The sequence below is a fragment of the Sulfitobacter sp. JL08 genome (assembly GCF_003352045.1).
Lineage (GTDB): Bacteria > Pseudomonadota > Alphaproteobacteria > Rhodobacterales > Rhodobacteraceae > JL08.
Genome location: NZ_CP025815.1, coordinates 1,470,601 through 1,528,271, shown reverse-complemented (window position 1 = coordinate 1,528,271; position 57,671 = coordinate 1,470,601). Strand labels below are relative to the sequence as shown.

At 58.8% G+C, this 57,671-nt stretch carries 53 protein-coding genes and 2 pseudogenes (1 of these 55 running past the window's edge); 22 read left to right on the top strand and 33 right to left on the bottom strand.

Features of this window, described 5'->3' with window-relative positions:
• The first annotated feature begins 31 nt into the window (after positions 1 to 31).
• From C1J05_RS07590 to C1J05_RS07550, 9 genes are all read left to right on the top strand, one after another.
• Positions 32 to 1,570 (top strand): sulfatase-like hydrolase/transferase, encoded by a 1,539-nt coding sequence (locus C1J05_RS07590; protein WP_114869719.1) that lies wholly within the window; start codon positions 32 to 34, stop codon positions 1,568 to 1,570.
• Between the two features lie 162 nt (positions 1,571 to 1,732).
• Positions 1,733 to 2,794: a polyamine ABC transporter substrate-binding protein gene (locus tag C1J05_RS07585; RefSeq protein ID WP_114869718.1), complete on the top strand. Its 1,062-nt coding sequence runs from the start codon at positions 1,733 to 1,735 to the stop codon at positions 2,792 to 2,794.
• A 68-nt stretch (positions 2,795 to 2,862) separates the two neighbouring features.
• Positions 2,863 to 3,723: an ABC transporter permease gene (locus tag C1J05_RS07580; RefSeq protein ID WP_114869717.1), complete on the top strand. Its 861-nt coding sequence runs from the start codon at positions 2,863 to 2,865 to the stop codon at positions 3,721 to 3,723.
• A complete protein-coding gene (locus tag C1J05_RS07575) occupies positions 3,716 to 4,486 on the top strand; it encodes an ABC transporter permease (RefSeq protein ID WP_205389170.1) in 771 nt (256 codons plus the stop codon). The genes C1J05_RS07580 and C1J05_RS07575 overlap by 8 nt, the downstream gene beginning before the upstream one ends.
• On the top strand, positions 4,483 to 5,544 hold the full coding sequence (locus C1J05_RS07570; protein WP_114869715.1) for an ABC transporter ATP-binding protein: 1,062 nt from the start codon (positions 4,483 to 4,485) through the stop codon (positions 5,542 to 5,544). The genes C1J05_RS07575 and C1J05_RS07570 overlap by 4 nt, the downstream gene beginning before the upstream one ends.
• Positions 5,545 to 5,578: 34 nt before the next feature.
• Positions 5,579 to 6,865 carry a nucleotide disphospho-sugar-binding domain-containing protein gene (locus C1J05_RS07565; RefSeq protein ID WP_114869714.1) on the top strand — a complete coding sequence of 429 codons (1,287 nt, stop codon included), beginning with the start codon at positions 5,579 to 5,581 and terminating at the stop codon, positions 6,863 to 6,865.
• On the top strand, positions 6,862 to 7,209 hold the full coding sequence (locus tag C1J05_RS07560) for a cupin domain-containing protein (protein WP_114869713.1): 348 nt from the start codon (positions 6,862 to 6,864) through the stop codon (positions 7,207 to 7,209). Before C1J05_RS07565 ends, C1J05_RS07560 begins: the two co-directional genes overlap by 4 nt.
• Positions 7,210 to 7,220: 11 nt before the next feature.
• A complete protein-coding gene (locus C1J05_RS07555; protein WP_114869712.1) occupies positions 7,221 to 7,565 on the top strand; it encodes a cupin domain-containing protein in 345 nt (114 codons plus the stop codon).
• A 29-nt stretch (positions 7,566 to 7,594) separates the two neighbouring features.
• Positions 7,595 to 9,109: an aldehyde dehydrogenase family protein gene (locus C1J05_RS07550; protein ID WP_114869711.1), complete on the top strand. Its 1,515-nt coding sequence runs from the start codon at positions 7,595 to 7,597 to the stop codon at positions 9,107 to 9,109.
• 10 nt (positions 9,110 to 9,119) lie between these two features.
• On the opposite strand, the gene C1J05_RS07545 is transcribed toward C1J05_RS07550, so the two are convergent.
• The 4 genes from C1J05_RS07545 to C1J05_RS07530 form a co-directional block, all read right to left on the bottom strand.
• Positions 9,120 to 9,899, bottom strand: a complete 780-nt coding sequence (locus C1J05_RS07545; protein ID WP_114869710.1) for an IclR family transcriptional regulator — start codon at positions 9,897 to 9,899, stop codon at positions 9,120 to 9,122.
• A 10-nt stretch (positions 9,900 to 9,909) separates the two neighbouring features.
• Complete coding sequence (locus C1J05_RS07540) at positions 9,910 to 11,268, bottom strand: TRAP transporter large permease (RefSeq protein ID WP_114869709.1); 1,359 nt, start codon at positions 11,266 to 11,268, stop codon at positions 9,910 to 9,912.
• On the bottom strand, positions 11,268 to 11,936 hold the full coding sequence (locus C1J05_RS07535; protein ID WP_114869708.1) for a TRAP transporter small permease: 669 nt from the start codon (positions 11,934 to 11,936) through the stop codon (positions 11,268 to 11,270). The genes C1J05_RS07540 and C1J05_RS07535 overlap by 1 nt, the downstream gene beginning before the upstream one ends.
• Positions 11,937 to 12,063: 127 nt before the next feature.
• The gene (locus tag C1J05_RS07530; RefSeq protein ID WP_114869707.1) at positions 12,064 to 13,293 is read right to left on the bottom strand and encodes a TRAP transporter substrate-binding protein; all 1,230 of its coding nucleotides are present in this window, start codon (positions 13,291 to 13,293) and stop codon (positions 12,064 to 12,066) included.
• 120 nt (positions 13,294 to 13,413) lie between these two features.
• Here C1J05_RS07530 and C1J05_RS07525 point away from each other — a divergent pair, with 120 nt between their 5' ends.
• The gene (locus C1J05_RS07525) at positions 13,414 to 15,009 is read left to right on the top strand and encodes a GMC family oxidoreductase (protein ID WP_114869706.1); all 1,596 of its coding nucleotides are present in this window, start codon (positions 13,414 to 13,416) and stop codon (positions 15,007 to 15,009) included.
• Positions 15,010 to 15,020: 11 nt separating this feature from the next.
• Here C1J05_RS07525 and C1J05_RS07520 read toward each other — a convergent pair whose 3' ends face one another.
• Entirely contained in the window at positions 15,021 to 15,929 is a 909-nt protein-coding gene (locus tag C1J05_RS07520) for a phosphotransferase family protein (protein ID WP_114872187.1), read from the bottom strand.
• A 97-nt stretch (positions 15,930 to 16,026) separates the two neighbouring features.
• On the opposite strand from C1J05_RS07520, the gene C1J05_RS07515 reads away from it, so the two are divergent.
• Positions 16,027 to 16,656 (top strand): class I SAM-dependent DNA methyltransferase, encoded by a 630-nt coding sequence (locus tag C1J05_RS07515; RefSeq protein ID WP_114869705.1) that lies wholly within the window; start codon positions 16,027 to 16,029, stop codon positions 16,654 to 16,656.
• Here C1J05_RS07515 and C1J05_RS07510 read toward each other — a convergent pair.
• The 13 genes from C1J05_RS07510 to C1J05_RS21700 form a co-directional block, all read right to left on the bottom strand.
• A complete protein-coding gene (locus tag C1J05_RS07510) occupies positions 16,653 to 19,094 on the bottom strand; it encodes a GcvT family protein (protein WP_114869704.1) in 2,442 nt (813 codons plus the stop codon). The two genes, C1J05_RS07515 and C1J05_RS07510, sit on opposite strands and share 4 nt — an antisense overlap.
• Positions 19,091 to 19,978 (bottom strand): choline kinase family protein, encoded by an 888-nt coding sequence (locus C1J05_RS07505; protein ID WP_114869703.1) that lies wholly within the window; start codon positions 19,976 to 19,978, stop codon positions 19,091 to 19,093. Before C1J05_RS07505 ends, C1J05_RS07510 begins: the two co-directional genes overlap by 4 nt.
• The gene (locus tag C1J05_RS07500; RefSeq protein WP_254684739.1) at positions 19,965 to 21,932 is read right to left on the bottom strand and encodes an ABC transporter permease; all 1,968 of its coding nucleotides are present in this window, start codon (positions 21,930 to 21,932) and stop codon (positions 19,965 to 19,967) included. The genes C1J05_RS07505 and C1J05_RS07500 overlap by 14 nt, the downstream gene beginning before the upstream one ends.
• On the bottom strand, positions 21,929 to 22,930 hold the full coding sequence (locus C1J05_RS07495; protein ID WP_114872185.1) for a quaternary amine ABC transporter ATP-binding protein: 1,002 nt from the start codon (positions 22,928 to 22,930) through the stop codon (positions 21,929 to 21,931). Before C1J05_RS07495 ends, C1J05_RS07500 begins: the two co-directional genes overlap by 4 nt.
• Before the next feature lie 122 nt (positions 22,931 to 23,052).
• Positions 23,053 to 24,018, bottom strand: a complete 966-nt coding sequence (locus tag C1J05_RS07490) for an ABC transporter substrate-binding protein (protein WP_114872184.1) — start codon at positions 24,016 to 24,018, stop codon at positions 23,053 to 23,055.
• 193 nt (positions 24,019 to 24,211) lie between these two features.
• The gene (locus C1J05_RS07485) at positions 24,212 to 25,618 is read right to left on the bottom strand and encodes a 3'-5' exonuclease (protein WP_114869702.1); all 1,407 of its coding nucleotides are present in this window, start codon (positions 25,616 to 25,618) and stop codon (positions 24,212 to 24,214) included.
• A 1-nt stretch (position 25,619) separates the two neighbouring features.
• A complete protein-coding gene (locus C1J05_RS07480; protein ID WP_114869701.1) occupies positions 25,620 to 26,141 on the bottom strand; it encodes a hypothetical protein in 522 nt (173 codons plus the stop codon).
• Between the two features lie 39 nt (positions 26,142 to 26,180).
• Positions 26,181 to 28,007: a DUF294 nucleotidyltransferase-like domain-containing protein gene (locus C1J05_RS07475; RefSeq protein WP_114869700.1), complete on the bottom strand. Its 1,827-nt coding sequence runs from the start codon at positions 28,005 to 28,007 to the stop codon at positions 26,181 to 26,183.
• Positions 28,008 to 28,104: 97 nt separating this feature from the next.
• Entirely contained in the window at positions 28,105 to 29,907 is a 1,803-nt protein-coding gene (locus C1J05_RS07470; protein WP_114869699.1) for a sodium:solute symporter family protein, read from the bottom strand.
• A gap of 4 nt (positions 29,908 to 29,911) precedes the next feature.
• Positions 29,912 to 30,193 (bottom strand): DUF4212 domain-containing protein, encoded by a 282-nt coding sequence (locus C1J05_RS07465; RefSeq protein WP_114869698.1) that lies wholly within the window; start codon positions 30,191 to 30,193, stop codon positions 29,912 to 29,914.
• A gap of 67 nt (positions 30,194 to 30,260) precedes the next feature.
• Complete coding sequence (locus tag C1J05_RS07460; RefSeq protein WP_114869697.1) at positions 30,261 to 30,953, bottom strand: adenylate kinase; 693 nt, start codon at positions 30,951 to 30,953, stop codon at positions 30,261 to 30,263.
• Positions 30,953 to 32,932 carry an acetate--CoA ligase gene (gene acs, locus C1J05_RS07455; RefSeq protein ID WP_114869696.1) on the bottom strand — a complete coding sequence of 660 codons (1,980 nt, stop codon included), beginning with the start codon at positions 32,930 to 32,932 and terminating at the stop codon, positions 30,953 to 30,955. Before acs ends, C1J05_RS07460 begins: the two co-directional genes overlap by 1 nt.
• A 107-nt stretch (positions 32,933 to 33,039) precedes the next feature.
• Positions 33,040 to 33,198: a hypothetical protein gene (locus C1J05_RS21700; protein ID WP_205389167.1), complete on the bottom strand. Its 159-nt coding sequence runs from the start codon at positions 33,196 to 33,198 to the stop codon at positions 33,040 to 33,042.
• A gap of 94 nt (positions 33,199 to 33,292) precedes the next feature.
• Between C1J05_RS21700 and C1J05_RS07450 the strand changes: the two genes are divergently transcribed.
• Positions 33,293 to 34,156: a sulfotransferase gene (locus tag C1J05_RS07450; RefSeq protein WP_114869695.1), complete on the top strand. Its 864-nt coding sequence runs from the start codon at positions 33,293 to 33,295 to the stop codon at positions 34,154 to 34,156.
• A 13-nt stretch (positions 34,157 to 34,169) separates the two neighbouring features.
• Here the strand turns inward: C1J05_RS07450 and C1J05_RS07445 are convergent, their stop codons facing one another.
• Complete coding sequence (locus tag C1J05_RS07445; RefSeq protein WP_254684738.1) at positions 34,170 to 34,964, bottom strand: ABC transporter permease; 795 nt, start codon at positions 34,962 to 34,964, stop codon at positions 34,170 to 34,172.
• Between the two features lie 107 nt (positions 34,965 to 35,071).
• On the opposite strand from C1J05_RS07445, the gene C1J05_RS07440 reads away from it, so the two are divergent.
• Genes C1J05_RS07440 through C1J05_RS07420 form a run of 5 tightly spaced genes read left to right on the top strand, consistent with a single transcriptional unit; the run spans position 35,072 to position 40,513 of the window.
• Positions 35,072 to 36,274 (top strand): capsule biosynthesis protein, encoded by a 1,203-nt coding sequence (locus C1J05_RS07440; protein ID WP_114869694.1) that lies wholly within the window; start codon positions 35,072 to 35,074, stop codon positions 36,272 to 36,274.
• 6 nt (positions 36,275 to 36,280) lie between these two features.
• Positions 36,281 to 36,949 carry an ABC transporter ATP-binding protein gene (locus tag C1J05_RS07435; RefSeq protein ID WP_114869693.1) on the top strand — a complete coding sequence of 223 codons (669 nt, stop codon included), beginning with the start codon at positions 36,281 to 36,283 and terminating at the stop codon, positions 36,947 to 36,949.
• Positions 36,946 to 37,932: a glycosyltransferase gene (locus tag C1J05_RS07430; RefSeq protein ID WP_254684737.1), complete on the top strand. Its 987-nt coding sequence runs from the start codon at positions 36,946 to 36,948 to the stop codon at positions 37,930 to 37,932. Before C1J05_RS07435 ends, C1J05_RS07430 begins: the two co-directional genes overlap by 4 nt.
• 13 nt (positions 37,933 to 37,945) lie before the next feature.
• On the top strand, positions 37,946 to 39,271 hold the full coding sequence (locus C1J05_RS07425; protein WP_114869692.1) for a glycosyltransferase family protein: 1,326 nt from the start codon (positions 37,946 to 37,948) through the stop codon (positions 39,269 to 39,271).
• Between the two features lie 33 nt (positions 39,272 to 39,304).
• Complete coding sequence (locus C1J05_RS07420) at positions 39,305 to 40,513, top strand: glycosyltransferase (protein ID WP_114869691.1); 1,209 nt, start codon at positions 39,305 to 39,307, stop codon at positions 40,511 to 40,513.
• Between the two features lie 12 nt (positions 40,514 to 40,525).
• Here C1J05_RS07420 and C1J05_RS07415 read toward each other — a convergent pair whose 3' ends face one another.
• The 4 genes and pseudogenes from C1J05_RS07415 to C1J05_RS07400 form a co-directional block, all read right to left on the bottom strand.
• A complete protein-coding gene (locus C1J05_RS07415; RefSeq protein WP_254684736.1) occupies positions 40,526 to 41,200 on the bottom strand; it encodes a calcium-binding protein in 675 nt (224 codons plus the stop codon).
• Positions 41,201 to 41,215: 15 nt separating this feature from the next.
• Positions 41,216 to 41,365 (bottom strand): annotated as a pseudogene (locus C1J05_RS22115) (calcium-binding protein); the annotation flags it as partial.
• A gap of 71 nt (positions 41,366 to 41,436) precedes the next feature.
• Positions 41,437 to 42,021 (bottom strand): annotated as a pseudogene (locus C1J05_RS21860) (calcium-binding protein); the annotation flags it as partial.
• Positions 41,921 to 43,138 (bottom strand): hypothetical protein, encoded by a 1,218-nt coding sequence (locus C1J05_RS07400; RefSeq protein WP_114869689.1) that lies wholly within the window; start codon positions 43,136 to 43,138, stop codon positions 41,921 to 41,923. The pseudogene C1J05_RS21860 and the gene C1J05_RS07400, both read right to left, overlap by 101 nt.
• Positions 43,139 to 43,355: 217 nt before the next feature.
• Here C1J05_RS07400 and C1J05_RS07395 point away from each other — a divergent pair, with 217 nt between their 5' ends.
• The 5 genes from C1J05_RS07395 to rfbA all read left to right on the top strand — a co-directional run bounded on the left by C1J05_RS07395 (position 43,356) and on the right by rfbA (position 47,935).
• Positions 43,356 to 44,342: a DUF2793 domain-containing protein gene (locus C1J05_RS07395; RefSeq protein ID WP_162797955.1), complete on the top strand. Its 987-nt coding sequence runs from the start codon at positions 43,356 to 43,358 to the stop codon at positions 44,340 to 44,342.
• Positions 44,343 to 44,504: 162 nt separating this feature from the next.
• Complete coding sequence (gene rfbC, locus C1J05_RS07390) at positions 44,505 to 45,065, top strand: dTDP-4-dehydrorhamnose 3,5-epimerase (protein ID WP_114869687.1); 561 nt, start codon at positions 44,505 to 44,507, stop codon at positions 45,063 to 45,065.
• A 3-nt stretch (positions 45,066 to 45,068) separates the two neighbouring features.
• Complete coding sequence (gene rfbB / locus C1J05_RS07385) at positions 45,069 to 46,109, top strand: dTDP-glucose 4,6-dehydratase (RefSeq protein WP_114869686.1); 1,041 nt, start codon at positions 45,069 to 45,071, stop codon at positions 46,107 to 46,109.
• Positions 46,106 to 46,951 (top strand): dTDP-4-dehydrorhamnose reductase, encoded by an 846-nt coding sequence (rfbD, locus tag C1J05_RS07380; RefSeq protein WP_114869685.1) that lies wholly within the window; start codon positions 46,106 to 46,108, stop codon positions 46,949 to 46,951. The genes rfbB and rfbD overlap by 4 nt, the downstream gene beginning before the upstream one ends.
• Positions 46,952 to 47,062: 111 nt before the next feature.
• On the top strand, positions 47,063 to 47,935 hold the full coding sequence (gene rfbA, locus C1J05_RS07375) for a glucose-1-phosphate thymidylyltransferase RfbA (RefSeq protein WP_114869684.1): 873 nt from the start codon (positions 47,063 to 47,065) through the stop codon (positions 47,933 to 47,935).
• Here the strand turns inward: rfbA and gap are convergent, their stop codons facing one another.
• From gap to C1J05_RS07325, 10 genes are all read right to left on the bottom strand, one after another.
• Positions 47,936 to 48,937 carry a type I glyceraldehyde-3-phosphate dehydrogenase gene (gap, locus tag C1J05_RS07370; protein ID WP_114869683.1) on the bottom strand — a complete coding sequence of 334 codons (1,002 nt, stop codon included), beginning with the start codon at positions 48,935 to 48,937 and terminating at the stop codon, positions 47,936 to 47,938. It lies immediately after the preceding gene.
• Between the two features lie 146 nt (positions 48,938 to 49,083).
• On the bottom strand, positions 49,084 to 50,208 hold the full coding sequence (locus C1J05_RS07365) for a M56 family metallopeptidase (protein WP_114869682.1): 1,125 nt from the start codon (positions 50,206 to 50,208) through the stop codon (positions 49,084 to 49,086).
• Positions 50,195 to 50,590, bottom strand: a complete 396-nt coding sequence (locus tag C1J05_RS07360) for a BlaI/MecI/CopY family transcriptional regulator (protein ID WP_114869681.1) — start codon at positions 50,588 to 50,590, stop codon at positions 50,195 to 50,197. The genes C1J05_RS07365 and C1J05_RS07360 overlap by 14 nt, the downstream gene beginning before the upstream one ends.
• 93 nt (positions 50,591 to 50,683) lie before the next feature.
• Positions 50,684 to 50,962: a DUF2160 domain-containing protein gene (locus C1J05_RS07355; RefSeq protein ID WP_114869680.1), complete on the bottom strand. Its 279-nt coding sequence runs from the start codon at positions 50,960 to 50,962 to the stop codon at positions 50,684 to 50,686.
• A 14-nt stretch (positions 50,963 to 50,976) separates the two neighbouring features.
• On the bottom strand, positions 50,977 to 51,774 hold the full coding sequence (locus C1J05_RS07350; protein ID WP_114869679.1) for a carbohydrate ABC transporter permease: 798 nt from the start codon (positions 51,772 to 51,774) through the stop codon (positions 50,977 to 50,979).
• Positions 51,771 to 52,634 carry a carbohydrate ABC transporter permease gene (locus tag C1J05_RS07345; RefSeq protein WP_114869678.1) on the bottom strand — a complete coding sequence of 288 codons (864 nt, stop codon included), beginning with the start codon at positions 52,632 to 52,634 and terminating at the stop codon, positions 51,771 to 51,773. Before C1J05_RS07345 ends, C1J05_RS07350 begins: the two co-directional genes overlap by 4 nt.
• Complete coding sequence (locus C1J05_RS07340; RefSeq protein ID WP_114869677.1) at positions 52,631 to 53,719, bottom strand: ABC transporter ATP-binding protein; 1,089 nt, start codon at positions 53,717 to 53,719, stop codon at positions 52,631 to 52,633. Before C1J05_RS07340 ends, C1J05_RS07345 begins: the two co-directional genes overlap by 4 nt.
• A 12-nt stretch (positions 53,720 to 53,731) precedes the next feature.
• Positions 53,732 to 54,796, bottom strand: coding sequence for an ABC transporter ATP-binding protein (locus C1J05_RS07335; protein WP_114869676.1), 1,065 nt, complete (start codon positions 54,794 to 54,796; stop codon positions 53,732 to 53,734).
• A gap of 115 nt (positions 54,797 to 54,911) precedes the next feature.
• Positions 54,912 to 56,648, bottom strand: coding sequence for an ABC transporter substrate-binding protein (locus C1J05_RS07330; RefSeq protein WP_114869675.1), 1,737 nt, complete (start codon positions 56,646 to 56,648; stop codon positions 54,912 to 54,914).
• Between the two features lie 165 nt (positions 56,649 to 56,813).
• Positions 56,814 to 57,671, bottom strand: the 3' portion of a protein-coding gene (locus tag C1J05_RS07325) for a malonate--CoA ligase (protein WP_114869674.1). 654 nt of this gene lie beyond the right edge of the window; 858 of the gene's 1,512 nt are visible here — the last part of the coding sequence; its start codon lies beyond the right edge, outside the window — the gene reads right to left on this strand; its stop codon occupies positions 56,814 to 56,816.

The following is a 57,671-nucleotide window of genomic DNA, read 5'->3' as shown; positions in this document are numbered from 1 at the left end:
AGGTGCCGCCACCGGCAGACAGGAGCGCGCCATGTCACGCAGACGCAATGTGTTGTTCATCACAATCGACCAGTTGCGCGCCGATACGGTGTTCGGCGATCTGGCTGCGCATGTGGACATGCCAAACCTGCGCGCACTGATGGAGGACGCCGTTACCTTCACGCGGCACTATTCCGTCACCAATCCCTGCGGCCCGTCGCGGGCCTCTTTGCTGACCGGGCAATATGCGATGAACCACCGCAGCATCCGCAACGGCACGCCACTGCGCCATGATGCGCCCAACATCGCCACCGAGGCCCGCAAAAAAGGCTATATGCCGATGCTGTTCGGCTATACTGATACCGCACAGGATCCGCGCGCCTACCCTGCGGGCGATCCCGCGCTGACAACCTATGAAATGCCGATGAACGGATTTCACGAAGCGGTTGAAATGCGGCTTGAGGAATCCTTTCCCTGGCGCGCTGATCTGGTGGCCAAGGGTTATGACTGTCCCGATTACGCGGATTTCTACAAGCCAGTCGCTGCCAAGGGGGCCGAACCGCGCATCGACGATCCGGCGTTCTACAGCGCCGAAGACAGCGACACGGCGTTTCTGACAAATGCGTTTCTGCGCGATCTGGCGGTGCGCGGCGATGCGCCGTGGTTCAGCCACATCACCTATATTCGCCCGCATCCGCCGCTGGTGGCCCCTGCCCCCTATAACCGGATGTACGATCCCGCCGGCGTGCCGATGCCCAAACGCCTCTCGCGCGGGGATGAGGCCGCGATACATCCGTTTTTCGGCCCCGCAGTGGACAATTATCAGGCGAAGAACACGGTGTCGGGATTTGCTGATCTGCCCGAAGATGATCTGACGATCCGGACGCTGCGCGCGCTTTATCTGGGTCTTGCCACCGAAGTGGATGCCCATATCGGGCGCATTCTGAAGGCGCTGAAGGACAGCGGCCAGTATGACGATACCCTGATCGTGATCAGCGCCGATCACGGCGAAATGCTGGGCGACCGGCAGGCCTGGGGTAAAATGTCATGCTATGATGCGGCCTATCACACGCCGTTGATTATCCGCGATCCGGATGCGCCTGCGGGGTTCGGCCGCCGCGTTTCCGAATTGACCGAAGCGGTGGATATTGCGCCCACCATTCTGCGCTGGATCGGGCAGGATGTGCCATCGTCCATGAACGGCAGGGCGCTGCAACCCTTCGTGCAAGGCGATTCGCCCGAAGACTGGCGCACCCATTCCTATTCCGAGCTTGATTTCGGTGATCCCGTCAGCCCGACACTGTGGCAACGCCAACTGAACCTGCCCGCGCACCTTTGCAATCTGGCGATCCTGCGGGGGCCGCGATACACACTGGTGCATTTCAACGCGGGTTTGCCCCCGTTGCTGTTTGACCGGGCGGGCGATGGTGAGTGGACCAACATTGCCGCCGATGCAGATGCCGCCCCGATCCTGCTGGAGATGACCCAACGCCTGCTGAACCACCGCATGGCCCATGCCGACAGTACATTGTCCAATATCATGATCACCGCCGATGGCCCCGTGACGGGGACGCGCGAAAGCTGCGCATAAAGGCATCCCGATCCGTCAAACCATGACGATTCTTGCATTTACCTCTTGATTTTGAGCGCAGACACAAATTTTTTGTTGTGTCGGCTTTGTCTCTGCCCGTAGCCTGATTTCAGGAGCCCGGATGCTGCTGTGATTTTCCCGGGCCGATCAGGGAGATAACAAATGAATCAATCTTATTTCACATCGAAAACACTGCGCGCCACCACGGTTCTGGCCTGCGCCACACTGGCCTTTTCAACACCGGCACTGGCCGAAAAAATCGTGATTTCGAATTGGGATGGTTACATGCCGCCCGATCTGCTGGAAAACTTTACCGCCGCAACCGGGATCGAGGCGGAATTGTCGGTGCACGGCACCAACGAAGAAATCATGGGCAAAGTGGTTGCCGGTGGCGGCAAGGGATATGACGTGCTGTTCGTATCCTCGCCCTTTGCCGAGGCGCTGCACAATCTGGGCCTTGCGGCAACACTGGATCATGGCAAAATCCCGAATGTCACAAACCTTTATCCCGAAGCGAACGAACTGGCACATGATCCGGGCAATACGTTTTCGATGCCTTATGCGTGGGGCACGACGGGCCTGTGTTACCGCAGCGACATGATGGATGCACCGACATCCTGGACGGACCTGCTGCAACCCGGTGACGATCTGAAGGGCAAGATCACCATGCTGTCGACCGACCGCTGGCTGATGGGCGCGGCGGCGCTGGCAATGGGCAAATCGCTGAACGACACATCAGATGAAACCCTGGCCGCGGCCAAGGACATGCTGGTCGCGACCAAGGGCGATCTGCTGGCTTATGACGACGCGACATTCTATGCCAAGCTGGTGTCGGGCGAAGCCACGATGGTGCAGGCATGGGACGGCTGGTGCAACTACGGCATCGCCGAAAACCCAGATATCAAATACGTGATCCCATCCGAAGGATCAGACCTTTGGGTGGATTCCATCGTTGTCACCGAAGCGTCCGAAAACAAAGACGCGGCGCATGCGTTCGTAAATTACATTCTGAGCGAGGATGTCGGCACATGGGTGGCCAGCAACATCCTTTACAAGGTGCCCAACAAGGCGGCGATGGATGCGCTTGATCCTTCGCTGGCGGAAACCTTTTCAAATATGGCCATGGCCCCTGCCGACATGCTGAAATACGAACAGTTGCGCGATCTGGGCGACGGGCAAAAGGCGTTCGCGCGCACCGTGACCGAAATCATGGCGGCGCAATAGGGATCGCATTGGCGGATACGCGGCCCCTGCGCCGCGTATCCCTGCGCTGACATGCCAGACAGACCGCAATGAACTCTCGCCTGAAATCCGCGATCCTGCTTGGCCCGGGGCTGGGCTGGCTGGCGCTGCTGATGGTGATCCCGTGCGGATTGATCTTTACCTATGCGTTCTTTGAACGGGGCGTGTACGGCGGCATTGATTATGTCTTTACCTTTGAAAATTTCAGCCGCGCGTTCGATCCGCTTTATATGGGGATTTTCCTGCAATCGGCGAAGATTGCCGGGCTGACCACACTGATTGCGATCCTGATCGCCTATCCGGCGGCCTATGCCATCACCCGCGCGCCGCGCCAGTGGCAGACCGTGTTGCTGATCCTTGTCATTCTGCCATTCTGGTCAAACTATCTGATCCGCACCTACGCGTGGATCGTGATGCTGAACCGCGAAGGCCTGATCAACAATTCGCTGATCGGGATCGGCGTAATCGATGACCCGCTGCCCCTGCTTTACAACAGTTTCGCCATCGTGGTCGGGCTGGTCTATAACTACACCCCGTTTGTCGTGCTGGCGATCTACGCATCGCTGAACCGGATCAATCGCGAAACCATCGAAGCCTCGCAGGATCTGGGGGCAACGGGCTGGACAACCTTTCGCCGGGTGATCCTGCCTCAGACCATTCCCGGCGTGGCAGCGGGCGGCGTGTTCGTTTTCGTATTGTCGATCGGCAATTTCATCACCCCCGATCTGCTGGGGGGCGGGCGGCTGCAAATGGTGGGCAACCTGATCTATGATCAGTTTCTAAGTGCACGCGACTGGCCCTTTGGCGCAGCGCTGTCGCTGTTCCTGATTGCGGTGATGATGGCGCTTTTGTTCACCCAGGCGGTACTGGCAAACCGCGCATCAGGCGATGCGGGGCGCAAGGATGGGTAACGGTCTGAAACTGCATCTGGGGCTGTTCTATGCGTTCCTCTACATTCCCATTCTGGTGCTGATGGTGCTTAGCTTTAACCGCGCGGGGCTGCCCACGGTCTGGACCGGATTTTCCTTTGAATGGTATGGTAAACTACTGGAATCCAAGGCGATCCTGTCGGCGGCGCGCAACACGCTGATCGTCGCCGTGGTGTCGACCGTGCTGGCCACGATCATCGGGACGTTGCTGGCGGTGGGTGTGGAAACCCGCAGGCAATCCGCCGCGCTGGATGCGATCCTGTTCGCGCCGATGATCATCCCCGATATCGTATTGGCGATTGCGCTGTTGTCGTTCTATTCGGCGCTGTCTGTCACGCTGGGCCTGCATTCCATCATTCTAAGCCACGTGGTGTTCAACATTGCCTTTGTGGTGGCTGTGGTGCGCACGCGGATGCGGAATTTCGATCATTCGATCCTTGAGGCCAGCGCCGATCTGGGGGCCAGCGAATTCACAACATTTCGCCGAGTGTTGCTGCCCGCGATCCTGCCGGGGGTCATTGCGGGGGCATTACTTTCTTTTACCCTTTCGATCGATGAATTCATCATCGCGTTTTTTACCGCCGGTCCGGGCACGTCATCAACCACGCTGCCGATGCAGATTTACGCCATGATCCGCTTTGGCGTCACACCCGAGATCAACGCCATGGCCACAATCGTGATGTTCGTATCGTTTGCATTGGTGTTTTTCGCCCAGCGGGCCGACCGCGAGGTATTCACCAGATGACCCATTCGATCCGCATCGAAAACATCACCAAACGCTATGGCAGCGTCACCGCCATCGACGATGTGTCGCTGGATATCAAAGACAACGAATTTTTCGCACTTCTGGGGCCATCTGGCTGTGGCAAGACCACATTGCTGCGCACATTGGCGGGGTTTGAAACGCCCCAGTCCGGTCGCGTTATCGTGGCGGGAAACGATGTGACCGACACCCCTGCCCGCAACCGTCCGCTGAATCTGATGTTTCAATCCTATGCGCTGTTCCCGCATATGAGCGTAGAAAAAAACATCGCTTACGGGCTGGAAATGGAACATCTGCCGCGGGCAGAAATTGCAACCCGCGTGGCCGACGTGCTGAACAGCGCGCAACTGGGCGCCTTTGCCAACCGCCGCCCCGACCAGCTGTCGGGCGGGCAACGCCAACGGGTGGCGCTGGCGCGCGCACTGGTCAAACGGCCCAAGGTGTTGCTGCTGGACGAGCCTTTGTCAGCGCTTGATAAAAAGCTGCGCGAGGAGATGCAGCTTGAACTGAAACGTCTGCAGGCAGAGGTGGGCATCACGTTTCTGATCGTCACCCACGATCAGGAAGAGGCATTGGTGATGGCTGATCGTGTGGCGGTTCTGAATGCCGGCAGGCTGGCTCAGGTCGGTACGCCACAGGACCTTTACGAACACCCCAATTCACATTTTGTCGCCGGGTTCATCGGGGTGATGAATTTTCTGGACGGAATAGCGTCGCCCGAAGGTGTTGAGGTGCCGAGCGCAGGCCTGATCCGCGGGGCAAGCGATGTGATCGGCGCGGCCTCGGTTGCGGTGCGCCCCGAACGGGTGATGCTGATGGACAGCGATCCGCAGGACGGGCGCAATACGGTGTCCGGCACCGTGTTCGATACCGCCTATCACGGCTCTGATCTGGCGGTGCATGTCCGGGTCTGCGACGGAAAACACGTGATCATCGCGCGGATGCAGGCGGGGCAGTTTGATCCCGCTTCCATTGCGACGGGCAAACAGGTTTACTGCGTCTGGGACGCAGCACATTCGCGCGTTCTGGCCCCCGCCTGACGCGAAGCAAGCCACACACTAAGGGAGACACCACATGGCACAGAAAACAATCGCATTTTTCCCCGAGGCCGCCTTTGGTCCGGCGCTGAATTCCGTTGGCATTGCGCAGGCCTGCGAAAAACTGGGCCACAAGGCCGTGTTCCTGAGCGATCCGGGCTTTGTCGAGGTCTACGCGGGCTACGGGTTCGAGGCGCATCCCGTCGCGCTGTCCGAACCGATGGAACCCGAAGCGATGGCAAAATTCTGGGAAGACTTCATCAACGGCCATATCCCCAATTTCCGCAAAAGCCCGATTGACCAGATCGACAACTATGTGCGCGACTGCTGGGAGGCAATTGTCGACAGTGCCAAGTGGGCGCAGAAGGATTTGCTCGGTGTGTTGGCAAAGATCAAGCCTGACATGATCTGTGTGGATAACGTGATCATGTTTCCTGCGATCAAGCAATTCGGAGTGCCGTGGGTACGCATCATTTCCTGTTCTGAAAACGAAATTCCAGACCCCAAAGTACCGCCGCACCTGTCGGGATGCGGGCAAAACGACACCGCCTGTCACAAGGCCTACGAGGCAAAATTCAACGCCGTGATCAAACCGATCCACGATGATTACAACGCCTTTCTGGCCGAGAACGGTGAAGATGCTTATCCCATCGGAGAGTTTTTCGAAGCCTCGCCCACGATGAACCTGCTGCTTTACCCCGAAGCGGCCAAGTTCGAACGCGAAAATCCGCTGGATCCGGCGCAGTTCCAGTATCTTGAGGGCTGCGTGCGCGATGAAGAAGCCTATGACGTGCCAAGCTTCAAGGCCAATAACGACAAGCCGCTTTTGTATGTTTCCTTTGGCTCGCTGGGGGCGGGCGATACGGATCTTCTGAAACGGATCATCAAGACAATCAGCACCCTTCCCTATCGCGCGCTGGTGAATGTCGGCGATTACATGGATGAATACAGCGACATTCCCGACAATGTGCACATCCAAAGCTGGTATCCCCAACCGTCTGTCATTCCGCAGGTTGATGCGGTGATCCATCATGGCGGCAACAATTCGTTTACCGAATGCCTGTATTTCGGCAAGCCTGCGATCATCATGCCCTATGTCTGGGACGGCCATGACAACGCCACGCGGGTGCAGGAAACCGGCCACGGCTTCGGCTTTCACCGCTATGACTGGACCGACGAACAACTGGCCGCAGCGCTGGAGACTTGCGTGAGTGATGAAGCTCTTAAATCCAAACTGGCCGCCACATCGGCGCAGATGCAATCCCAGCATGGCCCGACCAAGGCGGCGGGCATCCTTGATAGTATCCTGAAAGCCGGGGCATGAGCAGCGCGCCACATCTTTACGATGCCTCAAGCCGGACCGATCTGGTGGATTGGGGGGCGCAGCCCGACGCAATCGAGGGCGCGTCCCATTCCAGCGGAAGACTGGTGCATAAGGGGCCGGACAATCGCCCCGAAACCGGCATATGGGTCTGCACGCCGGGCACGTGGGCCTTGTCGATCCCGCGGGACGAGTTGTGCCATTTCGTGGCGGGTCGCGCGACCTATACCAAAGACGATGGTGAGGTGATCAAGATCACGCCGGGCACCGTTGTCCTGTTTCCCGCCGGCTGGACAGGCACCTGCACAGTGCATGACACCATGCGCAATATCTACATCCTGTTTTAGAAAGACACATCATGACCACCCCTGTTATGCACGATCCGCTGGCCCAGACCGACCTGGCCGATTGGGGCGAAATCCCCACCATGATCCAGGGCCATTCACACACCTCGGGCAAATTGCTGCACAAGGGCCCTGACGGCCAATCGGAATGCGGCCTGTGGGTCTGCACCCCCGGAAAGTGGGAATGTCACGTCACCCGTGACGAATTCTGCCATTTTCTGGAAGGGCGCTGTACCTATGTGCATGAAAGCGGCGAAGTGATTGAAATCAAACCGGATACGGCCGCGTTTTTCCCGCAGGACTGGAAAGGCGTCTGCACCGTGCACGAGACTGTCAAAAAGGTGTATATGATCCGCTAGGCGCGCGGGCGTTCAACAGAAGGGACATCATGTTCGATCCATCCATTGCCAGCTATTTCATCAATCCGGTGCATGTGGCGCTGTCAAGGAAAACCGTCAGCCTGATCAATCCGGCCACGCTGGACAAGGTTGGCGTTTACGGCGCGCCGGACGGCGCCCTGATCGACAGGATATTGACGCGGGTCAATGCCGCACAGGCGGGTTGGGCCGCGACTGATTGCAAATCGCGCGCCAAAGTGCTGCACCGGATTGCGGATGCCATCGAACATTCGGACATGACGCAGGTTGCCCGTCTGATGACGCTGGAAACCGGCAAACCCTATCCTGAATCCATTGGCGAGATTGCCAATATTCCGGCCGTATTCCGCTATTACGCGGAACTGGCGCGCCATGACGCGGGCAAGATCGCAGGACCGATGCAGCCGGGTTCGTTCCAGTATCAAACCTATGAACCCTATGGCGTGTCGGTTCATATCGTACCCTACAATTTCCCGCTGATCCTGGGCTGCTGGACGATTGCGGCATCGCTTGCTGCGGGCAATGGCGTGGTGCTGAAAGCATCGCCTGCCGGTACGCTGTGCACCATGGAATTCATGCAGTATTTCAGCGCCTTGCCCGACGATCTGATTGCCTGCCTGCCCGGTGACGGGGCCGTTGGAAAACACCTGATCGACAGCGAACTGACCCACGCCGTCGCCTTTACGGGGTCCGTGTCCACAGGGCGCGCCGTCGCCGTCGCCGCCGCGCAACAGATGAAACCGGCCGTGATCGAGGCGGGCGGCAGCGATCCGTGCATCATATCGTCCAATGCCGATATCGACGTCGCCGCCGCAGGCGTTGTCACGGCGGCGTTTCTGCAATCGGGGCAGGTCTGCACCTCGACCGAGCGGGTCTATGTGGTGGAAGATGTGCATGACCAGTTTGTTGCGGCTCTGGTGAAACGGGCACAGCAATTGCGTATCGGCAACGGGCTTGATGTGGCAGAAATCGGGCCCTTGGTATCCAAACCGGCCCGCGACAAGGTAACTGCGCTGGTGTCTGACGCTGTCCGCAAGGGTGCCAAAGTGGCACTGGGCGGACACATCCCGCCGAATATGGACAAGGGCTGGTTCTTCGAACCGACGATCCTGACAGAAATGAATGATGACATGACCCTTTTGCACGAAGAGGTGTTCGGCCCCGTTGTGTCAATCATCCGTGTCGCTGATTTTGACGAAGCGTTACGGCGCGCCAATGCGTCCGATTATGGCCTTGGGGCCTGTATCTTCACATCCGATCTGGACGAGGCGTTTCGCGGTGTGAATGAATTGAAGGCCGGAATGGTCTGGGTCAACAATCCGCTGGTCGACAATGATGCGCTTCCTTTTGGCGGCATGAAGAATTCGGGCCTTGGGCGGGCGTTGGGCGCGCAGGGTCTGGATGCGTTCCGTCAGCCCAAAATGGTGGTGATCGACCCCCGCGCGCGCGAGGCGGACTGGTGGTATCCCTACCCCGATGACTGGTTCTATTCGCCCACCGGCGACAAGGGGCGCAGCCACAGCTAGGGCACGCCGCCTATTCCTCGGCGATCAGGGTCATCAGTGTTTGCGCGGTTTTCGTGATCAGTGGCAAATGTGCTTGCAGGCCTTCCAGACTGATCCGGTGGGTCGGGGCGTGCACCGCCAGTGTCGCCAGCATCCGTCCACTGGGATCGCTGATCGGCACTGCGATGGCCACCATGGCGTCCATGAATTCTTCGTTATCGGTGGAATAGCCCCGTTCCTGCACCCGTTTGATCTCGGCCGCCAGATCATCGGGGTCTGTCAGGGTTTTTTCGGTTTGCGCGGTCAGCTTGGCCGACCGAATATAGGTGCGCAGATGTGACGGGCGCAGGGTGGACAGGTACATCTTGCCGCTGGCCGTGCAATGGAACGGCACGGTCGTGCCCACCGGCAGCTGGATGCGCAGCGGCCATTTGGTTTCCACCCGATCCAGATAGATCATGCAATCACGATCCGGCGTTGTGATATTACAGGTTTCGCCGATTTCCTCGGCCAGTGCCGTCAACACGGCCACCCGCGCCGTTCTGATCCGCAAGGACGACAGCACGTTGATCGAAAAGCGGCGCAGACGCGGCCCCGGACTGTAGGATTTTCCATCGATATCGCGTTGCAGAAAGCCTTCGCGCTCCATCGTGGCGAACAGGCGGTGCACCGTCGGTTTGGGCAGGCCGATCCTTGTGTTCACCTCGGTCGGGGTGATCGGCACGCCGGATTTCGCAACCTCTTCCAGCAGCAACAGCACCCGCAGATTTGTCGGGATGTTCCCTGTCGTGTCCGAGGTGTCGTCTGGCATGGGCCGTCCTTTAGATTTCGGGCACCAGCATCAACGCAAGCTGCGGCGTCAACGCCACGATGAACCAGGTGCCGATCAATGCGATCAGATAGGGCACCGTGTATTTCAAAAGCCGGAAATAGGGAACACCCGTCACACCCGAGGCGACATAAAGGTTCAGCCCGTAAGGCGGCGTAATAAACCCGATAGACGCGCCAACAAGGAAGATCACCGAGAAATGGATCGGATCAATGCCGACCGAGGCCGCAATCGGGGCCAGGATCGGGGCCAGAATGATGGTGACAGGCAGGGATTCAAGGATCATCCCCGACACGAACACGATCGCCATGGATGTGAACAAGACCGCGTAATAGCCGCCCATGCCGGTCACAAACGCGCCGATGACCTGCTGCGCACCCAGCAGCGACAGGTTTTGCTGCATCACCACCGACACCCCGATCAGCGGGGCCAGAATGCCGGTGATCTGGGCCGACCGGACAACGATGGAAGGCACCTGCGTCAGCGTAAAGCCTTCAACAACCAACATGTCGGAAAAGCCTTTTTCCTCGACCGGGGTGTTGGCATCGTTCTTCATCATCTTGTTGATCGGGTAGCAGATCATACCGACAATGATACAGAACCCCACCGTCACGCCTGCCGCTTCGGTCGGGGAAAACTTGCCCGTGTAAATGCCCCAAAGCACCAGCCCGATGGCGAAAAAGCCCAGCCATGCGCCGAACGCCGTTTTGACCACGCGGCTGACGCTTAGCCCGATCAGGTGGCCCCAGCCGTTCAGCGTACAGATGATAAACGCGGCGATCATCATCGCAGTAACCATCAAAGCGCCCGGGATGATGCCGGCGATGAACAGGTCGGAAATCGACAGGTTCATCAGGTAGCCATAGACGATAAAGATGATCGAGGGCGGAATGATGATGCCCACGGTGCCGCCCGCCGCTGCGGTGGCTGCGGAAAACCGTTCGTCATAGCCGCCCTTGACCATCTCGGGGTGCAACATGGACCCGATGGTGGCTGTTGTGGCTGAATTTGAACCGGAAATGGCCGCAAACAGTCCGCACGCGCCGATGGCCGCCATCGCCAGACCGCCGCGCAGCCAGCCCAGACAGGCATAGGCGAAATCGGATAATCGCTTGGCGATGCCCGACTGGTTGATCAGGTCGCCAGTCAGGATGAACAGCGGCATCGCCAGCAGGGCAAAGCCGTCGGTAAACACATCCGACAGGGCCGCGCCGATATTGTCCATCGTCTGGCCCAGCACAAATGTTGTACCCACGACCCAGTAGGCGATGATCAGAAAAACCGGCACCCCCAGCATGAACAGAAAGGTGACGCCCAAGGAAATCAGCGTGATCAGTGTACCGTCGGTCATTATGTGTCTCCTCCGATCACGGCCTGATTGATCAGCGGATTGCCGTTGCGGAAATTGGCAAGATCATCGGTCCAGTTTTCCAGAACGCGCCCCGCCATCAGAACAAAGGCCACCGGAACCAGCACCAGATACCACCACTGCATGAAATTGTCGGTGCCTGCCAAAATCTGGAAATTCGCAGCGGAATTGGCCGCGACGCGGGTCGAGGTGACGACTACGATAATACAAAAGCCCATCCACAAGACCGCATCCAGCGACAGGCACACCATCTGCATGGGGCGCGACATGGCACTGCGGAATTCGCTAAAGGCCAGATGGGTGCGCAGGCGGATATTATAGGAACACCCGAACCACGTCATGATCAGGAACAAAACCGGCGGCAGGGTCGTCGACCAAGGTGCCTGTTGGCTTAGAACGAACCTCCGGAACACTTCGACAAAGATGATCGCGGCGATCAGCAGATAGGAATAGACCATGATGCTGCGTTCCAGATGGCGATCGAAAAACGGCACGGCCCGGTAAAGCCGCATCATCAGATAGCCGCCGATCACGGTGCAGATTGTCCCGACGATCCATGCGCCTTCGGTTTTCAGTGCCGAACTGAGTGTCCATGAATCACCGCTGAACGCGGCTGTTACGATGCCCATCGCATCAGACCATATCGACATGATCTGTCCCCTCCTCCGTCAGGCCCAATCCCTGTCTTGATGCAGGATGTATCGGCCCGGTGTTGCGCATAACGTGCAGACACCGGCCCCGATTGCACAGGGCCGGTGTAGTAACCTTAGCGGGTGATCAGCCCTTCCACCACCGGCGCGGTTCGACGTTTTCCGCCTTCATGTCGAGCGGAATTTCACGCGCAATGTTGTAAATCTCTTGATAGGTATCGATGCCACCGGCCCAGCCGTTCAGACGCTCGCGCCACTGTTCCCACAGCTGCGGCTGGAATTCGGGCGAACACATCTCCTCGGCCATCTTGATTTCGCTGTCCGGAAGGAAGATCGGCTCTACATCGTTTTCCAAGAAGATCGTGCCCGGCAATTGCGGATTTGAGAAGCCTACCGTGTTGACCAGTGCAGCCTCGTTCGCGGCCTGAACATGGGTTTGCGCCCAGTAAGAAGATTCAAGAACCGCATCCTGCAGGTATCCGTCAAGGCTGTTGAACACCTTGGCCGACATCGATGTATGTTCGGTGCCACAGAAGAATTTGAGATCGACCGATTTGGACACAACCGGCGACATGTTGGCATAAGCAACAGCCGACGCCCATGTTTCCGCGCCATCGATCAGGCCCTGACGCAAGCCATCAAGGGTTTCTTCCCACGCGACCGGCACGGGGTTCAGGTTCAGCGCCTGCATCGCGATGCGGCCCAACTGGGTGCCGGTCACACGGTTTTTCGAACCGAACAGGTCTTCCAGTTTGGTGATCGGCTTGTCTTTCCAGCCCAGACCCATTTGCATGCCGCGCAGTTCCGCGTGGCTGAACAGGAACTTCAGGCCGTGCCGTTCTTCCAGCGGGTCGCGCAGAATACGCTGCGATTCGGGGCTGTAGAGGAAATGGTACTGCGCCGCACGGCTGGGGAACATATAGGCATAATCCAGCACGTTCAGATAAGGCGCGCCACCGGCCGAGTTCTGGGTAGAGGCCGCATAGATGTCGACAACGCCCAGTTGGGTCTTTTCAACACAGGACAACTGGCCGCAAATCTGGTTGTCGCCGATGAACTCGATCCGAATTTCGCCGTCAGTGCGCGCCTCAAGATCGCGGGCAAATTCCAGCGCCCCTGCCCGTTCAATCAACAGGTTACGTGCGTTGAACCCGGCCGCGCCGAATTTCAGATTGAACTTTGCCGGCTTGGAAAAACGCCGCTCGTATGTGGATTCTGCCGCGCGCGCCAGGCTGCCGATGCTCATCGCGCCACCGAATGCACCCGCTGCCAACAAGGTCGAGCTCATCCCGTATTGCCCCGCCAGCTTGAACAGATCACGCCGTGAAATCTGGCTCAGTTTATTGCCTACACCCATTTTGGTTCCTCCCTTATGGTGCCGATTGTCTATTATTGAGACTATTAGTTTCAAAAAAGGGTAGATTGTTTATTTCGTTTTGCATAGTGTTTTTTTACGAAACTTACCGGAGGGGCGGACTTGAGGGCGGATTACATCATTGTCGGGGCTGGGTCGGCCGGATGCGTTCTGGCCAACCGCCTGAGCGAGAACCCCAGGAACAAGGTTATTCTGCTGGAAGCGGGCGGGCGCGATCTGAACCCGTGGATTCACATTCCGGTCGGCTATTTCAAGACCATGCACAACCCGTCCGTTGACTGGTGTTACCGGACCGAACCCGATCCGGGGCTGAACGGGCGTTCGATCGACTGGCCTCGCGGCAAGGTTCTGGGCGGATCATCTTCTTTGAACGGGCTGCTTTACGTACGTGGACAGGCGCAGGATTATGACCGCTGGCGCCAGATGGGAAATACCGGCTGGGGCTGGGACGATGTGCTGCCCCTGTTCAAACGTGCGGAAAAAAACGAACGCGGCGCCGATGCGTTTCACGGTGATGAAGGCCCCCTTTCTGTGTCCAACATGCGCATCCAGCGCCCGATCTGTGATGCATGGGTCGCGGCAGCGCAGGCGGCTGGATATCCGTTCAATCCAGATTACAACGGCGCTGAACAGGAAGGGGTGGGATATTTCCAACTGACCACCCGTAACGGGCGGCGTTGCAGCGCGGCCGTGGCCTATCTGAACCCGGCGCGCGGGCGTGAAAACCTGCGGATCATTACAAAGGCGCAGGTGCAGCGCGTGGAACTGGAGGGGAGCAAAGCCACCGGCGTGACCTATCGTGATGCATCCGGCCAGATCCGGACGGTCAATGCGGACCGCGAAGTCATATTGTCCGGGGGCTCCATCGGATCACCACAAATCCTCATGCTGTCCGGCATCGGACCTGCCGTGCACCTCAAAGAGAACGGCGTCGAGGTGAAACACGATCTGGGCGGCGTCGGGCGGAACCTGCAAGACCACCTGCAGGCGCGTCTTGTGTTCAAATGCAACGAACCCACGTTGAATGACGAAGTGCGCAGTCTGGTAAGTCAGGCCAAGATCGCGCTGAAATATGCATTGTTCAGGGCCGGCCCTATGACGATGGCCGCCAGCCTCGCCACAGGCTTCCTGAAGACACGCGAAGATCTGGAAACACCGGATATCCAGTTCCATGTGCAACCGTGGTCTGCCGACAGCCCCGGCGAAGGGGTGCATCCGTTTTCGGCCTTTACCATGTCGGTCTGCCAGTTGCGCCCCGAAAGCCGCGGTGAAATCCGCCTGAATGGTCCCGACCCCGTAACCTATCCCAAAATCATCCCGAATTATCTGGCCACGCAAACAGATTGCCAGACAATCGTGAACGGTGTGAATATCGCCCGAAAGATCGCGCGCCACGCACCGTTAACCTCGAAAATCTCGCACGAGTTCCGGCCCGATGCCGCGCTGGATATGGACGATTATGACGGCACGCTGGACTGGGCGCGCAGCAATTCGACATCGATCTATCACCCCACCGGCACCTGCAAGATGGGCAGCGGCAAGGATGCGGTTGTAGACGACAGGCTGCGGGTGCACGGCATAAAGGGGCTGCGGGTGGCCGATTGTGCGATCATGCCGGAAATCGTGTCGGGCAACACAAATGCCCCTGCGATCATGATCGGCGAAAAAGCCAGCGATATCCTGCAGTCTCTCGCCTGACCCGGGTTGCGCTATCCGTTCAGCGTGGCCACATGGGCGGCGAATTCAGGCCGCGCCATCAGCGCCTTGCAGCGGGCAAAGCGGCCATCGGCGTAGGCACGGAAATCTTCGGCAGGGTTCTCATTGGCCAGCTGGATCAGCCCCCACAACGTCCAAAGCAGATCGCACATCGCCTTGTAGATCACCATGCGCGCATGATCGTTCGCGGGCACCTGCCCGTCAAAATAGGCCGACAGCAACGCGCCGTCCTGCGCATCGTTCAATCCGGCCTCGACCGACAGATCGCCCAGATCCCACATCGGATCGTTCATGCCGGAATATTCCCAATCCACGATCCACATGCGCGCGCCGGTATCCAGAAAGTTTTCGCACAGCGGGTCGCAGTGGCAGGCCACGCGCGGCGCGGGGTTTCTGGCCAGCGCGGCACGGATGGTTTCGGCCTCGGCCACCACGTCGTGATAGCCGTCCGGCAGATCAACATCCTTGGTCGACAGCAGGCCCAGATAATCATCAATCATCGCGAACAGTTCAAAGTCCGCCTGGAACACGGCGCCGGACTGATGCAGATCACGCAGCGCTATGGCGGCGCGACCGACAACGGCATGGCTGCCGTCCGTGGCGGCCTGCGCAAACAAATCGGGCGTCATCGTTGTGGCCCCGTCAATGAACCGCGTGACCATAAGACCGCTGTCAGGATCGGCGTAAACCAGTTCGGGCGACACACCCGCGTCTGCGGCCGCCTGGGCGGCCACCGCTTCGGCCTTGCGATCAATGTATTCTTCGGTGCCTTCGCCGGGAACGCGCAGGCAATAGTCGCCCACACGGTACACAACATTGGTCAGCCCGCCCATCCGTTCCACGGGACCGTCATGGCCCTGAAGCTGCGGAATTTTGTTCATCAAAGCCTTCAGATCGGTCATGGGTCCCCCGAATTGTGCATTCTTCATTTGATATTTGTCGCGCGATGGAATTGGATTGGCAAGCCGACAGATCGGATCACATAACACGGGGGCAGGCATGACGGGCAAACATGACGGGCATCTGGGCGCGGTTTACGATGCGCAAACCCCCGAAGATGTGGCGGCACTTTATGATGGCTGGGCCGAAACCTATGACGCGGAAATGTCGGTTGCGGGGTATCGTCATCCGTCGGTCGCGCTGTCGCTGCTGACGCGGTTTCTGCCCAAGGGGGAAACACCGCTGCTGGATGCCGGTGCAGGCACGGGGCTGATGGGCGAATGGCTTGGCATTGTCGGTTATCCGCAGGTGGACGGTCTGGATATTTCCGAAGGCATGTTGGCGCGCGCCGCTCAAAAAGGCCACTACCGCGCCCTGCACAAGCTGGCACTGGGGGGTATTTTACCCTTCGAGGACGAAGCCTATGCCGGGATCGTTTCGACCGGCGTGTTCACCACCGGCCATGTCGGGGCCGAGGCGCTGGATGAGCTGATCCGCATCTGCGCCATCGGCGGGGTGATCGTGATCACCGTCAAGGATACATTGTGGAACGGCGGCTTCCAATTGCGGATAGATGAACTGGTGGGCAACGGCCAGATCGAAATGCTGGACGAAACCGCGCCCTATGCATCGATGCCGGGTGAGGTCGGCACCATCCCCAGCCGGGCCATCGCATTTCGCGTGCTTTAGGCACGGATGCGGGTGCCCTCCGGATCGTAGAACGAGCGCAATCCGATCTGCGCCGGCAGGGTTTCCCCGGCCACAATCAATGCATAATCGCCCGCTTGCAGTGCATCATCGCTGGTGTCATCCGCGCGCACGTAGCCGTAGCCGATACTTTTGCCCACCGTGTAGCCATATCCGCCCGAGGTCAGATACCCGACCGGCTTGCCGTTTCGCAGGATGGTTTCACGCCCCAGCAGGACTGCATCGGGATCATCCAGCGTAAACCCGACAAATCGTTTGCCCAGCGGTTCGCCCGCTGCCGCGCTCAAAGCCTCGCGGCCCAGAAACGGCGTGTTGCCCTTCATCTTGACGGCCCACCCCAGACCGGCCTGAAATGGCGTGTCATTTGGTGTGATATCGGATGACCACGCACGATAGCCTTTTTCCAGCCTCAGGCTTTCCAGCGCGCGGTATCCAACAGGGCGTATACCCTGCCCCGCTGCCATCAGCACATCGTAAACCGCACCCGTTGCCGCGATCGGGATATGCAGTTCCCACCCCAGTTCGCCCACATAGGTGACGCGCAGCGCCCGCACTTTGTGGCCGGCAATGTCCAGATCACGCACATGCCCGAACGGAAAGGCGCTGTTTGACACATCATCAGATGTCACGGCGGCCAACACATCGCGTGCCTTTGGCCCCATCAAGGACAGCGTGCCCCAGTCTTCTGTCACATCTTGCAGGTTGACGTCACCCGCAGGGATATGATCGGCGATCCAGCCCAGATCATGGGTGCGAAACCCGGTGCCGGTCACGATATAGAACCTGCCTTGGGCGATGCGCGCCACCGTCAGATCGCATTCGATCCCGCCACGCGAGTTCAGCAATTGGGTATAGGTCAGCCGCCCGACCGGTTTGCTGACGTTGTTGGCACAGACCCAATCCAGCGCGGCCTGTGCATCGCTGCCCGACACCTCGTATTTGGCGAACGAGGATTGATCGAAGACGCCGACAGAATTGCGCACATGGGCATGTTCCTGCCCCACCGCGTCAAACCAGTTCTGGCGGCCCATCGAATAGACATCTTGCGGCGCCATACCGTCCGGGGCGAACCAGTTTGGCCGTTCCCAGCCAAGTTTCGATCCGAACACCGCGTTTTGCCGTTTCAGACGCTCATATAGCGGCGACAGGATGCGCGGGCGGCCTGATGTGTATTCTTCATGCGGAAAACCGATGGTGTAGTGTTTGCCATAGGCCTCAAGCGTGCGGTCGCAAACCCATTTGCGGTCTTTGTGCATGTCCGAAAACCGGCGGATGTCGACCACCCACAAATCAAGCGGTGCCTCGCCCGTCATGGCCCATTCGGCCAGCACCCAACCGGCTCCGCCCCCTGATGCGATGCCAAAGGCGTTGAACCCGGCGCCGACAAACATGTTGGCGCATTCCGGTGCCCGCCCCAGAATGAAATTGCCATCCGGCGTAAAGCTTTCCGATCCGTTGATCATCTGTTTTACGCCGGTTTGCGTCAGCACCGGAATACGTTCGATCGCCTGTTCCAGATGCTGGGCGAAATGATCATAGTCATCGTCAAACAGGCCGAATTCCCAGTCATCAGGCACGTCACCGCCGAACTCGTCCAGCACCCAGGGTTGCGGGTCTGGTTCGTATCCGCCCATGACCAGCCCGCCGACCTCTTCCTTGAAGTAGGTGCGCCGGTCAGGGTCGCGCAGTGTGGCGGCATCCGGTGACAGACCGTCAATCGCTTCGGTGATGATGTACTGATGTTTTACCGGTTGCAGCGGCACGGTGATGCCCGCCATTGCGCCAACCTTGCGCGCCCATTGACCGGCGCAGTTGACCACGCGATCACATTTGATCGTCCCCTGACTGGTTTGCACCCCGGTGATCCGGTCGCCGTCCATGTCAAATCCGGTCACACGCACCCCTTCATGCAGTTTCGCGCCATGCATGCGCGCGCCCTTGGCCAGGCTTTGGGTGATGTCGGACGGGTTGGCCTGCCCGTCAGTCGGCAACCAGCTTGCGCCCACCAGATCGCTGACATCCATCAGCGGCCACATCTTTTTCACCTCGTCCGGGCAAATCAGGTGCATGTCCATGCCGAACGATCCCGCCGTGGTGGCCAGACGTTTGTATTCGGTCCAGCGATCCGGATTTGTGGCCAGCCGCAAACATCCGGTCATCTTCCAGCCGGTATCAAGACCGGTTTCCGCATCAAGCTGCTTGTACAGATCGACCGAGTATTTCAGCACCTTGGTGATCGACGCGGAAGACCGCAACTGCCCCACCAGCCCCGCCGCATGCCATGTTGAACCCGACGTCAGTTTGCCCTGCTCCAGCAGGACGACATCGGCCTTGTGATCGCGGGCAAGGTGATAGGCCGTGGAACATCCGATGATGCCACCACCGATAACAACAACCTGTGCGTGACTGGGAAGGGTCATGATACGTCTTTTCCATATAATGAAGAATACCGGTCGCGCGCCGCGGCCAGCCGTTCCAGATTTTCGTGCGCATAGGCGACATAATCAACGCCCGGTGCGTTCAGGTGCAGTTCCGATACCATGGCCCACATCGCTTCACGCAATAGCGATGCGCATTGCATGGCGTCAAAGGCCCGCACCATCGCCCGGTCAGGGGTGGCCCCGAAATAGTGCGTCAGCAATTCCTGCGCGGCCTCGGGTTCCATTTCAGAATTCGAGGCCACACCGGCCAGATCGAACATCGGCGTGGAATAGCCGGCATATTCGTAATCAATCAGCCACAGGCGCGTATCGTCTTCCAGAATGTTGGCGGGCAGCAGATCATTGTGGGCAAACACGATGGGCAATGGCACCTGCGCTGCTTCCAACTGCCCTGAAAGCTCCAGATAGCCGGGCAAGTCAGCGGCGAAACGGCTGTTGCCGTTAGCCAGCGTCCGCGCATAATCGCGAATGACGTGGAACACCCAGAAGAAATAGGCGGTGCCTGATACATTTGCGGCCATCGTGTTGTGAAAGCGTTTCAACAGGTCGGCCACCCGCGCGGGATCGCGGCGCATGTCTGCCGCGTCCCAGGTGCGCGATTGCACAAAGCCAGTTACCATCACACCCTGTGCCGCATATTCAACCGCAGGGGAAAACCCTGCTGCATGGGCGGCGCGCGTGCTCATCAACTCTCGGGCGCGGTCCACATGGTGGACCGGGTAATCAGCGCCAAAGCGTACCACGTGATCGCCCGCATCATCCGTGATCTTCCAGATTTCATTGGACAGCCCGCCTTCCAATGGCGCACCAGACGGCGGTCCGGACCAGCAGGGCAATTCCAGAATTTTGTCAGGTAGTGTCATGATGTCCGTCCTCCAGCCCCAGCCGCGCCCGCGCCCGCTGTGCGCCCGCCTGAATTAGGCGATCGGCGATGATGGCAATGAACGCCACCGCAAATCCGGCAACAAGGCCCCGTCCCGCATCGGCCTTGGTCAGGGCGATATAGACCTCCTGCCCCAGATCGCGGGTACCGACCAGCGCGGTGATCACCAGCATCGACAGGGCAAACATGATGGTCTGGTTCAACCCCAGCAGGATTTCGGGCAGCGCCAGTTTCAGTTTGATCCGCGTCAGGATCTGCCATTCGGTGCAGCCCATCGCGCGCCCTGCCTCGATCAGGCGGGCATCGACGCCCTGCAATCCCAATGCCGTATACCGGATTGCAGGTGCGATTGCATAGGCAACGACCGCAATCATCGCGGTGAAATCGCCGACGCGGAACAGCATGACAGCGGGCATCAGATACACGAAAGACGGAAGCGTTTGCAGCGTATCTATCGCCACCTTGACCCCAACCCAAAGCCGTTCCTTTTCGGCCGCCAGAACACCGATGGGCAGGCCGATCAGCATGGCAAAAACAACCGAAATGCCGCAAAGATAAACGGTGATCATCGCCTTTTCCCACAATCCGGTCACGGCGATCAGAATGGTCAGACACGCCACCAGCAGCGCAAGGCGCGCACCGCCCAGCCGCCAGCCGACAAAGCCCAGCAGGCCCGCCACCCCCAGCCATGGCAAGCCCACCAGAAACCGCTTGGTCGGGATCAGCACGTTCAGCAGCAGGGTGTTCTTGATCGCTTCAAGCGTGTCAAAATAATTGACGTTGATCCAAGTAACAACGCGCGACCAGAAATCGCCGGTGGATATGGCCCATGCATCGGGATAGGTTTGCAAGGCGGGGCTAAGAAACGCGGCAACAAAGGTCAGCGCCAGTAGAACCAGCGCCCATTTCAGATATCCGGACGGCGCATCGACACCGGTATACTGCGCCGCCGCCTGGCTTAGCCGATCCAGCGCGATGGCCAAGGCGACAATGGCAAACCCCGCCTCAAGCCCGGCGCCGAAATCCAGCCGCCGCAAAGACGCCAGCACATCAAAGCCAAGGCCCCCCGCCCCGATCATCGACGCGATGATGACCATGTTCAGCGACAGCATGATCACCTGATTGACCCCAACCATCAGCCCGTCCTTGGCTGATGGGACCATCACCCGCCACGTCATCTGACGGCGCGAACATCCTACCATATGGCCAAGATCACGAATTTCGCCCGGAACCCGGCCCAGTGCCAGCATGGTGATGCGTGTCATCGGTGGCATGGCATAGATCACTGTGGCCACAATGGCCGCCGTGGGGCCGAACCCGAACAGGATCAGGATCGGCACCAGATAGGCAAAAACCGGAATGGTCTGCATCAGATCCAGCACCGGTTGCAGCGCCCGCGCCAGCCAGCGCCAACGATAGGCCGCAAGCCCCAGCATCAGGCCGCCCGCAACTCCGATGGGCACCGCGATCATAATAGACGCCAGCGTGACCATCGCCGATGTCCACTGGCCGAATACGGCGATGAACAGGAAACACCCCGCCGCCAGCAGCGCCAGCGACCATCCGCCAAGCCGGTGTCCGATCAACCCGACAAAGGCGATCAACCCGACCCAGGACAGCGGCGGCAGGTTCACCGCCTCGATCCCGCCCGACAAGACGCCCGCCACCGCCTGATAGGGGATGTCCACCAGCGTGGACAGGAACCGCGTCAGGTCGCGAAACGTGAAAAGGCCGAAACTGGCGTCATTCAGCAGCCATTTGGTGAAATCGGAAATCCAGCGCGCGGCGGGAACAACCCACTTCTTGGGGTATTCAAACGCCCATGGCAGCAGTGTCGGGCCCCATGTCATAAGCGCGACAAATGCCAGCAGAACCGCGCCCCAAAGGGCCAGACCGCGCCAGAGTGGCGGGCTATCGACGGTGTCGGCCATCATCCCGCCAACATCAGATCAATCACCGCATCACGGCGCAACTGGCCCAGCGTTTTGCCGTTCGCATCTGTGACGCGCAAAAGGCTGGCGCCGGACAGGAAAAGCGGTGCCGCCTCGGATATTGTGGCGCGGGCGGAAACCGATGCATCCGGTGTCTCTGCTCCGGCCGGTTCCATCACGGATGTCACGCGCACTACCTTTGCGCGCGGCACCGCCTGTGAAAACTCGCGCACGTAATCTGTGGCAGGGTTCAGAACGATCTGTTCGGGCGTGTCCGCCTGCACCACGATGCCGTCCTTCATGATGGCAATACGGTCGGCAAGGCGGATTGCTTCGTCAAAATCGTGGGTGATGAACACGATGGTCTTTTTCAGCGTGCCCTGAAGGCGCAGGAATTCATCCTGCATTTCACGCCGGATCAACGGATCCAGCGCAGAAAACGGCTCGTCCAGAAACCATAACTCGGGATCAGCGGCCAGACTGCGGGCAATGCCGACGCGCTGTTGCTGTCCGCCGGACAACTGGCGGGGATAGGCCGCCTCGCGCCCTTCCAACCCGACAAGCGCGATCATACGGCGCGCGCGGTCTTCGCGTTCGGCGCGTGAAATGCCCTGAATTTCCAAGGGAAAGGCCACGTTGTCCAGAACGGACAAATGCGGCAGCAGGGCAAAATGCTGAAACACCATGCCCATCTTGTGCCGCCGCAACTGCGTCATCTCTTCCTGAGAGGCGCTGAGCAGGTTTTGCCCGTGAAACAGGATTTCGCCCGCCGTGGGTTCGATCAGGCGCGAAAGGCAGCGCACAAGAGTGGATTTGCCCGATCCCGACAGACCCATGATCACAAAAATTTCGCCCGTGTGCACGGCCAGATCAACGGCACGCACCGCCGGAACAAGGCCCGCGCCCTGCAATTGTTCAAGGCTTGCGTCAGGTCCGAAATCGGCAAGAATGTCGGCCGCCCGCGCGCCAAACAGTTTCCAGACATTGCGACATTCTAGCATGGGGGCGTCAGGCCGGTTCTGGTCGGCCCTGGTGGTATTGGTCAATGCGGTCTCCGGCGCAGGCAGGTTGCCGCCCGTACAAAACGGGCGGCATGGTTTGCATCAGATCAGGTCAACTCAGATCAGTTTGCGATCCAGTCTTTCCAGCGGCTTTCATTGGCTGCCATCCAGTCGGCCACGACACCTTCGACAGTGCCGCCGTCCAGATCGACAGCCGTGATCATCGCACCCATTTCATCATTGTTGATGTTGAACTTTTCAACGGCCATCTTGGCGCCGGCCCATTTGTCGGCCAGTCCCGACCATGCCACTTTCCAGATATCGCCAAAGGGTTTGCCGCAATCATAGGCCATATCCGGGTTCAGGCCGACTGACGGATCGTTGTAGCATTCGGCCGAATAGACCGGGAATTCAACCCATTCGCCTTCGTATTTGGCCGGGGCCCAGTGCGGGGCATAGACCCACAGCAGAACCGGGGCTTCGCGCTGAACCGCGCTTTCCAGCTCGGCAAACAGGGCCGCATCGGTGCCCGCATGGATCACCTCGAACGGCAGATCAAGCGCTTCGACGCGTTCATCGTCAAACCCGCCCCATGTCACGGGGCCGCCCAGATACCGGCCCTTGGGCGCGGTTTCGGCGGTGGAAAAGGCTTCGGCGCAGGCCGGGTCTTTCAACGCCTCCCAATTGGGCAGGCCGGGGCAGCGTTCGGCCATATAGGCGGGATACCACCATTCTTCCTTGGCCTGCATTCCGGTTGGCCCAAGGTTCACCACATTGCCGGTGGCGGTGGCCGCGTCCATCGCTTCACGGCCTGTGGTCTCCCAGATTTCCATTGCGATGTGCAGATCACCTGATTCAAGGCCCGCAAACTGCGCCAGATAATCGGCCTGCACGTATTCTACGTTATATCCGGCCTCTTTCAGCACCGATCCCATCAACTGGGTTGTGATCAACTGGCCGGTCCAGTCGTGCAATGTCAGCTTGATCGGATCGCTGGATTCCTGCGCCTGCGCGGGCAGCGACAGGGCCAGTGCAGACGCCACAACTGCGGCGCGCATCAGCGATACTGGTTTCAAATTGTTATTCATGGTCAGACCCCCTGAGAAATATATAACGGGCGTGCGCGCACGGATTTTTTCCGGCTTTTGTCTGTGAATTTCGCACACCCTTGCTAAAGCCTGCCGCGCGAGGGGCGCTTGAGTCAATCAAACAATGGATTTTTTGTTTGATTCCGGACCAATGGGAGAATGCAGCGGGCTGGCGCGCCTTGCAAAACCGGTATCAGCTGTCTTTGTTCTGGTCTTCCAGAAGACGCGAGTGTTTGCGCATCTCGGTCAGAATCTGGCCGAACGTTTCGATCCCGCGCGCTTCGAGAATGGTAATCATGCGCACCAGAACGGCGGCCGTCGCCTCGGCGTCACCCATGGCGGTGTGGCGTTTATCGTCTTGGATCGTGACATTCAGCCGCTCACACAGCGCATCCAGCGTATGGGTGGCCGAACCGCCAAAGACGACAGCCGACAACAGCACCGTGTCGAGCACCGGATGATCAAACGCTAAACCGTTTGCACGTCCGGTCTGATGCAGAAACGCCATGTCAAAGGGCGCGTTGTGCGCCACCATCACCGCATCCCGTGCAAACACGTGAAAATCCGCGCAAACCCGCGCAAAATCGGGCGCATCGGCGACCATGTCATCACTGATATGATGCACCTTGGTCGAGGCGGGCGGGATCGGCATGGACGGGTTTACCAGAGTGTCAAACACCTCGCCCGGGATCGGCTTGCAATTGACGATGCGCAGCGCACCCAGTTGCACAACGCGGTCTGTGTCGGGTCGCAGGCCGGTGGTTTCACTGTCAAAGACCACAAAGGTCAGATCGCGCAGTCTGGTTTGTTTGAGATCGTTGGATACGGCGCGGTCCAGCAGATCGAAATCATAACACAGCGGGCGTTCGGCATCCGGATCCATCGGTTCCAGCATCAAAGTATAACCGTCCTGCGCGCCGAATTTGCGAATATGGCCGGTATAGGTCTGGCCCGACAATCCGGTCAGGACAACGGGCATGCGCGCCCGGTTCTCCGCATCAAGCGTGCGCAGGGCCTGCGCAACCCCGTCCTGATCCAGATATTCAAAGATCGAAGCATTGAGCCTTGGCGGTGCTTCGGCTTCCAAAAGCGCGGCGGCCTGACCGTCATAAAGAACGATCCGGTGATCGGCGCGCGCCACGATCACGGCAGTCGGAATGTCCGACAGGATTTTCAGCAGTTGCTGTTTTTCACGTTCCAGCCGCGCGGTGCGTTCGGCCACGGTTTCTTCGGCGGTGCGGCTGCTTTCACTTAGTTTCTGGTGCACCGCCGCTGCCGCAGGGGCCAGATCGCCCAGATAGCGCGCGGCAGAACGATCAATCGCTGCGCCGATATCCGCCTGTGCACCGACCCGAAGGCTGGCGGCCAGCGCCTCGATCGGTTTGGCGACGTTTTCATCGAACAAAAGCCAGATAAACACCGCAAGCGCCACAAGGCCGAACCCGGCGGCGACCGCAGAGGTGACAAAGGATGAAAAGCCATCGGTATCACCCAGTTGACGGTATCCCAGCCACAACGCGCCCAATACAACAGCTACGCCGCCCAGTGCACTGAGACAAAAGAACAAAAAGACTCGAATCCGCAGGCTCAAGTCCTTCATGTCACACCTCCTTGCAGGCTGCCGTCAGGATCGGATCGCCCGCGGGCAAATCGATCCATTGTGCGTTCAGCACGGCCCCGTCTGCGCCGAATTCGACGCCGTCGACGATGTCGGCCTGTTTGCCGGCGGCGCAGTCATAAAGCATCGGCACTATGGCCATGCGCGCCCAACGGCCATGCAATACCAGTTGTACAATACGTTGGTCGGGCTGTTGCGGGTGGGTCTGAATGGTGGCCCGATCCACAGCGACAAAGCGGTTGATATAGGGTTTGATATAGGTCCAAGGACGATAGAAGACTTTTTCTTCAAAGGTTTGCGCCACGATTATGCCCTCGGGCATGGTGCCGGCTGTGCGCGCATACCAGCCGTATTCGCTGGTGATGGCGGCGATCATCATCGCACCTCCGGCAGCGACCGGCATCAGCCAGGATGGCAGGCGGCCTTTCAGCGCGCGATTGATGGCCCAAACCAACAGGGCCGCCGTCGCACCGGCCATGAATGTGCCGATCAGTTCAAAAAACATGGTGCCGTTCCCCTCCTCCCGGGTGTGGCGCGGGGGTTCCTACCCCAGAATGCCCCGCCCTTGCATTAATGCAGATTGCATTGTCTTGATCACGACAAAAGCGTCGCGCAGGTGACTGCGTTCGAAATCAGACAGCGATGCGGGCGGCAGGAAATTATCCGGAGCCTTGCCCTGCTTGATCAGTCTGGCCTGATGTTCCAGACGGGTCTGCGCCACCAGATCATAGGCATCCAGCAAATCGCGCCCGCCGCTCTGGCTGATAATCTCGGCGCCCAGTGCCTCCTCGACACGGGCACGCGTGTTCACAACCACCAACCGTCCCTGAAGCGCATACATCCGCCCCAGATCAACAACCGGCACGACGCCGTTCAGCTTGGTATCAATCGTATTGCGGTGCTCGCCCGACCGGATCGTGGCAAAGCCGCGCAACAATCCAAGCGGGGTGGCATGGGTCAGTGCGTTGCTGGCCATATGGGCGGTAAAGATGGAATTGGACGATGCGGCGCGCAGTGTGTCGGTCTGCAAATCGGCAAACAGGCTAAAATCTCCGCCGATGGGGCGCAGATCGAACATCACGCTGGCAAGCATCTGCGCCTCTTTGCTGGGCTGGGCAATCCAGCCCTTGAAATAGTCGCGCCAGACCTTTGCGGGCTGGCACCAGCGCGGGTTGGTCGCCATCATGTCACCGGGACAATAGACATATCCGCACGCGTCCAACCCGTCGCTGACAAATTGCGCGAACGGGCCGAACCACGCTTGCGTTTCCTTATCGATTCCGTCTTCCAGGATCAGGCAATTGTCCTGATCGGACACGCCCGTCTGTTCCTGCCGCCCCTGTGATCCACAGGCCAGCCACAGATAGCGCGCCGGTGCGGGGCCGAATTTTTCTTCGCCCAGAGCCAGCAGACGGCGTGTGACGACATCGGCCACGTCAGTGATCATACGCGTCACCACATCATGGCGGTGCCCCGCTGCAACCAGTTGCACCAGCAGGTTGGGAATGCGGGCGGTGATACCCGACAGATCGTCCACCGTCGTGGCGCGCGCGGCATCCGCAACCAGACTGGCCGTGCTTGAGGCCTGAAACCGCGTCAGATCGGTTTGCGTGACAATACCCACCAAACGGCCCGCCGAGACAATCGGCAAGTGACCCAGCCGGTGTTCCATCATCATATGCAACACATCCGACCCGATGGCCGAAGGCGACAACACACGCGGATCGGGTGTCATGATCTTGCGCACCGGCGTGTCAAGCGGCAGCGCCTCGGCCAGCGCCTTGCCGGTCAGATCGCGCACCGTCAGGATACCTACAAGCGTGTCACCTTCGGTGACGCACAGGCAGGAAATGCGGTGATCGCGTATGGCCTGGGCGGCTTCAATCAGCGTTGTATCGGGTGTGCACGTCACCGGATCGGGGATCATCAGTGTTTCAACGCGCACATTGGTCAGATCAAACTTGCGGTCAGCGGATGCGCGGGCACCGGTGCGGTTCCGATCAAAAAACTGTCGGAACGGTTCCTGTTCGGCGCGCAGGCTGTCAAACAGCGCGGCGGGCAGACACAACAGCCGGGCATCCTCGACCGCTTTTGCCGACGTGGCCGCCAGACCGTCGCGCAGCAAACCGCGTTCGCCAAAAGAATTACCCCGTTCCAGCATCGACACCTGAACGCCGTTGGCGTCGGTGGCGGCGATTTTACCGCTGGCAATAATGTAAAGACAGGCAAGCTGATCGCCCAAGGCATAGACAGCTTCGTTCTTGCCGACATCGCGCCATTCTACCTGTTTTGCCACTTTGTCCAGTACAGCTGCCGGAAACGCGCTGTAGGGATGCAGGTTGGATAAAAAGGCAAGCGCGTCGTCGTGCATGGGGCAGTTCCCGAAAAATGAGTGTCCCTGCCCCGATGTGATCGGGACAGGGCAGACTTGAGGCAGGCAACCTTAACCGGCTGCCTGCTGGTTTTGCTTAGTGATCGACAGCGGCACCGGCACCGGCAGGCACACGGACGCTTTCGACCAGATCCTTGATCTCTTGCGGGGTGTCTTTTGTGGACATCGAGACCACATAGGCAACCGCAAAGTTGATCACGGCACCTACCGCACCAATCGCAGTGGACTGGATGCCAAACAGCGATCCGTCAACCGTGTCGGGGAAGCTGTTGGTGCCGGCGACAAAGAACCAACCCTTGTGCAGGAAGATGTAGATCAGCGTAAAGATCAGACCCGCCAGCATCCCTGCCACAGCGCCAACGTTGTTCACGCGCTTGGAAAAGATACCCATCATCAAGGCCGGGAAGATCGACGCCGCCGCCAGACCAAAGGCCAGAGCCACGGTTTGCGCCGCAAATCCCGGAGGATTGAGGCCCAGCCATGTCGCAACAGCAATCGCCACCGCCATCGCGATCCGGGCAGACAACAGTTCGCCCTTTTCCGAGATGCCGGGATTGATCGCACCTTTGACAAGGTCATGGGACACAGCAGACGAAATCGCCAGCAACAGACCCGCCGCCGTGGACAGAGCCGCCGCAAGGCCACCCGCCGCGACCAGACCGATCACCCAACCGGGAAGGTTGGCAATCTCGGGATTGGCCAGAACAAGGATGTCACGGTTGAAGTTGGTCAACTCGTTACCCTGCCAGCCGTTTGCCGCAGCCTTTTCTGCCATCGCGTCGGACTTGTCGTTGTAGTACTGGATCTTGCCGTCGCCGTTCTTGTCTTCCCAGTCCAGCAGGCCGGTTTTCTGCCACGTCAACATCCAGTTGTATTCTGGCGCTGTTTCAATGGTTTCAACAGAAACTGCCGCACCGCTTGTCCCTTCGGGCCACATCAGATTAGTGATGTTCAGGCGAGCCATCGCACCCACCGCAGGGGCGGTCAGATACAAGAGCGCGATAAACACCAGCGCCCAACCAGCAGACCAACGGGCGTCGGACACTTTGGGAACGGTGAAAAAGCGCATGATCACGTGCGGCAGACCCGCTGTCCCGATCATCAGCGACAAAGTGAACAGAACCATGTTCAGGTTGTCCTTGTGCGCCTCGGTATAGCTGGCAAAGCCCAGATCGGTCACAATCTGGTCCAGTTTTTGCAGCAGATACACGCTGCTTTCGCCACCGGTCGAAGACGACACTTCGCTGAACAGACCGAAGGCCGGAATTGGCGTGCCTGTCAGTTGCAGCGAAATGAACACGGCCGGAATGGTGTAAGCCATGATCAGAACGACATATTGGGCAACCTGCGTATAGGTCACACCCTTCATGCCGCCAAACACCGCATAAGCAAAAACAACCGCCGCGCCGATCAACAGACCGGACGTGTTCGAGATTTCAAGGAACCGGCCAAAAGCCACGCCCACCCCTGTCATCTGGCCGATCACATATGTGGTCGAAGCCACAATCAGACAGATCACAGCGACGAGGCGTGCAGTTGGGGAATAGAAACGGTCACCAATGAATTCGGAAACGGTGAATTTGCCGAACTTGCGCAGATAAGGGGCCAGCAAAAGCGCCAGCAGAACATATCCGCCGGTCCAGCCCATCAGGAAGGTCGAGTTGTCATAGCCGGTAAAGGCAATCAGACCCGCCATCGAGATGAACGAAGCCGCGGACATCCAGTCAGCCGCTGTTGCCATACCGTTGGTAACAGGATGTACGCCGCGACCGGCGGCGTAGAATTCCGAAGTGGAGCCCGCGCGGGCCCAGATCGCGATGCCGATGTAAAGCGCAAAGGAAGCGCCCACAAACAGCAGGTTCAGTGTAAACTGGTCCATCAGATCAGTCCTCCTCTACGCCGTATTCACGGTCGAGTTTGTTCATCCGCCACGCGTAGAAAAAGATCAGCGCGAGAAAGACAAGAATGGAACCCTGCTGGGCAAACCAGAAGCCCAGGTCGGTTCCACCGACTGAAACGCCAGCCAGCATCGGACGCAGCAATATGCCAAAGCCGAACGACACGAGCGCCCAGATAATCAGGCTGATCGTGATGATCCGGACGTTGGCAGTCCAATAGCCGGCTCCGTCCCTTTCCGCCTTGGTGTGTGTAGATTGATCCGCCATTTTGGCGCTCCTCCTTTTTGTTTTTCAGGATGTGCAAGAGGGGCGCAACACGCGCCCCTCTTGCGGGTCACAGTTTGGCTGTTACGCCCTTCACGACATCGGAAATGTCCCGTCCGATAGCATCGATGTTGCCCATTGCATTCACACGTTGCAAGGTATTTTGATCTTGGTAATACCGGATAAGTGGTGCCGTCTGTGCGTGATACGCATCCAGCCGTGACATCACCGTCTTGGCGTTGTCATCGGCACGGCGTTTCATATCGGTGCTGCCGCATTTGTCGCACTTACCGTCTGTTTTCGGCGTCTTGAACGTGTCGTGATACCCTTCACCACAATCGGCACAGGTGTACCGGCCTGCGATCCGCACAACCATTTTCACGTCATCGACGTCCAGGCTGATGGCTGCATTGATCCGCTGGCCCGATGCATGAAGCAAGATATCAAGTGCCTGCGCCTGCGCTGTCGTGCGGGGGAAACCGTCAAGGATCACGCCCTTGGCGCAATCGGGTTCGGCCAGACGGTCGCGCAGGATGTCGATCACGATCTGGTCGCTGACCAGTTCGCCCGCTTCCATCACCGCCTTTGCCGCCTTGCCTGCGGGCGTACCCGCAGCCACGGCCGCACGCAGCAGATCGCCGGTGGACAGTTGCACAAGGCCGAACTTCTCTTCCAGCATACGGGCCTGGGTGCCCTTGCCGGCACCGGGCGGGCCCAGCAGGATCACGACCGGCGCGGTTTGTGGTGCTTTTGCCCCGTCCATCACGCGTTCGTCCGGTTCATGCGGTTTTCGATCAGATCATCGACAACGGCAGGCTCGGCCAAGGTTGAAGTATCGCCCAGACTACCAAAATCATCCTCGGCGATCTTGCGCAGAATACGGCGCATGATCTTGCCCGAACGTGTTTTGGGCAAGCCCGGTGCCCACTGGATCAGATCCGGCTTGGCAATCGGGCCAATTTCCGTGCGCACCCAAACTTCAAGCTCCTTGCGGAGTTCTTCGGAAGGCGTTTCGCCGTTCATCAGCGTCACATAGGCGTAAATGCCCTGCCCCTTGATGTCGTGCGGATAGCCGACCACGGCGGCCTCGGCGACTTTGGCATGTGCCACCAGCGCGCTTTCCACTTCGGCGGTGCCCATGCGGTGGCCCGAGACGTTGATCACGTCATCGACGCGCCCGGTGATCCAGTAATCGCCATCGGCGTCACGGCGGCATCCGTCACCGGTGAAATAGTAGCCTTTATAGTCGCTGAAATAGGTCTTTTCAAACCGGTCGTGATCGCCCCAGACGGTGCGCATCTGCCCCGGCCAGCTGTCGGCCAGACACAATACACCCTCGGCGGGGTTGGAATGGATTTCGACACCGGATTGCGGGTCAAGGATCACCGGTTCAATGCCGAAAAACGGCTGCTGTGCCGATCCCGGCTTGAGCTTGGTCGCGCCGGGCAGCGGAGTCAGAAGGTGGCCGCCGGTTTCGGTTTGCCACCAAGTGTCCACGATGGGGCATTTGCCTTTGCCGACAACGTCGTAATACCAGTTCCACGCTTCTGGGTTGATCGGCTCGCCCACGGTGCCCAGCACCTTGAGGTCTGACAGATCATAGGCGTTCACGGGATCATCACCTGCCGCCATCAGCGCGCGAATGGCGGTCGGCGCGGTGTAGAACTGGTTCACCTTGTGCTTTTCGCACACGGCCCAGAACCGGCCCGCATCAGGATAGGTCGGCACGCCTTCGAACATGATCGTGGTTGCGCCATTGGCCAGCGGACCATAAACGATATAGCTGTGCCCGGTAACCCAGCCCACATCTGCGGTGCACCAGAACACATCGCCCTCGTGATAATCGAACACCAGTTCGTGGGTCATCGCGGCATAGGCAAGATATCCCCCGGATGTGTGCACCACGCCCTTGGGCTGGCCTGTCGATCCGGATGTATAAAGAATGAACAGCGGATCTTCGGCGTTCATTTCGGCGGGTGCGCAATAGTCGTCCGCCTCAAGCGCCATTTCGTTGTAATCGTAATCGCGCGACGTCCAGGTGGTCTGTCCGCCGGTGCGCTTCACCACCAGACATTTTACGCTGTCCTTACAGTGCAGCAGCGCCGCATCGGCATTGGATTTCAGTGGTGTCTGGCGCCCACCGCGCGGGGCGTAATCGGCGGTAACAACAACTTTTGCATCACAGCCATTGATCCGCGCGCCCAGCGCATCGGGTGAAAACCCTGCAAACACAATGGAGTGGATTGCGCCGATCCGGGCGCAGGCCAGCATGGCATAGGCCGCTTCGGGGATCATCGGAAGATACAGGATGACACGGTCGCCCTTGCGCACGCCCATGCTTTCCAGAATATTGGCCATCTTGCAGGTGTTGCGATGCAATTCCTTGTAGGTGATGTGCTTGGCGTCTTCTTCGGGGCTGTCGGGTTCCCAGATGATCGCCGTCTGGTCGCCGCGCGTTTCAAGATGGCGGTCGATGCAGTTGGCCGATACGTTCAGCACCCCGTCTTCAAACCACTTGATCGACACGCTGCCCAGATCGAAATTGACGTTCTTGACCTTGGTAAACGGCTTGATCCAGCTCAGGCGTTTTCCCTGTTCACCCCAGAACGCATCCGGATCGTTGATCGAAGCTTCGTAGAGAGATTTGTAGCGGGCCGCGTCGACATGGGCCGTTTTAGCGAACGCCGGATCCGGAGAGAAATCTGACCCTTTGGCCTGGGCAACATTGGGTGTGTCAGTCATCGCATTTCTCCTCCAGATTGCAATCCGGGGGTGCGGGCCGGACAAAACAAAACGTCTAACCGCAATTCTCCCCCTGTAAACAACTCATAGAGACAATGTGCAAATCATCAACTATCCATCTGTAAATGCGCATTAATTTTGTAATTATTTTCACCGCAATCGCGCATTATTGTAAATTTTTGCTGCGGCAATTTGCCAAACATCAACAAATTCAGCGCCTTGCAAGTCAAAACCTGCGGGGCGGCAAATGCAGTGCAGCCTTTCATGCCGGACCCGCCATTCTTGCGGAAACGGCTTTTTAACCGGCGCGGGATAAGCAGGTCAGACGGATCACCTAACCGATCACCACTGGGGCGCGCGATGGATCAGGACAAATTGTTTGGCAACCTGTTTCTGGGTGTCGGCGCAATGAAGGCAGGCACGACATGGCTCTATTCGGTGCTGGATCAGCATCCGAACCTGCATTTCACACCGGAAAAGGAAATCCATTATTTTTATCACCGTTATGTGGACAGCAACCTTCTGAATGAACGCAAACGGCTGCATATGGCGCGCGAACGGTATCTTTTGCGCTTTGATCCCGATCACGCGAATATCGACCGGATCCGCATGAACCTGCATTGGGTGGCCGCCTATCTTTCGCATCCTGTCGATGATTTCTGGTACCGGTCCCTGTTTCAAACCCGGGCACATCATGCCTATGCCTGTGATTTTTCAAACCTGAATGCGCATTTGCCTGTCGCCGCCTGGCGACAGATCGCGCGCCAGTGCACCACGCTGCGGGTTCTGTTCACCATGCGCGACCCGCTGAAACGGCTGTGGAGCCATACAAAGTTCCATCTGCAGATCACCGGCCAGGCCGACAATCTGACCAAATGGGGGCCGCGTGATTATACCGACTTTGTGCGCCAGCCATTCATCTGGCAAAACGCGGAATACGGCCGTGTTCTGCGCACACTGCGCGCCGGGCTGGATCGCGAAACGTGGCGCGCCACCTTCTATGAAACGCTGCACGAAGACCAGATCCCCGCCCTGCGCGAGATTGAAAGTTTTCTGGCGCTTCCACCCCATTCCTATCCAAAAAAGATACTGGACAGGCACCCGACGCAAAGTGTGACTCATCCAATGCCGCCTTTCTTTGCTGAAATTTTCGAAAAAGACATCACGCGGATCAAATCCGAAATTTGCGCCGAAGGGTTCGATCTGCCGCCGCAATGGGGGTAACGCGACCTGTGGCTCAGGGCATTATCCGGCCACGATCCAGCCAACGGACCAGCAACAAGCCCGCAATCAAAGGCACCACAGCACAGGCCAGCACATAGGCAGGTGCGACGTAATCTGCGTGATAATATGGGTAAATGCCGCTGCGCATCATGCCGGTGACATGCACCAGCGGATTGAACCACAACATATCCCCGTAAGGATGCGGCACCGCATCGAACAGAAAGAACACGCAGGACACGATGAACAGAGGCCGCGTGCCGATGGCCCAGACGGATTGCCAGACCGGAACCGCCACATTCAGGACCGCGTTCAGCGTGCCGACCCCGGCACCAAGGCAAATGGCCAACCCATAGGCTATCGCCAGTCTGCCCGCGGATATGACCGGGCCCGCGTTGGTCAGCCCAAGCAGTACCGACAAAACCACCACACCTACGACGATCTGGATCATCCCGTTCAGCACCAGCCGCGCAATCAGCGCGTCCAGCAGTGTAAGGCGCGGATACCGCAGCAAGGCCCGTGAAAACGGCACAGTCTGGCCAAGCTTTGCCGTCAGATCGGTGAACACAAGGAACGGCAGCACACCGCTTGCATAAAACAACGCGAAACTGCTGCCCAAAGGTGGGGCGCGAAACCCTATCGAAAATATCAATGTTAACAGTGCTATACCAAATACAGGCTCTAGCACGGCCCAGACATATCCGCCGGGCGAGCGGCCATAGACAGTTGCCACCTCGCGCAGGATCAGGGCCATCACCGCACGGCCTGCGCTGATGCGCAACCGCATCTGGCGCGGATTTTCCGAAAACATGGCGCACCTTTCGCAAATGTACGTTTTGCAGATTCCGGCAACACAAATGTAACCCATTTGCCGGATAAGCGGTTTGCAGAACATTCGCGCCAAGGCCTTAACAAACCATGTCCAACCCTTCTCTTCTGTTGCAACCAACGGATCATGTGCCGCTCGCATTTCCGGCTCGACACGTGGTGCGCCCTCTGGCCCGTGCGGGCAGGATGCGGCGGCGTCACTGGGCCATTTTGGTCAGTTTCGTGCTGCTGGTCTGTATCCCCGCGGGGCTGGTTGCGGCCTATCTTTACGGGCGCGCGGCCGATCAATATGCCTCGACCGTCGGGTTTTCCGTGCGCAGCGAAACCCCTGCACCGCCCGCAACCCTGCTGGGCGGGCTGGCAGACCTGCCCTCGCAAACGGCATCGGACACCGACATTCTTTATGCCTATCTGGGCAGTCAGGATCTGGTGCGCAAACTGGATGAGGCGGTGGATTTACGCACCATCTGGTCACGCGTTTCCCATGAAAAGGATCCCGTATTCGCGCTGGACCCGCGCGGCACCATCGAAGATGTCGTGGCCCATTGGGCGCGCATGGTCGATCTGGTCTATGATCCCGCTTCCGGCCTGATAGACGTGCACGTGCTGGCCTTTACCCCCGATGATGCACAGAATGTGACGCTGGCGGTTCTGGCCGCGTGCGAGGATCTGATCAATGTGCTGTCCGCGCAGGCGCGCGAGGATGCGATAAAACATGCGCGCGGCGAACTGGGCACGGCTGCGGCACGTCTGAAACAGGCGCGGCTGGATCTGACGGCCTTTCGCAACCGTACCCAGATTGTCGATCCGGCGTTGGACACGCGCAACCAGATGGGCCTGATGATCACCCTTCAGGAACAACTGGCAACGGCCATTATCGATGTCGACCTGTTGCAGGGCAGGACGGGGCAGGATGATCCGCGCATCCTGCGGGCGCAACGGCGCATCGACGTGATTGAAAAAAGCATCGCGACCGAACGGCGCAAGCTGGGGCTGGGCGGCAGCGATCCGGGTAAAACCGTATTTGCCACCCTGATCGGTGAATACGAAGGCCTGATCGTGGACCGCGAATTTGCCGAAAGTGCCTATCTGGCGGCCCTCGCATCTTATGACAGCGCGCGGGCGGACGCGCGCAAACAAAGCCGCTATCTGGCCGCGCATATCCGCCCAACACGCGCGGAAAAAGCTGAATATCCCGCCCGTCTGAAATGGTTTTTGCTGTGCAGCACTGCGTTTTTTTTGCTTTGGGCAGTGCTGTGTCTGGTGGGCTACGGCCTTTATGACAGACGGTAGCGGCACATGATTATCCTGGATCAGGTCAGCAAGACATACCGTGTGCGCGGACAGCAAAACGTGGTGTTGGACCGCATCAGCGCTGTCTTTCCCTCTGGCATGTCCATTGCGCTGCTGGGCGCCAACGGGGCTGGCAAAAGCACATTGCTGAACATTCTGGCCGGCGGGCTGCGCCCCAGTACCGGACAGGTGCGCATAACAGGACGCGTGTCGTATCCCATCGGGTTTTCGGGGGCCTTCCATCCGGATCTGTCGGGCGCGCAGAACGCCCGGTTTGTGGCCCGCCTGTACGGGGCAGACACGCAGGACCTGATTGCCTTTGTCGATGATTTCAGCGAACTGGGCGCGCACTTGCATTTGCCGGTCAGCACTTATTCCGCGGGGATGAAGGCAAGGCTGTCCTTTGCCATTGCCATGGGCATCCCGTTTGACACCTATCTTATGGACGAGGTGACTGCGGTCGGAGATGGCGCATTTCGCAAGAAAAGCATCGCCGTGTTCGAAGCGCGGCGTGCAAGTGCCGGCGCGATTGTCGTGTCTCATTCCACCCCGATGATCCGGCAAATCTGTACCTGCGGTGCGGTGCTGGATCAGGGGCGGCTGAGCTTTCACAATGATATCGAAACAGCCCTGAACCATCATGAAGCCGTTCTGGCGCGCGGGGTGGCGGCATGAATATGTGCACCCGATTCGCCCTGCACGACAGTTTCGCGAACATGGCGCCGACAGCCGGTTTGCCCGTGGTGATCCTGTTGGCCGTCTATAACGGGCAGTCCCATTTGCAGGCCCAACTGGACAGTATCGTGGTGCAATCCCATACCGACTGGCGCATTCTGGCCAGTGATGACGGATCAAGTGATGACAGCCGCGCGATCCTGCACCGGTTCGCGGATGCGGGCCATCCGCTTGTTCTTGTCGACGGGCCGCAACAGGGGCCGGCGGCCAATTTCCTGCACCTTTTGCGCTGCGCCGCGGCCCTTGGGCTGGGGCGCCACCCAATCGCGTTTTGCGATCAGGATGATGTCTGGGCGCAAGACCGGTTGCGCACCGGCCTGTCCGCATTGTCACATCAGCAGGCCGATAACCCTGCCCTGTTTTGCAGCCGATCGGTGATTACCGATGCCGCGCTTGTCCCCAAACAACTGTCACCGCTCTGGTCACATCCCCCTGCATTTACCAATGCGCTGATCCAGAATATCGCGGCCGGACATACGCTGCTTCTGAATCCTGCGGCGTCCGGTCTGGTCTGCGCCGCGGCGCATGAAGCGGGCAGGATCGTGATGCATGACTGGTGGATTTATCAGCTGGTCACAGGCGCTGGCGGTACGGTTCTGCACGACAAGGCAGCCTTGGTGTTTTATCGCCAACACGGGCACAACCTGATCGGGGCCAACAACTCCGCGCGCGCGCGCCTGACACGACTTGGGCAATTGTCGCGCGGCGATGTGCGGTGCTGGAATGACATGAATATCGCGGCCTTGCGTCGCTCTGCGCACCGGCTGCATCCGGCAAACCGCATCGTGCTGGAGGGATTCTGCGATCTGCGTCGGCGCGCACTGCCGGCCCGTCTGTGGGCGTTGCGGCGGCTTGGGATTCACCGCCAGACCCGCGCTGGTACAGTTATGATGTGGTTCGCGGCCCTGTGGGGCTGGTTATGACAGGGCGCGCAGCATGATCAACGCTCTGTTCCGCTGGTCCCTTTTGCGCAAATTCTGTGCAACGGTACAACACGAAGGGCTGGCGCACGCCTTGGAAAAGGCGCGTATTTATACCACCATGATCTGGCGCGGAACCGGGCGCAGTGCTGTGTCGTCGATCGCAAGTGATGTGCCTGAACAGGGTGGGCACTACCTGACGGGAACGTGGCGGATGCTGGCGCAATCGGATGCCTTTCATGTAACCCGCGCCCCCGCTGTTCAATCGCGGCGGCGCAAGATCGCGCTGATCGGCGATCTGAATCTGCCGCAATGCCGCAAATACCGCGTCGAACAGCTTGCCCAGTTCTGGCGCGGTCGAAATGTCGAGGTTGTGTTTGCACATTACCAGGATGTGCCCCGCTGCGTGCATGCCTTGCAGGACACAACGCACCTGATGGAATACCGCCTGACGGCAACCGCCGAAACCACGATGTACCGGTATGAGGCACGGCGTCTGCGCCTGCCGGTGCTGTATGATCTGGATGATCCGCTGTTTTCGGTGTCGGCCTATGAAGGCTACTGCAACATGAAAGTGGTCGGGCCGGCCTTGCAGGCGCAGTTCGTTGCGCAGGCCCCGGGTTATCTGGACATGATGAACGGTGCCGATATCGTCTCGGTTTCCACGCCCGCGCTGGCGCAACATGCGGCGTTTTACTGCCCGCGCCCGATTTACCTGCGCCGTAACTTTGCGGATCAATCCACACTGAAATCAGGCCAGCAGGCGATGGCACTGGCCATGAAAAAGCGTGCCGGTTCGGCGCAGTTCCGTGTTGCCTTTGCCAGTGGATCACAGGGGCACGAGGCCGATTTTGATGTGATCCGCGACGATGTGATCGCGTTTCTGGACGGGGCGGACACCCGCGTTCTTGTGCTGTTGGGGCATTTTGACAAATCCCGCCTGCCTGCGGCGCTGCGCGCCCGGGTCGAGGTGCATGAATTCAGCGGATACGCCTCTTATCTGCACCATCTTGCACAGACAGACTGCGCGATCATGCCGCTGGCGGATGACATGTTCAACCGCTGCAAAAGTGCGGCGCGCGTTCTGGATGCCGCGGCCGTTGGCGTGCCCGCGATCGTAGGATCCGTCAGCGACATGGCACAGGTCGTGGTCCCTGAAACAACCGGAGTTATCGCAGATGGTGCGGGCGCGTGGTGCGCGGCGCTGAACCGTCTGGCGCATGACAAATCCGCCACCCGTGCCATGGGCCGCGCCGCCAGAAAAGCTGTTGAAACGCGCTGGTCGGGCAAGGCCATGCCCCATATGATCGCGCCGGAACTGCTGGACTGGGTGCAGGGATGAACGTACCGCACATCCTGCTGGCCAACGTATTTTTTGCGCCTTTTGCCTACGGGGGGGGCGACCATTGTAGCGCAAGAGGTCGCGCTGGCGCTGGTCCGTCAAAGTGGATGGCGGATCACAGCCGTGTCCGTGTGCCAGCGCGCCGATCTGCTGCCTTATGCGCTGATCAAAACGGAAACGCGCGGCATCGTAAATTATCTGATCAACCTGCCTGAACAACGCTCTTACGCTCAGCTTTACGATAATCCGCAGGTCACCAGCCTGTTGGCGGGTCTGATGGGTCAGCTGGCACCCGATCTGGTGCATGCGCATTGTCTGCAGGATATCGGCACCGGAATAATCGAAGCCGCAGCGCTGAACGATGTGCCGGTTGTGCTGAGTGTGCATGATTTCTGGTGGCTTTGTGATCGGCAATTCATGATCCGCCCCGACGGGCAGTATTGCGGCCAGCAGGTGATCCGCCCGTCTGTGTGCCGCGGATGTGTGGAACACCCTGCGGCGGCTCGTTTCCGTTCGGATCTGTTGCACCGGCGCGCGCGGAACGTTGATCTGATCACTTATCCCAGCCGCTTTGCGCGTGATCTGTCGGAAAAATCAGGATTTGCACCGGGCAAGGGCGTGGTCTGGGAAAATGGCGTGACCGCGCCAAAAGCGGATTTTTTCGCGCGGCAGGCTGCGCGTCGCGCCCGCGACCCCCGCGTTGCGTTCGGGTTTCTGGGCGGGCCTTCGCAGATCAAGGGCTGGCCTTTGATACGGCAGGTGTTTTCCGATCTGCCCCAGACCAACTTATGTGGCCATCTGGTTGATGGCAGTCTGAACGGGTCGTGGTGGAAGGGCCATGATCTGGCAGCCATTGGCGGCGACTGGCAGATTCATCCGCGCTTTGATCAGGACGGACTGGATGCGTTTTACGAAAAAATCGATGTATTGCTGTTTCTCTCACAATGGAAGGAAACCTTTGGTCTGGCCATAAGGGAAGCGCTGTGCCGCGGGATCCGCGTGATCCAGACCGATAGTGGCGGCACCACGGAACATGGCGCGGTGGATCGCGACGCGCTGATCCCCATCGGGCCTTATCCCGATGCGCTAAGGGCGCAGATCGAAAACATACTGGAATTCGGCATAGGCCCGTGTTCCGCCCATCCGGTGCGCAGCTATGGCGAACAGGCAGCAGAATTCGCAGAACTGGTTCAACCGCTTTTGCAAAAAACCCGCAGGGCGCCAAAGATGCGGGCAGGATAGGCGCGGCACAGATCAAAACAGAAAATCGCTTTCGTCCAGATCGCCAAGCGCCACATTGACCAGCAGGATCGAACTGTCCGGTCCTGTCGGCAGCAACAGATCATCGCCGATCCCGATCGCCGCGTCCTGAACATCCGCAAGTGAGCCGAACGCGTCAAGCCCGGACATATCCAGTTTTTCGTGGATGTTCAGCGCGTCGAAATCCATGATCCGGTCATGTCCGTGGCCGTTGGCAAAAACGAACACATCCGCGTTGAAGTTGCCCCAGATGTCATCATCGCCTGCGCCACCGTCCAGCCTGTCAAACCCGGCATCCCCGCGCAGGCTGTCGTTGCCGTCACCCCCGAACAGCATGTCATCCCCTGTGCCGCCCCAAAGCCGGTCATCATCCGTGCCTCCGTCCAGAACATCATCACCGCCCTGACCAAACAGCGCATCGGTGCCCGCATCGCCGCGCAAATCATCCTGACCGTCGCCCCCGAACAGACGGTCAAACCCGTTGCCGCCGATCAATATGTCGTTGCCGGTACCGCCATAAAGATTATCGGCCTGATTGCCGCCGTCCAGCACATCATTGCCCGCGCCGCCATCCAGCAGATCAAATCCGCCGTCGCCAAACAGCAGATCATCGCCGTCTTCGCCAAACAGGCCTTCGATACTGTCGCCTACATTGATGCCGCCCCGCAAAACATCATTGCCAGCACCCCCGTAAAGGCGATCAACCGTGTCCCCGCCCAACAAGACGTCATCGCCGCCTTCACCGTAAAGCGTGTCAAATCCGTCACCGCCCAGCAACCGGTCGTTGCCATCGCCGCCACGCAGTTCATCCGCTTGCGCGCCCCCGTCCAGCACATCGTTGCCCGCCCCCCCAACAACACGTCAAACCCGGCATCGCCGTAAAGAGAATCGTCCCCGTCGCCGCCTTCGATCCGGTCATTTCCGGTTCCGCCGTAAAGCGTATCATTTCCCGCCACGCCCCAAATCGTGTCATCCCCTCCCGCGCCCGATATCAGATCGTTCGCATCATCCCCGTGCAGCCAGTCGGCCATGTCGCTGCCCGTTAGCGGTACGCCGCCGGCATAGGTAACCACGATCTGGTCCACCGGAATGCCGGTATAGGTCACGCGATCTGTCGTCACGAATGTATCCGCCCCGAAATCTGCCGAACCCAGAGGCGTTAGTGTGGCGCTGCGCACCTCGATCACCTCTTCGCCATAGCGCAGTTCGGCCCCCCAGGATCGCGGCAGAACAATCAGATCAGCCAGATCCCATTGCTGGTCCAGGCCGGTCAGATCGATCCTGTCCAGACCCGGCTGGAAATCGGTAATGACATCGCGCTGGTCATCGCGCACGAACACGAAATCATCCGCGCCCGCGCCACCGGTCAGGATATCCGCTCCAGCCCCGTCAATGATGATATCGTCCCCCGCCCCGCCATTGAGAATATCGGCCCCGCCCCGCCAGAATATCCGCCGCACCGGTGCCTGACAGGGGGCCGCCAGCGGCATCGGCATTCAGCATGCTGCCACGCCCTTGAAACGTAAGCAGATATTCGGACAGGTAGGGTGCCGACTGCGTCGATACCCACAGGTGCAGTTCGTCACCCGACACATGCGCCTCAAGCCCGGTGATATTGTTCAGGGGGGATGCAATGCTGCCGGCAACCGTTTCAACAGGATGCAGCCGCCCGCCGGGCAGCAGGGCAAACACGCTGAACCCGCTGTCGGTTCCCGCAGCGATCACAAAGGACATATCGCCCATTTCAACCACCTCAAGATGGGAGGTATGGGCAAAGCGGGTTTCAAGACTGTCGAGGACATGATCGGCCACTTCAAACCCGTCAGTGTCAGAAAACCGCAGCACCGTCAGGGACTGGCTGCCCGATGCGGCCATGATCACAAAACTTTCACCCGCAACTTCGGCAAAGGCCAGCGACGCAGGGTCTGAAAACCAGCCGGTATCGGCACCGGCGAAAACGCTGGCAAGCGGTTCGATCTGCGCCGCATCGTCCAGACGAAACAGGCCAAGCGCATCGTCTTGCGCGTACCCCGCAACGCCATAATGGACGCCGTCGATCGTTGCAGACGCCATGGCGCTGACGCGCGTATCGGGGAGAACACCGCTACCGGGCGCGATTGAGGCAGCCGCCTGCCCCGTATTTGACAGATCAAGGCTGATCAGACCGCCCGAGCGGACCGACACCAGCCCGAATTGCGTGCCTTCAACCCATTCAATATCCGTGAATGTGGCAGCGCTGACCCCACTGGTCTGCCATGCGGATTGCATCCCGAACACGCCCGCCGTGCCCGCAGCAGGCAAAGACAGACCCATCAGATCGTCAGACAGCAGCCCCGCCAGCAGCAACTGCGCGCCGTCAGGCCCGTAAGCAACCGCAATATCCGTGCTTTCCAGTTGCAGAAAGGTGTCGTCCAGATACCAGTTGTCCGTCAGCGTGGCACCACCGGACGAAACATCATATGCACTTAGCCATCCGCCCGCCCGCGTGACCGTGAACAGAACCGGTGTTGCGCCGCCTGCATAAAGATACATATCAGTGATCCCGGCCAATGCCGGTTCCGACGCGCCCACAACCGGTGTGGCTGTCGCAAACTGCGCCAGTTTCATTCCAGACCCTTTCCCACTTCCGTCAGGCAGGATGGTGCAAAGACCCTAACCGCGCGTTGCCCGATTGTGTTCAAATCGGGAAACTCATTTCGGATTTTAGGGGTTGATGTGTTGCAGATTGAGGCAAACCGGCGCGCGCATCACTTATCTTTTCTCAATATATCAGCCGCAGTTTCCATCTGATATACCCCTAAACCCCTTGCAAAAGGAACATTTCATGGTCGAAACCTCGGCAGCCTTGTCGCTGCCCTATATTCAGCCGTCTCAGGCGCAAAAACACGTGACCCACAATGCCGCCCTGCGCATTCTGGATGCGGCCACGCAACTGTCGGTGCTGGAAGGGGCGCGCGCCACGCCGCCCGCGCAGCCCGCAACCGGGGATCGGTATCTGATCGCATCGGGGGCCACCGGTGACTGGGCGGGGAAAGACGGGCAAGTTGCAGTTTTCGACGGCACCGGCTGGACCTGCGTGATGCCGAAACCCGGCTGGCGCGCAGATATTATCGCCACAGGGGCACAGGTGCGCTTTGACGGGGGGGCATGGGTGGCGGCCCTGCCCGATTTGCAGAACGTGCCACAAATCGGGGTGCAGGCAACAGCGGATTCCACCAACCGGCTGGTGGTGGCCAGCGATGCCACCCTGTTCAGCCATGACGGTTCCGATCACCGGCTCAAGATCAACAAGGCCGCGGATGCGGACACGGCCAGCCTGCTGTTTCAGTCGGGCTGGGCCGCTCGCGCCGAAATCGGGCTGTCAGGATCAAACGAGTTGTCGGTCAAGGTTGGCACCGATGGCGTGTCTTTGCGCGATGCTCTGGTGATTGATCCGGCCGATGCGTCCCTGCGGGTGCCATCGGGGCAGACCTATCTGGCCGATATCCTGCTGGACGATGACAGTGCGCACAGCTTTGATATTCCGTGGTCCGATCCGTCGCGCGCCCTGATCTGGATGGGGGTTGATCTGACGGGCCACAGTTTCCTGTTCTCGGTCACGGGGCCGCTGGCGGGGGCGGCCAATTTCACAGCCCTGTTCACCGCTCCCGCAGGTACGCTGGAATTTGCCAGCGGTGCGCTGACAGGCACGACCGGGCCTGATGGCCATTTGAGCGTTGCGATAGATACAGGCGGCGCAACCCCACGGTTTTACATCGAAAACCGTCTGGGGGCCGCGCGCCAGATCACTTTGGCCACTTTGGGCCGCTGATTCCGGCCCGGCCCCGATGATCCTGCCCGCCAGCCCGCGCTGGCGGGCTGTTTTAAATGCAACTTTTTCGCACGCCGAAGAAAACGTAAAATCTGCAACCGTGACACGCCGCGCCTTGCTTGCTATGGCTGTGAGCATTGATGTTACGGAGTTTTTTTTCGAGTGCGCATTACCAAGACTGACCTGCCGGACCTGTTGATCCTTGAACCGGCGCGCTTTGGCGACGAACGCGGTTTTTTTTCCGAAAGCTGGAACCGCAAGACCCTGCAAGATCAGGGGATCAATATCGAATTTGTCCAAGACAATCATTCGCTGTCCGCCGCTGTGAACACCGTGCGCGGGTTGCATTTTCAATCGCCCCCTCATGCACAGGCCAAGCTGGTGCGGTGCGGGCGCGGCGTGCTTTTTGATGTCGCGGTGGATGTACGGCGCGGATCGCCCGCGTTCGGGCGCTGGTTCGGGATCGAACTGAGCGCAGAAAACGGCAGACAGTTATTAGTGCCTGCCGGGTTTCTGCACGGGTTTGCGACGCGCGCCCCCGATACCGAAATCATCTACAAATGCAGCGATTATTATGCGCCGGAATGTGACGGGGCTGTGCGCTTTGACGATCCGGCCATCGGGATTGATTGGGGCCTGAGCGGCCCTGCGATCCTGTCGGACAAAGACGCAGGGGCACAGATGCTGGATGCGTTCGATACGCCTTTCACGTGGGAAGGATAGACCATGAAGTTGCTTGTGACGGGGGGGGCGGGATTTATCGGGTCTGCCGTGGTGCGCCAGGCAATACGTGATGGCCACAGCGTCATCAATCTGGATGCGCTGACCTATGCGGCCTGTCTGGATAACGTGGCCAGCGTTGCGGATGATGCCCGCTATACCTTTGTGCACGCGGATATCCGGGATCGCGCCGCGCTGGATGAAGTGTTTGCCACCCATGCGCCCGATGCCGTCATGCATCTTGCGGCGGAATCCCATGTCGATCGGTCCATTGATGGCCCCGGTGCTTTCATCGACACCAATGTCATGGGCACTTACACCCTGCTTGAAGCCGCGCGCAACTATTGGGTCAGCGAAGGGCGGCCAGACCGGTTCCGCTTTCATCATATTTCAACAGATGAAGTGTTCGGATCGCTGGGGGCGACAGGGCAATTCACCGAAACCACACCCTATGACCCGCGCAGCCCCTATTCGGCAAGCAAGGCAGCCAGTGACCATCTGGTGCGCGCCTGGGCGGAAACCTATGGCTTGCCTGTGGTTCTGACCAATTGTTCGAACAATTACGGACCGTTCCATTTCCCCGAAAAACTGGTGCCGGTGGTCATTCTGAACGCATTGGCCAGCAAGCCCATTCCGGTTTACGGCGCGGGCGAAAACGTGCGCGACTGGCTTTATGTCGAAGACCACGCAGATGCGTTGCTGACCGTGCTGCAAAAGGGGCGGGTGAACCGCAGCTATAATATTGGCGGCGAAAACGAGGTGCGCAATATCGATCTGGTGCGGATGATCTGTGCCATTCTGGATGAAAAGCGACCTAAATCAGCGCCTTACGCTGACCAGATCACGTTTGTCAGCGACCGCCCCGGCCACGATCTGCGCTATGCGATCGACCCGACGCGCATTGCATCCGAACTGGGCTGGCGTCCGTCTGTCACCTTGCAGAAGGGGCTGGAAAAGACCGTGCAATGGTATCTGGACAACGAACCATGGTGGCGCGCCCTGCAAGATCGTGCCGGAGTAGGCGAACGGCTGGGCACCAAGTCATGATTCTGGTGTTTGGCAAAACCGGTCAGGTGGCCAGTGAACTGGCAAAATTCGATGACATCAAAACGCTGGGCCGCGATCCGGCGGATCTGAGCGATCCGGCGGCCTGCGCCGACGCCATCACCGCCTGTGCGCCCGCTGCCGTGATCAACGCCGCCGCTTACACCGCCGTCGACGCTGCCGAGGAAAACGAGGCGCTGGCCAGCGTGATCAACGGCGATGCGCCCGGCACCATGGCGCGCACCTGCGCCACTTTGAACATTCCTTTTGTCACGATTTCAACGGATTACGTATTTTCCGGCACAGGATCCGCGCCATGGAAGCCGTCGGACCCCGTTGGGCCGCTGGGCGCTTACGGGCGGTCCAAACTTGCGGGTGAGCGTGCGGTTCTGGATGCGGGCGGCAGCGCCGCGATATTGCGCACAAGCTGGGTGTTTTCTGCCCACGGCCTCAATTTCGTCAAAACCATGCTGCGGCTGGGGGCGGAACGGGATGCGCTGAACATCGTGGCCGACCAGATTGGCGGGCCGACGGCAGCGGGCGACATTGCGGCGGCCTGCGTCACAATTGCCAGAGCGCTGATAGACACGCCCCGCGCCCCTGCGCTTTATCATTATGCAGGCACACCCGACGTCAGTTGGGCCGATTTTGCCCGCACGATTTTTGACATGGCAGGGATCGACTGTACCGTGACCGACATTCCGTCCAGTGCCTATCCGACTCCGGCAATGCGACCAAAAAACTCGCGTCTGGACTGTCGTGCTCTGACCCGCACTTTCGGGATCGAACGGCCCGACTGGCGTGTTTCGCTGCGTGCGGTGCTGTCAGAACTGCAGGCGATATAGGCCGCACAACCAAAGCAATATACCAACCGATCCGAATTTATCGTATTTCTACCACAGTCTTGCCCTTCGCGGCCCCTATGCAGGCCCATAGTCAGTTCAAAGGAAAGTTATATGTCCCAGCGTAAAGGTATCATTCTGGCGGGTGGATCGGGCACGCGGCTGTATCCGATAACGATGGGCATTTCGAAACAGCTTTTGCCGATCTATGACAAACCGATGATCTATTATCCGATTTCGGTGCTGATGCTGGCGGGCATCCGCGACATTGCAATGATCACCACGCCCCAGGATCAGGAACAGTTCAAACGCACGCTTGGCGATGGCAGCCAGTGGGGCATTTCACTAAGCTATATTGTGCAACCCTCGCCCGACGGGTTGGCGCAGGCCTATCTTCTGGCCGAGGATTTCCTGGATGGCGCGCCTTCGGCCATGGTGCTGGGCGACAACATCTTTTTTGGTCACGGCCTGCCTGAATTGCTTGCCGAGGCGGACACGCAGGCAAGTGGTGGCACCGTGTTCGGCTATCACGTGTCCGATCCTGAACGCTATGGCGTGGTCAGTTTCGACAAAAACGACAAGGCCGTCGCGATTGTCGAAAAACCCGAAGTGCCGCCTTCGCGCTATGCGGTAACTGGGCTATATTTTCTGGACAGCGACGCGCCCCGCCTTGCCCGCGACGTAAAACCATCCGCCCGCGGAGAGCTTGAGATTACGACATTGCTGGAAATGTACCTGCACGCTGGCAAGCTGACGGTGAAACGGATGGGGCGCGGTTATGCGTGGCTGGATACCGGCACCCACGCCAGCCTGCTGGATGCGGGCAATTTCGTGCGGACGTTGGAACGCCGCCAGGGCTTGCAAACCGGGTGTCTGGACGAAATTGCCTATGCGTTGGGCTGGATCAGCGCCGACCAATTGTCAGAGCGCGCCGATATGTTCGCCAAGAACGATTACGGCGTTTACCTCAAGGGCATTCTGCGCTGATCAGAACAGGGCTGCGATGGCGCGGGCGGTATCGTTCATCCGGTTGGAAAAGCCCCATTCGTTGTCGTACCAGCCGACAACGCGCACCAACCCACCTGTGGTCACCGAGGTTTGTGGCCCTGCGACACAGCAGGAATGCGGATCGTGATTGTAATCGATCGAAACGAACGGATCGGTTTCAAATGACATGATGCCCGCCAGCGGCCCGCTTGCCGCATCGCGCAGCGCTGTGTTGACCGCATCGGCCGTGGCTGCGCTTTCGGGAACAAAACACAATTCAACCATAGACACATTGGGCGTTGGCACGCGCACCGCCGATCCTTCCAGCTTGCCCGCCAGTTGCGGCAGAACCAGCCCGATGGCCTTGGCCGCGCCTGTTGTCGTCGGGATCATCGACAACGCCGCCGCGCGCCCGCGATACAGATCGCGATGCGGGCTGTCATGGGTCGGCTGATCGCCTGTATAGGCGTGGATTGTCGTCATGTAACCGGTTTTTAGGCCCACCGTCTGATCCAGCACCATGGCCATTGGGGCCAGGCAATTCGTGGTGCAGGACGCGTTGGAAATGATCTTGTCACCGGCAACAAGCGTTTGATGATTTACACCGTAAACAATCGTGCGATCCGCATCTTTGGCGGGGGCCGATACCAGCACCCGCTTGCTGCCATTTTTCAGATGCAGCGCTGCTGCGTCGCGGCTGGTAAAGTGGCCGGTACATTCATAGACGATATCAACACCGCCCCAGGGCAGCTGATCCGGGTCTTTCTGATTGGTCAGGGCGATGGTGTGGCGCCCGGCTGTCAGGGTTGTGCCATTCAGCGCGATATCACCGCGAAACCGGCCGTGAACGGAATCGACCTTAAGCAAATGCAACAGGGTTTCCGGCGGGGTCAGATCGTTGACCGCGACCACCTGAATGTCGGTGGCATCCTGTTCGACCAGGGCGCGCAAGACACAGCGCCCGATCCGGCCGAACCCGTTGATAGCGATCCGCGTCACCATGATTTCCCCCTTTTGTCACAAAGCACATGTTAGCGCTAACTTAGTCGATACATAGCTTACTGGCAGGGTAAATGGCAAGTTATTCCTTGTCACACACAGGTCAGATCGTGCACATGTGACCGCGTTCAATACCTGCTGACTGGCGATCAGGGGCGCGGGGCCGTTCGCGCCTCCAGCCGTTCCAGATTGACGATGGTGGACAGCATCAACCGGTCCTGGCTCCAGTCGCCGGGGCGCTGGATGGCCACAGTTCCAAACACCAGCAACGCCACCAGCGGCACCTGCACAAACCGGAACAGGTTGCGCCCGTCACGCGGCAGTGTCGTGTTCAACATCGATGTCACGCGGTAGCGCAGGAACCGCGCAGAATTCGAACTGAACGGATCAAGATCAATGCGGACGAAGGCGACATTGGGAATAAAGCGGTGCGACCGGCTGCGAATGCCATCCTGACACACCCGCAACAGGCAGTCGCAATAGGAATTCGCATCGAATTTATGGCGTGCCAATATGGTCTGATCGCAGGCCAGTTCACGCAAATGCCCGATGCTGCGCTTCCAGATCAGAAAGGCCGGGTTCCAGAAAAATAACGGTTTCAGCGTTTCCAGCCCGATTTCCCATTCCACATCACCCTGCCGGATATGCTGAAACTCGTGCGCCAGCGCCATGCGAAGATCATCGCTGTTTTCCAGCATCTTGGTGGGAATGACGATGAACCGGTGCCACGGACTGCGGGTTGAAAACGGGACAGAGACCGTATCACTCAGCCGCAACTGGACATTGCCGAACTGACGCCATTTGTAACTGCGCCGGATCAGGTTGCGCAACTGAACGGCGCTGGCCAGAACCCGCAGCGTCAGCACGCTGAACCCCGCCAGCAGAAACAGGGCTGCCGTGATGCCCAGCGGTGTTTTCAGCGTCACCAGATCATGGGTCAGCCGGTCGCGAAATCCGATAATGTCGGCAAAGGCCGTGGCCTTCATTTCTATCCGCCCATCCAGATACTGGGCAACGACGAAATCCGAAAGGTTGGGCACGAAGCGGTTGCCGATTATGCCGGTGCCAAGCGCATATTGAAAACCGGCAGCGATGAACGGGCTTAGCGCAACGGCAAAAAACAGGCTGTTGATCAGGCGCAACTGCGTGCCAAAGGCGTGGCGCAATCCGGCCAGACGCATCAGCGACCACGCAACCATCCACAGGATGACGGCCGCGACCAGCAAAATATTCGCATTGATATAGGCATTCAGAAAGGCATCAATCAGTGTCATTTTTCAACCTCTTGTCCAATAACGCCCGTATTTCCTCTAATGCCTCTTCCGATATGCCCTGATCATCGACCAACCGCGCAACCAGCGACGCGGGCGTGCCATCAAACAGCTTGTTTGACAGATCGCGCAGGGATTTTGACTGGTATTCTTCCTTGGCCAGCACAGGTTTATAGACAAATGTCTGTCCCGTTTTCTTGCTGGTCACAAATCCCTTCTGCTCCATGATGCGCAGAATTGTGGCCGCCGAAGTATAGGCTAGGTTGCGCGACGGGTCTAGGTTGGCCAGTACGTCCCTGACCGTCCCCTCGCCTAGGGTCCAAAGCTCGGTCATGAACTCAAGCTCGACCTCGGTCAGGAATTCGTTTTTCTTTTTGGGTCTCATCCGCACCCCGGTCCTGATGTTGCATCCTCTTCGGCTGTAAGATCAGTAGAACCGATCCCGCGCCATTTTCCAATGTCGAATTTGGCCATCCGCTCAGACCTTCCAGAAACAGAACACGCCCCACGCGATGCTGATCGCCAGCGGCGCCCAAAGCGGCATACCCATAAGCCCAAGCCAGGCAAGGAATATGTAGACCGTGCCCAGCAGCGAAATAAACAGCCGGTCACCGCGCGTTGTGGTCAGGCCCAACACGCCCTTGCGTTCGCCGCCACCGGGATATTTGATTTCAATCACCGTCAGTATCCCGATTGCGGTGAAAATCCCGATGAACACCAGCGCCGTGGGCCATGTCCATGCCATCCATCCCAGCATTTTCGCCCCCTTTCCTATACGCGCCCAAGGGCAAAACCCTTGGCGATGTAGTTGCGCACAAAATAAATCACGACCGCTCCGGGGATGATCGTCAGCGTGCCGGCCGCCGCCAGCAGGCCCAGTTCATACCCCGCGCTGGACGCGGTTTTTGTCATCGTGGCTGCAATCGGTTTTGCCTCGACCGCAGTCAGGGTCTTGGCCAGCAGCATTTCCACCCACGAGAACATGAAACAGAAAAACGCGGCCACACCGACACCCGCCTTGATCGACGGCAGAAAGATGGTCACGAAAAACCGCGGAAAGCTGTAGCCGTCGACATAGGCGGTTTCGTCCAGTTCCTTGGGCACGCCCCGCATGAACCCTTCCAATATCCAGACCGCCAGCGGGATGTTGAACAGGCAGTGCGCCAGCGCCACGGCGATATGCGTATCAAACAGGCCAACGGATGAATAAAGCTGAAAGAACGGCAGGGCAAACACCGCCGCAGGGGCCATCCGGTTGGTCAGCAGCCAGAAGAACAACTGCTTGTCGCCCAGAAAGCGATAGCGCGAAAACGCATAGGCAGCAGGCAGGGCGACAGCGATGGAAATCACAGTGTTCAAAGACACATAGAGGATCGAGTTGATGTAACCCCAATACCAGCTGGGATCGGTAAAGATCACCGCGTAGTTTTCCAGCGTGAAGGTTTGCGGAAACAGGGAAAACCCCGAAAGGATTTCGTTTGTGGTCTTAAAGCTCATCGCGACCAGCCAGTAGATGGGCAACAGCAGGAACAGGATGTACAGGATCGGGATCAGGCTGCGCTTTTTCATTTTGCGTCGTCCTTTGTCATCAGCGTGTAGAACAACCAGGACACCAGCAATGTGATGGCGAAATAGATCAGCGACATCGCCGCCGCCGGCCCCAGATCGAACTGGCCCAACGCGATCTTGACCAGATCAATCGACAAGAGGGTCGTTGAATTACCCGGGCCTCCGCCTGTTAAAACAAAGACTTCCGTGTAGATATTAAAGCTGTCCATAAACCGCAGAAGGATTGCGATGGTCAGCACCTGTTTCATCTTGGGCAACTGAATATAGCGAAACACCGACCATGCGCTGGCCCCGTCGATCTTGGCCGCCTGATAATAGGCGTCCGGGATCGACACGAGGCCGGCATAGGACAGCAAAACCACCAGCGACGTCCAGTGCCAGACATCCATGGTGATGATCGTGGCCCACGCCGCAAAGGGGTTTTGCGTCATGTCATAGTCAATACCCAGCGTATGGTTCATCAGATATCCTAGGAGGCCGATGTCAGGCAGGGTAAAGATGTTCCACATGGCCCCGACCACGTTCCACGGGATCAGCATGGGCAGCGCCATCGTCACCAGACAGACAGGCACCCAGAACCCCTGCCGCGGCATGGAGAGTGCTATGATGATACCCAGCGGAATCTCGATCAGCAGGATCAGACCGGTGAACAGAAACTGCCGCCCCAAAGCGGCATGGAAGCGTTCCGAATTCAGCAGTTCCTCGAACCAGCGCAGCCCTTCCCAGAAAAACTGGTTGTTGCCAAAGGTTTCCTGCACCGAATAATTCACCACCGTCATCATCGGGATCAGCGCGTTGAAGGCGACCAACAACAGCACCGGCAGCACAAAGAACCACGCTTTGTGGTTTTGCGTTTTCATGCGTCACCTCCTGTGTCGGGTCGGGTTGCGATCCAGCCGTCGCGGTAAAGGCGGGTTTTTTCGGGGGCCAGATTCAGAAACACCTCGCTGCCCTGTTCGGGCACGGCGCCTTCGATCACGGCCTTGATCTTGGTGTCTCCGGCCATCGCCTCGACCACATTGTGACGCCCCACATCCGAGATTTTGCGCACGCGCGCTGGAATACCGGATGCGGCAATACTCACGAATTCGGGGCGCACACCGATCTGCATGTCGCCAGTGTCAGCGCCGTCTATTTTTCCTTCAAGATCAATCTTCATCCCGTTGAAAAAAGTAGCTTTATCGCGGATTTCGCAAGGCAGGATGTTCATTCCGGGCGATCCGATGAAATGGCCGACAAAGGTGTGGGCGGGGCGATCAAACAGTTCTACGGGGGTGCCGATCTGCACAATCTCGCCATCCTGCATCACCACCACCTGATCGGCAAAGGTCAGCGCCTCGGTCTGGTCATGGGTGACGTAGATCATCGTGGCGCGCACTTTCTGATGCAGTTCTTTCAGCTTGCTGCGCAGCTTCCATTTCAGGTGCGGATCGATCACCGTTAACGGCTCGTCAAACATGACGACATTCACATCGTCACGCACCAGCCCCCGCCCCATCGAAATCTTTTGCTTGTTGTCCGGTGACAGCCCGGCGGCACGCGTGCCCAACATTTCGGTCACGTCCAGCATCTCGGCAATCTCGTGCACGCGTTCGGCCACGCGGGCCTCGGCCACGCCGCGATTGCGCAAGGGAAAGGCCAGATTGTCGAATACCGTCATCGTGTCGTAGATCACCGGAAACTGGAACACCTGCGCGATGTTGCGCTTGTCCGGCGGCAGATGCGTCACATCGCGGTCATCAAACAGGATACGACCTTCGGACGGGGCAAGTAGCCCTGAAATGATGTTCAACAGCGTAGATTTACCGCATCCCGAAGGGCCAAGCAGCGCGTATGCCCCGCCATCCTGCCAATCCAGATCAATCTTTTTCAGCGCGAAATCATCCGGCCCCTGCGGGTTCGAGTAATAGCTGTGGCGCAAGTTGGAGAGCGTGATTTTTGCCATGATCCTAACCCCTTACGCCACGATCTTGCCGTCGGGTGCGAAATAGAAACACGCGGACGGGTCCAGATAGAACATGTGGGTTTCACCCACCTTGAACGGATGTACCCCGTGGGACAACGATACCCAGTCGCCCGCGTCCATCCGGAAATGCGCACTGCTTTCCGATCCGCTGAGTTCGGTCACCAGCACTTGGCCATCAAGGGCGATGGAACAGGATTTTGTCGGCACCGGGCTGACGTGATGGGGGCGTATGGCCACGGTATAGGTGCCATCCGCCAGTGCGGCGGCATCCCCCGCCATCGGCCAGGTGGTTTGCGATGTCAGGCGCGCGGTGTCGCCCTGTTTTGTCACGGTTGCAAAATTGATCGGCGGATCCGAAAAAACCTGTGCCGAAACAAGATCTTGCGGCGCGCGGTAAATCTGGGCCGTGGGGCCGAACTGGGTCACAGACCCGTCATTCATCAACCCGGTCATGCCGCCCAGCAACAGCGCCTCTTCGGGTTCGGAGGTGGCGTAAACCACAACCGCGCCACGGCCTGCGAAAATCTCGGGCAGTTGTTCGCGCAATTCCTCGCGCAATTTGTAATCCAGATTGGCCAGCGGTTCATCCAGAAACACCGCCTTGCTTTCCTTGGCGATGGCGCGGGCCAGCGCGGTACGCTGCTGTTGTCCACCGGACAGCTCGTGCGGGCGGCGGCCCAGCATCGGGCGCAGTTGCAGCACATCGGCGGCCTGTTCCACCCTGCCCTGAATTTCGGATTTAGCCATGCCCGCCACGCGTAACGGCGAAGCAATGTTGTCAAAAACGCTCATGTGCGGGTAATTGACGAAAAACTGGTGCACGAGGGAAATGTTGCGTTTCTGCGTGTTCAGCCCGGTCACATCCACGCCGTCAAACAGGATCGTCCCGCCGGCGATCGGATCCAAACCCGTCATCATCTTGATCAGCGATGTCTTGCCCGCGCCCGTCTGCCCCAGCAGAACGTTGAAATGGCCCGGTTCCAGCACCATGCTTGTCTCTTTGATGTGGACTTTGCCGTTCACGACTTTGGTAATGTTCTTGAGTTCTACGGCCATGCGCGATGGTGCCCCGGCTAGGTGGTGGTGATGGTGCGTCAAATCGGCCGGGACCAAAAAAGGCCCCGGCCAGTGTGTATGCGCCCAAGTGGGTCAGGCGCACAGGGAGAACCGTTTAGTTCGCCGCCCAGCGCGCCACCAGTTCGTCATAGTTGACGGTCTGGCCTTGCGGCTTTTCATTGTCGAGCTTGGGCTTGGCACCACCGTTGGCAAACCACCATTCCGCGTCTTTTTCTTCGTTCAGACGCGGACCGCAGCCGCCATAGATGTTGGCGGCCTCATCGGCGGCCTGCATCCGGGACATGGTGATATCCATTTCCTCGGCCAGACGATCCATTGCTTCCTGTGGCGTAAACGCGCCAGAGTTCACATCGCCGATCTGTTGCCACCAGATTTGCGCCAGCTTGGGGTAATCCGGCACGTTGATGCCCGTGGGCGACCATGCCACACGATCCGGCGACCGGTAGAATTCGACCAGACCACCCAGTTTGGGGGCGCGTTCGCTAAAGCTGTCGTGATTGACGGTGCTGTTGCGAATAAAGGTCAGGCCAACATGCGATTTCTTGGTATCCACGGTTTTGGACACCACGAACTGGGCATAAAGCCACGCCGCCTGTGCGCGATCCAGCGGGGTGGACTTGAGAATTGTCCAGGATCCCACGTCCTGATAGCCGACCTTCTGGCCTTCTTCCCAATAGGGGCCGTGGGGGCTTGGCGCCATCCGCCACAACGGGTTGCCTTCGTCATCGACGGTGTTGTTGCCTTCCGATTTCGGCTTGACCATGTCGGCGGTAAAGGCGGTGTACCAGAAGATTTGCTGGGCAACGTTGCCTTGTGCCAGTGCGGGCAGCGACTGATAGAAGTCATAAGATGCCGCACCGGGGGGTGCATAGGCGCGCAGCCATTCATCCCATTTGCGGATCGCATAAACCGCCGCAGGGCCGTTTGCCGCCCCGCCGCGCGTTACCGACGCACCGACAGGGTTACAGGTACCCGCTTCCATCCGGATACCCCATTCGTCGATCGGAATACCGTTGGGTTCGCCCTTTGATCCGGCACCGGCCATCGACAGCCAGGCATCGGTCATCCGCCAGCCCAGATCGGGCGCGCGTTTACCGTAATCCATGTGGCCATAGATGGTCGTTCCGTCGACTTCCTTGACGTCGTTGCTGAAAAACTCGGCGATATCTTCGTAAGCGGACCAGTTGACCGGCACACCCAGATCATAGCCGTATTTTTCCTTGAACGCAGCTTGCAGATCCTCGCGGTCGAACCAGTCCTTGCGGAACCAGTAGAGGTTGGCAAATTGCTGGTCGGGCAACTGATAAAGGTCGCCATCGGGGCCGGTGGTGAACTGGATGCCCATGAAATCGGCCAGATCAAGGCCCGGATTGGTGACACTTGCGCCATCGCCTGCCATGAAGTCGGTCAGGTTATAGGCCAGTTGCAACCGCGAATGGGTGCCGATCAGATCACTGTCATTGACATAGGCGTCATAGAGGTTCCGGCCGGTCTGCATCTGGGTTTGCACCGCCTGCACCACTTCGCCTTCGCCCAGAATCTGGTGATTGACCTTGATACCGGTTATTTCCTCGAACGCTTTGGTCAGCACTTCGGATTCGTAGGAATGTGTCGGAATGCCTTCGGACAACACGTTGATTTCCATGCCGGCATAGGGCTGCGCCGCGTCGATGAACCACTTCATCTCGGCCATTTGTTCGTCCTTGCTCAGGACAGACGGTTGAAATTCCTGATCAATCCAGCGTGTGGCGGCGGCTTCGTCGGCCATAGCTGTCGTGGACCCCGCGATCACGGCAGATGCCGCAACTGCGGAGAGCAGATACTTACGCATCTTGTCTCCTCCCTTGAGATTTGGTGCCGGTTTCCATCCGGCTGAGCCAGTGTGGTTCCAACACCGGCTTTTTGTCAAACTAAATTTTTAGTAGACAGTTCAACCGATATAAACTGGGCCTGACCGGACCTGAAAACTACTTAAGGTATCGGCCATAACACACTGTTATACCGACAATATGTCTTTATAGTCTTCACGCAGGACATTCTTTTGCACCTTGCCCATCGTATTCTTGGGCAGTTCCGGCAGCACAATCAGTTTTTGCGGATGCTTGAAGCGCGCCAGCTCGGATTTGATGGATCGGGTGATTTCATCCAGATCAGGTGAAGCCCCGCGTTTGGGCACGACGATTGCCACAACACCTTCGCCGAAATCCGCGTGGGGCACGCCGATCACCGCGCTTTCCTGCACGCCGGGCTGATCGTCGATCACCATTTCGATTTCCTTGGGATAGATGTTGTACCCCCCGGAAATAATCAGATCCTTGTCGCGTCCGACGATGTAGATATATCCGTCTTCGTCGATGCGCCCCAGATCGCCGGTCAGGAAAAACCCGTTGTCGCGCAATTCGGCGGCGGTTTTTTCGGGCATCTGCCAATAGCCCTTGAACACGTTTGGCCCGCGCACCTCGATCTGGCCAATTGTGCCCTGATCCACATCGGCGCCATCGGCATCCGTTATCCGGACCTCGACCCCCGGCAGGGGAAACCCGACACTGCCCACACGCCGTTCCCCTTCATATGGGTTGGACGTGTTCATATTTGTTTCGGTCATGCCGTAACGTTCCAGAATACGGTGGCCGGTGCGTTCGAAAAACGCGGTGTGGGTTTCGGCCAGCATCGGGGCCGAACCGGACACGAACAACCGCATATGTGCAGCCACTTCGCGGGTGAATTCCGGCGTATCCAGCAGGCGGGTGTAAAAGGTTGGCACGCCCATCATGGATGTGGCGCGCGCCATTTCGTGCACAACCTGCCCCACATCGAATTTCGGCAGGAAAATCATTGCCCCGCCCGCCAGAAG

Bases quoted from the DNA above. Each gene is read 5' to 3' on its own strand.
- C1J05_RS07590 (WP_114869719.1), top strand. From the start codon at position 32: ATGTCACGCAGACGCAATGTGTTGTTCATCACAATCGACCAGTTGCGC.
- C1J05_RS07585 (WP_114869718.1), top strand. From the start codon at position 1,733: ATGAATCAATCTTATTTCACATCGAAAACACTGCGCGCCACCACGGTT.
- C1J05_RS07580 (WP_114869717.1), top strand. From the start codon at position 2,863: ATGAACTCTCGCCTGAAATCCGCGATCCTGCTTGGCCCGGGGCTGGGC.
- C1J05_RS07575 (WP_205389170.1), top strand. From the start codon at position 3,716: ATGGGTAACGGTCTGAAACTGCATCTGGGGCTGTTCTATGCGTTCCTC.
- C1J05_RS07570 (WP_114869715.1), top strand. From the start codon at position 4,483: ATGACCCATTCGATCCGCATCGAAAACATCACCAAACGCTATGGCAGC.
- C1J05_RS07565 (WP_114869714.1), top strand. From the start codon at position 5,579: ATGGCACAGAAAACAATCGCATTTTTCCCCGAGGCCGCCTTTGGTCCG.
- C1J05_RS07560 (WP_114869713.1), top strand. From the start codon at position 6,862: ATGAGCAGCGCGCCACATCTTTACGATGCCTCAAGCCGGACCGATCTG.
- C1J05_RS07555 (WP_114869712.1), top strand. From the start codon at position 7,221: ATGACCACCCCTGTTATGCACGATCCGCTGGCCCAGACCGACCTGGCC.
- C1J05_RS07550 (WP_114869711.1), top strand. From the start codon at position 7,595: ATGTTCGATCCATCCATTGCCAGCTATTTCATCAATCCGGTGCATGTG.
- C1J05_RS07545 (WP_114869710.1), bottom strand. From the start codon at position 9,899: ATGCCAGACGACACCTCGGACACGACAGGGAACATCCCGACAAATCTG.
- C1J05_RS07540 (WP_114869709.1), bottom strand. From the start codon at position 11,268: ATGACCGACGGTACACTGATCACGCTGATTTCCTTGGGCGTCACCTTT.
- C1J05_RS07535 (WP_114869708.1), bottom strand. From the start codon at position 11,936: ATGTCGATATGGTCTGATGCGATGGGCATCGTAACAGCCGCGTTCAGC.
- C1J05_RS07530 (WP_114869707.1), bottom strand. From the start codon at position 13,293: ATGGGTGTAGGCAATAAACTGAGCCAGATTTCACGGCGTGATCTGTTC.
- C1J05_RS07520 (WP_114872187.1), bottom strand. From the start codon at position 15,929: ATGACCGATCTGAAGGCTTTGATGAACAAAATTCCGCAGCTTCAGGGC.
- C1J05_RS07515 (WP_114869705.1), top strand. From the start codon at position 16,027: ATGACGGGCAAACATGACGGGCATCTGGGCGCGGTTTACGATGCGCAA.
- C1J05_RS07510 (WP_114869704.1), bottom strand. From the start codon at position 19,094: ATGACCCTTCCCAGTCACGCACAGGTTGTTGTTATCGGTGGTGGCATC.
- C1J05_RS07505 (WP_114869703.1), bottom strand. From the start codon at position 19,978: ATGACACTACCTGACAAAATTCTGGAATTGCCCTGCTGGTCCGGACCG.
- C1J05_RS07500 (WP_254684739.1), bottom strand. From the start codon at position 21,932: ATGATGGCCGACACCGTCGATAGCCCGCCACTCTGGCGCGGTCTGGCC.
- C1J05_RS07495 (WP_114872185.1), bottom strand. From the start codon at position 22,930: ATGCTAGAATGTCGCAATGTCTGGAAACTGTTTGGCGCGCGGGCGGCC.
- C1J05_RS07490 (WP_114872184.1), bottom strand. From the start codon at position 24,018: ATGAATAACAATTTGAAACCAGTATCGCTGATGCGCGCCGCAGTTGTG.
- C1J05_RS07485 (WP_114869702.1), bottom strand. From the start codon at position 25,618: ATGAAGGACTTGAGCCTGCGGATTCGAGTCTTTTTGTTCTTTTGTCTC.
- C1J05_RS07480 (WP_114869701.1), bottom strand. From the start codon at position 26,141: ATGTTTTTTGAACTGATCGGCACATTCATGGCCGGTGCGACGGCGGCC.
- C1J05_RS07475 (WP_114869700.1), bottom strand. From the start codon at position 28,007: ATGCACGACGACGCGCTTGCCTTTTTATCCAACCTGCATCCCTACAGC.
- C1J05_RS07470 (WP_114869699.1), bottom strand. From the start codon at position 29,907: ATGGACCAGTTTACACTGAACCTGCTGTTTGTGGGCGCTTCCTTTGCG.
- C1J05_RS07465 (WP_114869698.1), bottom strand. From the start codon at position 30,193: ATGGCGGATCAATCTACACACACCAAGGCGGAAAGGGACGGAGCCGGC.
- C1J05_RS07460 (WP_114869697.1), bottom strand. From the start codon at position 30,953: ATGGACGGGGCAAAAGCACCACAAACCGCGCCGGTCGTGATCCTGCTG.
- acs (WP_114869696.1), bottom strand. From the start codon at position 32,932: ATGACTGACACACCCAATGTTGCCCAGGCCAAAGGGTCAGATTTCTCT.
- C1J05_RS21700 (WP_205389167.1), bottom strand. From the start codon at position 33,198: ATGAAAGGCTGCACTGCATTTGCCGCCCCGCAGGTTTTGACTTGCAAG.
- C1J05_RS07450 (WP_114869695.1), top strand. From the start codon at position 33,293: ATGGATCAGGACAAATTGTTTGGCAACCTGTTTCTGGGTGTCGGCGCA.
- C1J05_RS07445 (WP_254684738.1), bottom strand. From the start codon at position 34,964: ATGTTTTCGGAAAATCCGCGCCAGATGCGGTTGCGCATCAGCGCAGGC.
- C1J05_RS07440 (WP_114869694.1), top strand. From the start codon at position 35,072: ATGTCCAACCCTTCTCTTCTGTTGCAACCAACGGATCATGTGCCGCTC.
- C1J05_RS07435 (WP_114869693.1), top strand. From the start codon at position 36,281: ATGATTATCCTGGATCAGGTCAGCAAGACATACCGTGTGCGCGGACAG.
- C1J05_RS07430 (WP_254684737.1), top strand. From the start codon at position 36,946: ATGAATATGTGCACCCGATTCGCCCTGCACGACAGTTTCGCGAACATG.
- C1J05_RS07425 (WP_114869692.1), top strand. From the start codon at position 37,946: ATGATCAACGCTCTGTTCCGCTGGTCCCTTTTGCGCAAATTCTGTGCA.
- C1J05_RS07400 (WP_114869689.1), bottom strand. From the start codon at position 43,138: ATGAAACTGGCGCAGTTTGCGACAGCCACACCGGTTGTGGGCGCGTCG.
- C1J05_RS07395 (WP_162797955.1), top strand. From the start codon at position 43,356: ATGGTCGAAACCTCGGCAGCCTTGTCGCTGCCCTATATTCAGCCGTCT.
- rfbB (WP_114869686.1), top strand. From the start codon at position 45,069: ATGAAGTTGCTTGTGACGGGGGGGGCGGGATTTATCGGGTCTGCCGTG.
- rfbD (WP_114869685.1), top strand. From the start codon at position 46,106: ATGATTCTGGTGTTTGGCAAAACCGGTCAGGTGGCCAGTGAACTGGCA.
- rfbA (WP_114869684.1), top strand. From the start codon at position 47,063: ATGTCCCAGCGTAAAGGTATCATTCTGGCGGGTGGATCGGGCACGCGG.
- gap (WP_114869683.1), bottom strand. From the start codon at position 48,937: ATGGTGACGCGGATCGCTATCAACGGGTTCGGCCGGATCGGGCGCTGT.
- C1J05_RS07365 (WP_114869682.1), bottom strand. From the start codon at position 50,208: ATGACACTGATTGATGCCTTTCTGAATGCCTATATCAATGCGAATATT.
- C1J05_RS07360 (WP_114869681.1), bottom strand. From the start codon at position 50,590: ATGAGACCCAAAAAGAAAAACGAATTCCTGACCGAGGTCGAGCTTGAG.
- C1J05_RS07355 (WP_114869680.1), bottom strand. From the start codon at position 50,962: ATGCTGGGATGGATGGCATGGACATGGCCCACGGCGCTGGTGTTCATC.
- C1J05_RS07350 (WP_114869679.1), bottom strand. From the start codon at position 51,774: ATGAAAAAGCGCAGCCTGATCCCGATCCTGTACATCCTGTTCCTGCTG.
- C1J05_RS07345 (WP_114869678.1), bottom strand. From the start codon at position 52,634: ATGAAAACGCAAAACCACAAAGCGTGGTTCTTTGTGCTGCCGGTGCTG.
- C1J05_RS07340 (WP_114869677.1), bottom strand. From the start codon at position 53,719: ATGGCAAAAATCACGCTCTCCAACTTGCGCCACAGCTATTACTCGAAC.
- C1J05_RS07335 (WP_114869676.1), bottom strand. From the start codon at position 54,796: ATGGCCGTAGAACTCAAGAACATTACCAAAGTCGTGAACGGCAAAGTC.
- C1J05_RS07330 (WP_114869675.1), bottom strand. From the start codon at position 56,648: ATGCGTAAGTATCTGCTCTCCGCAGTTGCGGCATCTGCCGTGATCGCG.